Source organism: Pantoea sp. CS_6 (genome assembly GCF_041954745.1).
In the GTDB taxonomy this organism is placed as follows: Bacteria; Pseudomonadota; Gammaproteobacteria; order Enterobacterales; family Enterobacteriaceae; genus Pantoea; species Pantoea stewartii.
This window is the reverse complement of record NZ_JAVAYG010000002.1, coordinates 171,886-229,556: the sequence shown is the minus strand read 5'-3', so window position 1 is coordinate 229,556 and position 57,671 is coordinate 171,886. Positions and strand designations below refer to the sequence as shown.

The window sequence follows — 57,671 nt, the reverse complement described above, 5'->3', positions numbered from 1 at the left end:
AAATGCTCGCCCGCCGGGGTGAGAATCACCTCCCGGTGCTGGCGTTCAAACAGCGGCACAGCCAGCCAGGTTTCCAGCTGGCGAACGGTATAGCTGATGGCAGAAGGCACACGGTGCAGTTCCTGGGCGGCCGCGCTAAAGCTGCCACCGCGTGCGACCGCATCCACCACTTCCAGCGCATATTCAGACCACATAATTTGCCTTCAAAATTTTTAACAGCAACAGGCAAATTTTACCGTTTCACAGCGTGAAGTACAGCTTTTACACTGCCCCGCGTTTATTCTGCAACTGATGAGAACCCGATGTCCGCTTCAAAAGGCTTTATTCCCTATCTTGCCGTGCTCAGTATGCTGGGCTTTCTGGCAACCGATATGTACCTGCCCGCCTTCGGCGCTATGCAGCAAAGTTTTAGCACGTCAGCCGGGATGATCAGCGCCAGCATGAGTCTGTTTCTGGCCGGTTTTGCCTGTGGTCAACTGGTCTGGGGCCCCTTATCTGATCGGTTGGGGCGTAAGCCGGTGCTGCTGGCAGGCCTCGCCCTGTTTGCTCTGGGCTGTGCGGGTATGTTGTGGGTAGATAATGTGATCCTGATGCTGGTACTGCGTTTTGTGCAGGCTATCGGCGTGTGCGCGGCGGCCGTCAGCTGGCAGGCGCTGGTCGTCGATCGCTATCCTCAGTCACAGGCCAATAAAGTCTTTGCTACCATTATGCCGCTCGTCGCGCTGTCTCCCGCCCTGGCGCCGTTACTGGGCGCCTGGCTGATCGGCCATTTTCACTGGCGCGCCATTTTTGCGGTGCTGACGGGAATTGCTGTGGCGCTCATCCTGGTCACGCTGCGCCTGCCTTCGCCGCAAAAAAATCAACGTTCCCCTGCTCCACAGCCTGGGTTTCTGACGCTGCTGCGCGCACGTGCCTACAGCGGTAACGTACTGATGTATTCCGCCTGCTCGGCCAGTTTTTTTGCATGGCTGACGGGTTCGCCGTTTATTCTGGCTGAAATTGGTCTGTCTCCTGCGGATATCGGGCTCAGTTATATTCCCCAAACCATCGCCTTTTTAATCGGCGGGTTTGGCTGCCGTGCGCTGCTCAACCGGTTTTCTGGCGCAACGCTGCTGCCGTGGCTGCTCGGCGTCTATAGTCTGAGTGTCGGGGCGCTGTTTGCCGTCGCGCTTTCGGGAAGCCCGTCACTCACGGCGTTACTGGTGCCGTTCTGCGGCATGGCGCTGGCAAATGGCGCGATTTATCCGATTGTGGTGTCCAGTGCGCTGCTGCCCTTCCCCCACGCCACCGGGAAAGCGGCGGCATTGCAGAACACACTTCAGCTCGGACTCTGTTTTGCCGCCAGCCTTGCGGTGTCCGCAGGCTTGATCCAGGCTCTGTTTACGACCACGCTAATTATGATGGTGACGATTGGTCTGGCAGTGATGGGCTATCAGCTACAGCGCCGCGCCGGCGCACAAACTGATATTGCCTCATCTGCACATCCCTGCCAGGATAATCACTGAGGCAACGATTTGCGTGTTACCCGTTTTCACTGACTGAATCAGGGTCTGCCAGTGTGCCTCCTCTGCCAGACCCACTCGCACTGTCATCATAATAAAAATGTTTCACACAGCCTTCAGGCTGTGACGGCATCTGTGTGAGCAACGCTGCATGGATACCGACGTTTTCTCTTCTCTGTACCCTTTTTGTTGTCTGGCGCAAGGCGTCATCTGTGACTTTTCTCATAATCCTGAGAAACAGCTCCTGCTTTTTCTCAGGTTCTGACGGTTCTGGTGATGGAGTGGCTATGAGTTCATCATGTGTAGAAGAAGTAGGCATCGAACGTAACCATTGGTATCGCATCGTTCAGGAGTTACTGCAAAAAGCCGATATTGAAATTAACGGTTCGCGGCCCTGGGATATTCAGGTCAAACACCCCGATTTTTTCAAACGCGTTCTGCAGAAAGGATCCCTGGGCCTGGGCGAGAGTTATATGGATGGTTGGTGGGAATGCGAGCGGCTGGATATGTTTTTTCATCGGGCGCTGAAGCATAAACTCGACGAGCAACTGCCGCATCATATTCAGGACATCCTGCGTATTGCGCTGGCGCGTCTGGTGAACCTGCAATCCAAAAAGCGGGCCTGGCAGGTGGGTAAAGCCCACTACGATTTAGGCAACGATCTCTTCAGCCTGATGCTGGATCCTTACATGCAGTATTCCTGCGCGTACTGGAAAGACGCCACCACGCTTGAGGCGGCGCAGGAAGCCAAACTCGATATGATTTGCCGCAAGCTGCAACTCAAACCGGGAATGCGCCTGCTGGATATCGGCTGCGGCTGGGGCGGCCTGGCGGCCTTTGCCGCCAGAAATTATGGCGTGAGCGTTCAGGGCGTAACCATCTCGGCAGAGCAACAAAAACTGGCTCAACAGCGCTGTGAGGGGCTGGATGTCCAAATCCTGTTGCAGGACTACCGCGATCTCGATCAGCAGTTTGATCGCATTGTGTCCGTGGGCATGTTTGAACATGTCGGGCCTAAAAATTACCCCACCTATTTTGCTACGGTTGATCGCAACCTGAAGCCTGACGGGATTTTCCTGCTTCACACAATAGGCGCGATCAAAACGGATATGCATGTCGATCCCTGGATTGGCAAATATATCTTTCCGAACGGCTGCCTGCCCTCTTTGCGCCATATCGCCGACGTCAGCGAACCCCATTTTATTATGGAAGACTGGCATAACTTTGGCGCGGACTATGACACGACATTGATGGCCTGGCTTGAACGCTTCTTACATGCCTGGCCGCAGCTTGCCGGGCGCTATGACGAACGCTTCCGCCGCATGTTCACGTACTATCTGAATGCCTGCGCGGGTGCGTTCCGCGCCCGCGAGATCCAGCTATGGCAGGTGGTGTTTAGCCGAGGCATAGAGGGGGGATTGCGCGTAGCACGGTAACAGGACGCGCTGCGGTTTGGCGCCGCGCATTGCCCGAACCGGCTCAGGTCGGTTGGCTGAGATGCCGGGGCGACGAAACGCGACGGCGCGTCAGCGGTTTCCCGATAAAAAAGCAGCCCTGATAACAGGGCTGCTTTTTTTGTTTTGCAATACCCGCATGCGGATGACAACAAGATTGTTGCCAGGCGGGCCTTATTCGTGATCGGCTTCCGGCTGATCGGCCTGCTCCGCAAGCGCTTTCACGGCAGCGGCTTCACGCTGCGCCAGCACGCGCTCTACCGTATCCACAATGGCCTGTGTATGGGGATCGATTTCAATGTTGACCCGATCGCCAAAGGTTTTGGCTCCCAGGGTGGTGCGCTCCAGCGTTTCAGGAATCAAATGGACGCAGAACTTCGTTTTTGTCACATCCCCCACGGTCAGACTGATGCCATCAATGCCGACAAATCCTTTGTGCAGGATGTATTTCATCTGCAGAGGATTCTGAATCCTGAACCACACTTCGCGGTTGTTTTCAGAGCGGATAATTTTGCAAATTTCTGCCGTGGTCATGATATGGCCCGACATCAGGTGTCCGCCAATCTCATCACTGAATTTGGCCGCGCGTTCAATATTCACCACGTCGCCCTGGCGCAAGTCGCCCAGATTGGTCACGCGTAAGGTTTCTTTGATCAGGTCAAAACTCACCAAATCACCGTTAATCTCGGTAACGGTCAGGCAACAGCCGTTATGGGCCACGGATGCGCCAAGTGCCAGGCCTGGCACCAGTTCAGCGGGAAGCCGGACAACATGAGTACGGAATAAACCTTTATCTTCAATGGACACGATTTCTGCGGTGCCCTGCACAATACCGGTAAACATAATCTTTGCCTCTGTGAAGTTTGCCTCCAGTTTATCACAGGCGCGCTTAACTTTTAGATTTCAACGTGCTGAGAGATGCGCAACCGCAAAGCGTGACAAAGATTGGAGAAATCGGCTGCGGCAGTTACACTAGTCCCGACTTCGCCTGAAGTCGTCCTCATTTCCTTATTAATCACACAAGTCAGGTGTTTACGTGCAGAAGTATTTAACAGAAGCGCGTCAATTGCTGGCCCTCGCGATTCCCGTTATCCTGGCTCAGGTGGCGCAAACCGCGATGGGATTTGTAGATACCATTATGGCCGGCGCCGTCAGCGCCACGGATATGGCCGCCGTCGCTGTTGGCACGTCCATTTGGCTTCCCGCCATCCTGTTTGGTCATGGTGTTTTACTGGCATTGACGCCGACCATTGCGCAACTTAATGGTTCAGGTCGCCGCGAGCGCATTGCTGAACAGATTCGTCAGGGGTTTTGGCTGGCGTTTTTTCTCTCATTGCTCATCATGCTGGTCCTCTGGAACGCGGGCTATTTTATTCGCTCGATGCACGATATCGATTCGCTGCTGGCTGAAAAAGCGGAAGGTTATCTGCATGCCCTGCTGTTTGGCGCGCCGGGTTACCTGTTTTTTCAGGTGATGCGTAACCAGTGCGAAGGGCTGTCTAAAACCAAGCCCGGCATGGTGCTGGGCTTTCTGGGATTGATGCTCAACATTCCGCTCAACTATGTCTTTATCTATGGGCATTTTGGTATGCCCGCGTTGGGCGGTGTGGGCTGTGGCGTCGCCACCGCCTCCGTTTACTGGGCGATGTTTATCTGTATGCGCTTTTGGGTGCGGCGCATGCGCAGCATGCAGGATATCCGGCCTGAACAGCGCTGGTCATCGCCCTCGGCCGCCATTCTGAAACGTCTGGCCGGTCTGGGCCTGCCTGTCGCCCTGGCGCTGTTTTTTGAAGTGACTCTGTTTGCCGTGGTGGCGCTGTTAGTCTCCCCGCTGGGCATTGTGAATGTGGCCGGTCACCAGATTGCCCTGAACTTCAGCTCACTGATGTTCGTGCTGCCGCTGTCACTGGGCGTCGCGACAACCATTCGCGTGGGCTATCGTCTGGGTCAGGGATCAACCGAACAGGCGCGCGTGTCCGCCTGGACCGCGCAGGGCGTGGGCGTGAGTATGGCCGTGCTTACGGCGATCTTTACGGTGACCTTCCGCCATCACATTGCGCAGCTCTATAACGATAACCCCGACGTAGTGACGCTGGCTGCTCAACTGATGATGCTGGCCGCCATTTACCAGATTTCGGATTCCATTCAGGTGATTGGCAGCGGTATCCTGCGCGGTTACAAAGACACAAGGTCTATTTTCTTTATAACCTTTATCGCCTACTGGCTACTGGGGCTGCCTTCAGGGTATATCCTGGCGTTGACCGACTGGGTGGTGCCGCGCATGGGCCCGGCAGGATTCTGGTGTGGGTTTATTGTCGGCCTGACCTCAGCCGCCGTCATGATGCTGTGGCGGGTTCGGCGTTTGCAGCAACTCCCGGCCGCGTTAATCCTTTCGCGCGCATCGCGTTAAAAGCAGAACGGGCCGTAACAGGCCCGTTACGTTCAAAAAAACGACGCTTCGCACAGATGATGTTCATTCATTTGCAATTTTGCGTTTTTCCCCTTGCCAGCCTTCTGCGCTGTCGTTAATATTCGTCCCCGCTGTCGCCCTGACAGCATGTTGCGCTCTTAGCTCAGTTGGTTAGAGCACCACCTTGACATGGTGGGGGTCGATGGTTCGAGTCCATTAGAGCGCACCAAGTGCGTCCGTAGCTCAGTTGGTTAGAGCACCACCTTGACATGGTGGGGGTCGGTGGTTCGAGTCCACTCGGACGCACCAAATTTACTTTGCGCTCTTAGCTCAGTTGGTTAGAGCACCACCTTGACATGGTGGGGGTCGATGGTTCGAGTCCATTAGAGCGCACCACTCTTTTACTTCCTTTCTTCGCTTGCGCAACAACCCATTTCTTGATTTACATTACCTTTACGTACTGTTTTTCGATTGGTTTTCGCATACTTAGTGATTATACTGGCCGCGTTGTTTACTTGAAAGGTTTCAGCGACTACGTGCTTATGACGATAATTAAGATTGTTTGCGCAACAACGTCCCGGTGGTTAAGCCAACTAACCACGCAACTTCTCTGCACGCCTGGCCTTCGTCACCTATTCTTATCCTGTATCACCCTTTTCTCTTTCAACCAGCGTTTTCATTTCGGTGCGCTGTCATCGAAACCCTATTTATCATCCATCACAACTTACAGATAACCCGTCATGAAAAAGACTAAGATCGTTTGTACTATCGGCCCAAAAACCGAATCCGAAGAGATGTTGACCCAGCTGCTTGAAGCAGGCATGAACGTGATGCGTCTGAACTTCTCGCACGGCGACTATGCAGAACACGGTCAGCGCATCACCAATATGCGTGCTGTCACCCAAAAAACTGGCATTCCTGCCGCTATTCTGCTGGATACCAAAGGTCCGGAAATCCGCACCATGAAGCTGGAAGGTGGCAATGATGTGTCACTGAAAGCTGGCCAGACCTTTACTTTTACCACTGACCAGAGCGTGATTGGCAACAGCGAACGTGTTGCGGTGACGTATTCTGGCTTTGCCAACGATTTGAAAATCGGCAATACCGTTCTGGTTGACGATGGTCTGATCGGCATGAAAGTGACTGAAGTCACCGAAAACAGCGTCATCTGTGAAGTCCTGAACAACGGTGATTTAGGTGAGAATAAAGGTGTTAACCTGCCAGGCGTTTCTATCCAGTTGCCTGCGCTGGCCGAGAAAGACAAACGCGACCTGATTTTTGGTTGTGAACAAGGCGTTGATTTCGTTGCCGCGTCCTTTATCCGTAAGCGCTCTGACGTGCTGGAAATCCGTGAGCACCTGAAGCAGCACGGCGGCGAAAATATTCAGATCATCTCTAAAATTGAAAACCAGGAAGGCCTGAACAACTTCGACGAGATCCTGGATGCGTCTGACGGCATCATGGTCGCCCGTGGCGATTTGGGCGTTGAAATCCCGGTTGAAGAAGTGATCTTCGCGCAGAAGATGATGATCAAAAAATGTAATAAGGCGCGTAAGGTTGTTATCACCGCCACCCAGATGCTGGATTCCATGATCAAGAATCCACGCCCTACTCGCGCAGAAGCCGGCGACGTAGCGAACGCCATCCTGGACGGGACGGACGCCGTCATGCTGTCGGGCGAAAGTGCGAAAGGCCGTTATCCGCTGGAGTCGGTCACCATCATGGCGACCATCTGTGAGCGTACCGACCGCGTGATGAAGCCGCGCATTGATGAGCAGAATGACAACCGCAAACTGCGTATCACCGAAGCGGTGTGCCGTGGTGCCGTTGAAACCGCCGAGAAGCTCGAAGCGCCACTTATCGTTGTCGCAACAGAAGGCGGTAAATCAGCGAAGGCCGTGCGTAAGTACTTCCCTAACGCCACCATCCTGGCCTTAACCACCAATGCCACCACAGCGCGTCAGTTGATTCTGAGCAAAGGTATTGAGACGCGTATGGTCAGCGAAATTGCCTCAACCGACGATTTCTATCGTCTGGGTAAAGAAGCGGCGCTGGAAAGCGGTTTTGCTCAAAAAGGCGATGTTGTTGTGCTGGTTTCTGGCGCGCTGGTGCCAAGTGGAACCACGAATACCGCATCGGTACACGTGCTGTAATACGGGGTTTATGGCTTTATTATCGAAAGCGCCTTAAAAGGCGCTTTTTTTATGGGCTTTGTAATACAGATTCCTGAAAACGCCAGCCCAAAACAACAATAAAAATGCCCCTGAAATTAAGGTTAATCCGATTAAATCTCTCTGTTTTAGCTAAATTTTTTTATCTTCTTCTTTGATCCGCTGTTTCTTTGAGCGAACGATCATGTTTAAGCATGTTCTTATCAAAAAATTATTCTCAAGTTAAAAAGCTTTGTGTAATACTTGTAACGCTACATGGAGATTAACTCAATCTAGAGGGTATAAATAATGAATCGTACTAAACTGGTACTGGGCGCGGTAATCCTGGGTTCAACTCTGCTGGCTGGTTGCTCAAGCAACGCTAAAATCGACCAGCTGTCTTCAGACGTTCAGACTCTGAACGCTAAAGTTGACCAGCTGAGCAACGACGTGAACGCAGTGCGTTCTGACGTTCAGGCTGCTAAAGATGACGCAGCTCGCGCTAACCAGCGTCTGGACAACCAGGCTCACTCTTACCGTAAGTAAGAGTTCTGGTTTTAAAAATGGTGCCCTTGTGGCACCATTTTTTTTGTCTGCTGATCCGCAACTAACGCCTTCTCTTTCACTGATGCCGCGTCGTTCGTCGACAGCACGTTTGCCCTGTCCTGCCTCGTTTACTGTCGCGACTGTCCGATAGCCCCATTCCGCATCGGTTATGTCCAGCAGACCTGTCGCCTCAATCTGCTTCGGTTGGTGCACTGACAGGACTCGCGCCCTGTCCCGCAATAATTAGTGTGCCGACAGGACGCTCGCCTCATCCCGCACCGGCTCACCGGCACTGACCAGCACCGGCATGCCCGAACGGCGCGTCAGCGTAGCGTTAATTAAGGCCTGGTCACTTTTCTCGCTCTTCATAAACGTCCTGAAGCCCGCACTTAAGGCCAGAGGCGCGGTTTGCGGATCGTCTTTCTCGCTGCGCGACAAGGGCTGATGGACTTCAACGTAACGTTTGCCATCGGGTTCAACGGTATATTTCACCGGTTGGTTAATCACCTGCACACGCGTTCCTACCGGCACCGCATTAAACAGTGCTTCAATATCGTCCGTGCGCAGGCGAATACAACCCGAACTCACGCGCATGCCGATACCAAAATTGGCATTAGTACCATGGATAAGGTATTGCCCGGTTCCCCGTGCCATACGCAACGCATGCAGCCCCATAGGGTTATCCGGGCCTGCGGGCACCACTGCAGGCAGGGTAATGCCCTCTTTCGCGTAGCGCTTGCGAATATTCGCGGTAGGCGTCCAGGTGGGGTTGGGGATTTTCTGGCTGATGCTGGTCACCATCACGGGCGTCATGATCCCCATCTGACCGATACCAATCGGATACACAATGACCTTGTTTTCACCTTTTGGGTAATAGTACAACCGCAGTTCCGCCAGGTTTACCACAATGCCTTCGCGTGGCGTATCCGGCAGAATCATCTGTAGCGGAATGGTCAGCTGTGTACCCGGCCTGGGCAACCACGGATCGGTGCCTGGGTTCGCTTCCAGCATGCCCAGCAGGCCAACCTGATAACGCGCAGCGATATCTTCCAGCGGGCGTTTATTATCTGGCACCTGGGTAACAAGATTTTCACCTGTCAGGCGGCTGCCATGCGGCGGCAAGGGATATTCGGTAGCAAAACCGGGTGCAGAGAGCCCAAAACAGGTCAGCAGCAATGCACCGGCTATATAAAAAGCAGGTTTCATGCGATGTTCTCATCAGACAGTAAAAAGACGCCGGATGGCGTCTTTGGAGTGTATCTTAGCTGAGGTTCTGAGCGGTATGGCGAATTGACTTAATCATCGCCTCCAGCCCCTGCGAGCGCGTCGGCGTGAGGTGCTGAACGAGGGCCAGTTCGCTGAACCAGTGGCGAACGTCCAGTGCCACGATTTCAGCGGGTTGCAGGTTCTGATAAAGGCTAAATACGATAGCAATCAGTCCCTTAACGATAGCTGCATCACTGTCACCTTCAAAGGCGATCGTACCGTCTGCCTGCGGGGTCATCTTGATCCACACCTGACTCTGACAGCCGGTAATGGCATTTTCAGGCTGGTGCAGTGTTTCAGACGATTCCGGGAGTTTGGCACCTAATTCAATAATGTACAGATACTTCTCTTCCCAGTTAGCGCAACGATTAAAGTTGCGCACCAGTTTCTCTTTTTCTGGCAACGTGGCCATGAATCACTCCGTTTACGTTGTTCAGCCGCCCAGCAGGCGATGAATACGCGTCAGACCTGCCGCCAGCCGATCTACTTCGTCTTCACTGTTGTAGAACGTGAAAGAAGCGCGACACATCGCGGGGACCTGATAATGGCGCAGCAGCGGCATAGCGCAATGGTGGCCGGTACGAATCGCGATACCGTACTGATCAAGGAAGCTGCCGACATCAAAGGCGTGATGTTTGCCCAGGTTAAAGGCAATCACACCGGTACGCTGCTGCGAACCGTAGATCTGGATATCCGGCACGGAGGCGAGCTTATCAAGCGCATAATTCATCAGGATTGTTTCCCGCTGATGAATCGTATCCAGTCCCAGCGCCTCAACATACTCCAGCGCGGCGCCCAGACCAATGATGCCACCGGTATTCGGCGTTCCGGCTTCAAAACGCCACGGTGCCGTATTCCAGGTGGTGCCGGTGGGCAGCAGGACTTCACCAATCATCGATCCGCCCCCTTCCCAGGGCGGCATGATGTCCAGCAGCGCCTTGCGGCCATACAGCACGCCAATGCCCGTTGGGCCATAGAGCTTATGGCCGGAGAACACATAGAAGTCGCAGCCGATATCCTGTACATCGACGGCGCTGTGCATCACGGCCTGCGCCCCGTCGATCAGGGTAACCACACCTGCTGCCCTGGCCTGCGCGACGATGGCTTTGACCGGATTCACCGTACCAAGCACATTGGACACATGGGTGACCGCCAGCAGGCGCGTGCGACTGTCAATCAGCCCCGCCAGTTGATCCAGCGCCAGCTCACCGTTGTCGGTCAGGGGCAGTACCCGAATTTCCGCACCACAGCGTTCAGCCACCATCTGCCAGGGCACGATATTCGCATGGTGCTCCATCTGCGTGATAATCAGGTTATCACCGGGTTGCAGTTGACTGCCCGCCCAACTGTTGGCAACCAGGTTGATGCCTTCCGTCGTACCTTTAACAAAAACGATTTCTTCCGCAGAAGCCGCATTCAGAAAACGTGCCGCCTGTTCGCGAACGTTTTCCATATCGCTGGTTGCCTGCTGGCTGAGCGTGTGAATACCGCGGTGCACGGCGGCATAGCCGTGCTGGTAGAAATGGCTTTCGGCATTGATGACCGACAAAGGACGCTGTGCGCTGGCCGCGCTGTCAAGGTAAGCCAGCGGATGACCGTTGACCTCACGCTTCAGAACCGGAAAATCCGCTCTGATACGCTCGAGATCGAAGTTCATCATGAGTTGTCTCCTGGAAAACGCTGAGCAATGCGCTGGAGCACCGCCTGGCGAAGAACGGGGTTCTCCAGCGTTTCGGTTAACTCAGCCGCAAAGGCGTGAATGATCATGGTCTGCGCGGCATCCTGCTCAATACCGCGCGAACGCAGGTAGAACATCTGCTCGTCATCAATACGGCCTACGGTCGCACCGTGGCTGCATTTAACGTCATCGGCATAAATTTCCAGCTGCGGCTTGGTATCCACTTCGGCCAGGCGGCCTAACAGCAGATTGTTGTTGGTCATCTGACCATCTGTCTTTAACGCATGCTGCGCCACTTTGATGTGGCCGTTAAAGACCGCACGCCCTTTGTCACGCACGATGGTTTTGTGCATCTGACGGCTCAGGCAGTGGCCTTTGTTGTGCTCAAGATAGGTGCGGGTATCCGCCACTTCCTGATTCACGGGCAGCACCAGACTGTTCAAAGAAAGCTGGGTGTTTTCGCCATTGAGCTGCGTACTGGTGTTATGACGGCTTAAACCCGCACCCAGTAAGAAGCTGGTGCTGGTCACCTGCGCATCACGGTTAATCACGATGTCATTATGGGCAAAGTGATAACTTTTAGTGCTTTCAAAGGCCAGCTTGGTGTGCTTCAGCGTAGCATTATCAGCGACAGCAAAGGTAAAGCGACCGCCGGTGAAGTGCGCGCTGTCGTTCAGCGTGACATAGTGCTCGATGACTTCCGCTTCTGCACTCTCTTCCAGTTGCAGATGATGACGGTAATGAACGGTGTTCATGCCATCATCTTTGCCGCTGGTGATGTGCAGCAGGTAAAGCGGACGTGAAGCCGCCTTACCGCGCGGCAGACGAACATGGGTCACTTCTTCAGCCAGGCTTTCCGTCAGATGCAGAAAGACTTCTGGCTGAACGGGCGCAGGCAGATCGCGACGCTCAGCGGCAACGCTGTGCTGAATCTCGAAAAAATCAGTCCCGGTCGCGCTCAGCGCAGACTGGAATTTGCCGTCGATAAACACCAGACGAATGGCATCCAGCGGCAGAGCGAGCGCTTCAACCTGTGAAGCACTCACGTCCTGCGACTCAGGCAACACAAAGTGCTGTGCCAGCAGGCCATCCAGCGGCGTGTATTTCCAGTTTTCATGCTTGCGCGTGGGCAAGCCCAGACGCATTAACTGCTGCCAGTGCTGCTGTGCCTGCATGGAGCGCAGTTCACCGCGCGATTCAAACAGGTGGTGCCACTGTTGCAGCGCAGTATCACTCTTCGTCGGTAAGCCAGCCATAACCCTGCTCCTCCAACTGTTTCACCAGCGAGAAGTCGCCAGATTTCACGATCTTGCCCTGATACAGCACATGCACAAAATCAGGTTTGATATAGTCCAGGATACGCTGATAGTGCGTGACGATGATGAACGCACGCTTCTCATCGCGCAGGCTGTTTACGCCGTTAGCCACGATTTTCAGGGCATCGATGTCGAGACCGGAGTCCGTTTCGTCCAGAATGCACAGATCGGGCTCAAGCGCGGCCATCTGCAGAATATCGTTACGCTTCTTCTCACCGCCGGAGAAACCGACGTTGACAGAACGGGTCAGCAGATCTTCAGGCATCTTGAGCAGATTAATTTTCTCTTCGATGAAATCCTGGAAATCAAAACGATCGAGCTCATCCTGCTGACGGTATTTGCGCACTGCGTTCACAGAGGTCTGCAGGAAAAACTGGTTGCTGACGCCAGGAATTTCAACCGGATACTGGAACGCCATGAAGATCCCTTCACCCGCGCGCTCTTCCGGCTCCAGCTCCAGCAGGTCTTTGCCTTTAAAGGTCACTGAACCGCCGGTGATTTCATAGTCTTCACGGCCAGCTAAGGTTGCAGACAGCGTACTTTTACCTGAACCATTCGGTCCCATGATGGCATGAACTTCGCCCGGTTTAATTTCAAGGTTCAGACCACGTAAGATCGCTTTGTCTTCAACGCTAACCTGTAAATCTTTAATACTTAACATACTTATTCCTTCACATTGCTTCCGGCAACGCGTGTGACGGCGTCAATCAGCCCACACTGTGCTCAAGGCTGATGGCTAACAGTTTTTGTGCTTCCACTGCAAATTCCAGCGGCAGCTCAGAGAATACGTCTTTACAGAAGCCGTTCACGATCATCGAGATAGCATCTTCTTCACTGATGCCACGTTGCAGACAGTAGAACATCTGATCTTCGCCGATACGTGAAGTGGTCGCTTCATGCTCCAGCTGGGCGGTGTTGTTGCGGGTTTCAACATACGGGAACGTATGTGCTCCACAATCTGGCCCAATCAGCATGGAATCACACTGGGTAAAGTTACGTGCGTTGGTGGCCGTCGGCATGATTTTCACCAGGCCACGGTAAGTGTTCTGGCTTTTACCGGCAGAGATACCTTTGGAGATAATGGTCGACCGGGTGTTTTTACCAATGTGAATCATCTTGGTACCGGTGTCCGCCTGCTGGCGTCCGCTGGTTAAGGCGACGGAGTAGAACTCGCCCACGGAGTGATCGCCACGCAGGATACAGCTCGGGTATTTCCAGGTAATGGCCGACCCGGTTTCCGACTGCGTCCATGACATTTTACTGTGGTCGCCTTCACACAGCGCACGCTTGGTCACGAAGTTAAGGATACCGCCCTCGCCTTCACCGCCCGGGAACCAGTTCTGCACGGTGGAGTATTTCACTTCCGCATTCTTGTGGATGATCACCTCGACCACCGCTGCGTGCAGCTGATAGCTGTCACGGACCGGTGCAGAACAGCCTTCAATGTAGCTGACATAGCTGTCTTCATCAGCAATCAGGATGGTGCGTTCAAACTGACCGGTTTTCGCCGCGTTAATACGGAAGTAGGTTGACAGCTCCATCGGACAACGCACCCCTTTCGGGATGTAAACAAAGGTACCGTCTGACGCAACCGCTGAATTCAGGGCAGCGAAGAAGTTGTCGTTGGGTGGCACTACTGTGCCCAGATATTTCTTCACCAGCTCCGGATGATCGTGAATGGCTTCACCGAACGAGCAGAAGATAATGCCCTGTTCCGCCAGCTTGCTACGATAGGTGGTGGACACCGACACCGAGTCAAAAATGGCGTCAACCGCCACTTCTTTGCCTTCACGCACCGGTACACCCAGTTGGTTGAAGGCGTTTTCCACTTCCTGCGTCAGGTAATCGTTGGCAGGCGCCGCGCCTGAAGCCTGCGTGGCTCCCGGCTCCGACGCACAGGTATCGTCACAATTGCCGCACGACGGCGCGGAATAGTAACTGTAATCCTGATAGTCGAGCTTTTCGTAATGCGCTTTCAGCCAGTGTGGCTCTTCCATTTCCAGCCAGGCACGAAAAGCTTTAAGCCGAAACTCCAGCATCCACTCTGGCTCGTTACGCTTAGCCGAAATTGCGCGCACGACATCTTCATTGATGCCGTTGGCAAATTCTTCGGTTTGCAACTGGGTAAAGAAGCCCTCTTTATAATTGAGCTTGCCTTCCCACATTTGTACATCGTCAGATGTTTCGCTGTGTCGTGACATATTTCACTTACTCGACGCCAAAGCTTTCACCGCACCCGCAGGCGTGTTGAGCTTTAGGGTTATTGAATTTAAAAATTTGATTCAGGCCTTCACGGACGTAATCCACTTCAGTGCCATCGATAAATGGCATCGCCTGAAGCGGTACAAACAATGTTGCGCCGTAGTAGGTAAACTGCAGGTCGTCATCTTCTGGTTGCTTCACCAGATCCATGACATAACCAAAGCCGGCACAACCGGATTGTTTAATCGCTAAACGCAGGCCCTTGACTTCTGGGTTTTCTGCGGCCAGATTTAGAATTTGTTTCGCTGCGGTTTCGGTCAGCGTTAACCCTTTCCACACATATTCGTCAGGTGAGAAAGAGTCTGCATTCACGGATGACATGTTGCTACCTCTTGTGAGTCCGGACCTTTTCAGGCTATCCCCCTATGGTAGTGATCTCACTGATCACTTCAACCTCTTGTTTTGCAGGGATAATCATTAGGTGCTGTTTTTAACAGCGCATTTATTAAGCATAGCGTCTTCAGCCAGGCTTGCATTCGCAAAACAGGCAGGAAGCACGACCCCGTAACCTGTTAATAACTGGTGAATTTTAAAATCATCACTTTATGATAAACCCTTTATTGATAGGTTACGCCTTTCTGTGTTGTAAATAGATTGTTATTTCCGATTATACCGACAGGTGAAATAAATCGGAAAAAAATTCTCATTTGCCAATTGCAATCGCTGTTCAGTTGAATATGATAATTATTATCATTCAGCATCAGGATGCGTTATGTCGTTATCGGTTTCCGCCTGGCTTCAGCACAAACTTGATGAATACCGTTTTTCGGTTCGCGATCTCACTGTCGATTTTTACCTGGCGCAGGCCAGACTTGACCGGGCTGAGTGTACCGTTCAGCAGTTACGTCAGTTCAATGATACCTGTCTGGATATGGCAGAACTTTGCCAACTGAACGGTGACGACCAGAGTTATTTGCATGCCATGGGTAAGCTTCATCACCGACTGGTCGTAGAAATGCAAAATCCCGACCGGGATCGGCTGTTTCGCATTCAGGCTTACCAGCTGGCAAGACTGTCACTGACCCGGCTATGCCACCAGCTGGCCATTACAGGTGAATGGGAACAGGCGACGGTGCTCCAGAGTAACTTTGTCAAACATGCAGGCTGGATATTCTAATCCAGCCTGCGGTTGACGTCTCCTGCCTTTTTACACCAGCTCAAGCAGAGCCTGAAGCGGATGGCGCATGCCATTGCCTTCAACACGTTTAACCTGGCTCCGGCAGGAAAAACCGGTTGCCAGACAGCGTTGACGCGGCAGCTTTTGCAACTGCGGATGCCATGAGAGCGCGTAAATGCCCAGCGAATTGTCCAGATTTTTGCTCTCGTGTCCGTAAGTGCCCGCCATGCCACAGCAGCCCACGTTGATGTTTTCCAGCTTTGCACCAAACCGTAAAAAAATCGCCTGCCACTGACCGGGCGTTGCAGGCAAGGCGGTGACTTCGGTGCAGTGCGCAAACAGATACCAGGCTTCGCCGCTGGCAATCTGGACGTCACGTTCCTGCACCGCATTCTGCAACCATTCATGCACCAACAGCACAGTGAAATCGCCCCGCGCCTCCCCCAGCGTCTGGCGATATTCATCGCGATAACACAAGACCGTGGCGGGATCGATGCCGACCATTGGCATGCCCAGCCGGGCGACGCGATTGAGAAAATCGGCGGTTTTACTGGCCGTGCGGGCAAAGCGTTGTAAAAAGCCTTTAACGTGCTGTGCCTTACCGTTTGGCGAGAAGGGCAACAGAACAGGTTGATAGCCGAGTTTCTCAATCAGTTTGATAAAGTCGCTGACCAGCCGGGCCTCATAGAAGCTGGTAAAGGGATCCTGCACCACCAGCACCGTTTTCGCCCGCTGCGCCTCCGTCAGCCCTTCAAGCTGTTCCAGCGTCATCTGCATTGCCGGATGGCCGCTCAGCTGCTGTTTGAGTGTAGGTGAGGAAAGCAAGGGCAAATCCACCATGCCAATGTGCGTTTTGCTGAACGATGCGGCCCAGGGCTGTTTAAGGAAGAAGTTAAAGACCGTAGGCGCTTTTGCCATCACGGGCGCATAGCTTTCCACCGCGGCCACCAGATGATCGCTCAGGGGACGAAGATAGCGCGTATGATAAAGCTGCAAAAAACGCGAGCGGAAAGCCGGCACGTCAATTTTAATCGGGCACTGGGTTGAACAGGCCTTACAGGCCAGGCAGCCTGACATGGCGTCCTTCACTTCATGCGAAAAATCATATTCCCCTTTATTCGCATACCAGGTGTTCCGCATGCGGCCAACCAGCCCCCGCAACGACAGTGTCTTCTCGGGCAGTTTTTTCTCCAGCACCACCGGATCCACGCCCTGCTCTGCCAGCAAGCGCAGCCATTCGCGTGTTAAGGTGGCGCGCCCTTTAGGTGAATGAATGCGGTTGCGCGTGATTTTCATCGAGGGGCACATTGGGCTGCGCACGTCGAAATTGAAGCACAAGCCATTACCGTTACATTCCATCGCGCCACGCCAGGTGTCACGCACCTGTACAGGAATCTGGCGGTCATAGCTGCCGCGTTTGGTGGCATCCACCTGCATCATCGCCGCATCGCTGTTATAAGGCGTACAGATCTTGCCGGGGTTCAGCCGGTTATCGGGATCGAACGCCGCTTTGATACGGCGCAGTTCGTTGAACAGGGTGTCCCCGAAGAAGGCCGGACTGTATTGCGCGCGAAAGCCCTTGCCATGTTCGCCCCACAGCAGACCGCCATAGCGCGCGGTCAGTTCGACCACCTCATCAGAAATCTGCTTCATCATCATTTCCTGATGCGGATCGCACATATCCAGCGCCGGCCGGACATGGAGCACGCCCGCGTCCACATGGCCAAACATGCCATAACTCAGTCCATGGCTGTCAAGAAGCGCCCGGAACTCGACGATGTAGTCGGCAAGGTGTTCCGGCGGCACGGCCGTATCTTCGACAAACGGAATCGGCTTCGCCCGCCCTTTCGCATTGCCCAATAATCCCACCGCTTTTTTACGCATGTTATAAATGCGTTCGATGCTGTCCAGGTCGTTACAGCGTTGATAGCCGATGACGCCGCCTTCCTGCTGCGCGATCAGCGCATCAAGTCGGCTGCAGAGTTGCGTCAGTTGCTGCTCAATTTTCGCTTCGTCATCCCCGGCAAACTCCACAATATTCAGCCCTGACATCGTTTTGTCGGGAACATCGGTGATCAGCGCTTTCACGGAGTGCCAGACGATGTCCTCCCGTGCCAGATTGAGCACTTTCGAGTCCACCGTTTCGACGGACAGAGCCTGCGCCTGTACCATCAGAGGCGCATTGCGCAAAGCAGAATCAAAGGAGTCGTATTTGATATTCACCACGCGCCGCACTTTAGGCAGGGGCGTAATGTCCAGCCGGGCTTCACTGATAAAGGCCAGCGTGCCTTCTGCGCCGCACAGCAGGCGCGTCAGGTCAAACGTTTGCATATCGTCGCTAAAGACATGACGCAAATCGTAGCCGGTCAGGAAGCGGTTCAGTTTGGGAAATTTTTCCAGAATCAGGTCACGCTGTTCGCGACATCGCGTCAGAACCTGCTGATAGATGCGGCCCTCTGGCGTGGGCGTTTGCGCCAGGCTTTCGGCCAGCGCCGTGGGCATGGGCCGGGTATCCAGAATATCGCCCCCCAGCAGGACCGCCCGCAACCCAAGAACATGATCAGAGGTTTTACCATACACCAGCGATCCCTGGCCGGAGGCATCGGTATTGATCATGCCGCCCAGCGTAGCACGGTTACTGGTCGACAACTCTGGCGAGAAAAAGTAACCAAACGGTTTCAGATACGCGTTAAGTTGATCTTTAACCACGCCCGCTTCTACACGCACCCATCCCTGTTCGGTGTTAACCTCCAGGATACGGTTCATGTAGCGGGACATATCCACAATAATGCCCTGATTCAGTGACTGGCCGTTAGTGCCGGTCCCGCCACCGCGCGGGGTGAAAACCAGACTCGAGAACGCCGGGTCCCCCGCTACGCGGGCAATCAGCGCGACATCAGCCGTCGAGCGCGGAAACAGCACCGCATCGGGCAGCAGCTGATAGATGCTGTTGTCGGTTGAGAGAGAAAGCCTGTCGGCATAACTGGTGGCGGTGTCGCCGGTGAAGCCCTGTTCTTTGAGGGTTTCAAGGAATGTCAGCACCCGCTGGATAAGACCCGGTGCCTGAGAAATCTGTGGGATCATGATTCTGTGACCAAAGATGTTGTGTAGGTTTGCGTCTGTCGCGTGCGTTAATCTCCTGTTTTATCACATTTCTGTCAGCCCTGTCGTTTTTTCAGGAAAGGCTGAAACCATTTCTTTACAAGCCTGTTTAAACGCCCTCAAATAGCTCATGATGACGGGTCACTGTCATCCCCTGCGTTGACGGATCTCAAAGAGGTAATGCTTAAGATGAAAAGCCTGGAACGGCAGATAGACCTTCCCCAAATGTTGTTCACTCTGATATTCATTTTGCTGTTGATTGCCGCCTGCTTATGGGTGGTGCAACCTTTTATCCTCGGCTTCGCCTGGGCCAGCATGGTAGTGATTGCGACCTGGCCGTTGATGCTGAGAATTCAGCGACTGCTCTGGGGCCGGCGTTCTCTGGCCGTCATTGTGATGACCATTCTGCTTCTGCTGCTGTTTATTATTCCGGTTGCCCTGCTAGTGAACAGCCTGATTGATAACAGTGCTCCGGTAATTGCCTGGGCGACGCAGGGCCATATGCTGCCGACGCTGAGCTGGCTGAATGACATTCCTGTGGTCGGGGAAAAACTGTATGCCAGCTACCAGAAACTGGTGGCCGGCGGCGGTGCGGCCATCATGGCCAAGCTTCAGCCTTACGTCGGTCGTACAACAGGCTTCTTTGTTGCGCAGGCCGGACACTTTGGCCGGTTTATGATTCATCTGGCCGTGATGCTGCTGTTTAGCGTGCTGCTCTACTGGCGCGGTGAACAGGCGGCGCTGGGGATTCGCCATTTCGCTGTGCGCATGGCGGGCCGTCGCGGTGATGCCGCCGTTTTGCTGGCCGGGCAAGCCGTACGCGCAGTGGCGCTGGGCGTGGTGGTGACTGCGCTGGTACAGGGCGTGCTGGGCGGTATCGGGCTGGCCATCTCCGGCATTCCTTATGCGACCTTGCTGACCGTCCTGATGATCCTCTGCTGTCTGGTCCAGATTGGTCCCCTGCTGGTGCTGGTGCCCGCCATCGTTTATCTCTACTGGAGCGGCGATACGACCTGGGGCACAGTGCTGCTGGTGTGGAGCTGCGTCGTCGGAACACTGGACAATATTTTGCGTCCCGTGCTGATTCGTATGGGTGCCGACCTGCCGCTGATTCTGATTTTATCCGGTGTCATTGGCGGACTCATCGCGTTTGGCATGATCGGACTGTTTATCGGCCCCGTCGTGCTGGCCGTCTCCTATCGCCTGGTGTCCGTCTGGATGAATGAAGTGCCCAGACCACCGGTCGATCCGCTCAAAGCCCTGGACGAAAAGACGGATCAATAGGCCCTGTTCTGCATTTCATATGATTAGTAGTGGTTAAGTAGGCTGGCTGATTAAGATATCACCAGCCTTTTTTTCATTAGTAGTTTTTAAGATAAAACGCATATTTAGCGCTTTAAGCCCATTTTTCGGCCTGAAATGATTATTTTTCATACATAATAACTCTCCTCAACGCTCTTAATGATGGTCAAAATATTATTTCCTTTAAACTAATAAGAGGATTCTTAAAGACGCCAGCAAGCGGTATGAATAACATATTTAACAAGTTTGAAATCAACTCACTGATTTCTAAACACCCTTATTTCCCCTGAGTAGCGTAAAGAATTGCTGTGTGTAGTCTTTGCCCATCCCCTGTGATGGGCTTTTTTTTTGCCTGTCGAAAAGGGGTTGCGCCCTCTTTTTACCGGTCAGGTTGTATGAACAGGCCGAAGAGCAACCTCGTCCTTTATACGCTTTCCGCGCAAGTGATATCTCGACAACCGGATCGGGTCAGCACTGATCAACCCCGTCTGTTTTTCCGCCGGGAATAAAAAAGCCAGCTTGCGCTGGCCTTAAAGTAACAGTGTAAACGTCGCGTCAGGCAGACTTATTCAGGGCCGCCAGGCTCAGCCACGTTTCCACGACGGTATCCGGGTTAAGTGACAAACTGTCGATGCCCTGCTCCATCAACCAGGCCGCAAAATCCTGATGATCCGAAGGCCCTTGTCCACAGATACCGACGTATTTACCCTGTTTTTTCGCCGCCTTGATCGCCATGGACAGTAAGGCTTTCACCGCCTCATTGCGTTCATCAAACAGGGCAGACACGACGCCGGAATCACGATCGAGCCCCAGCGCCAGCTGCGTCATGTCGTTCGAGCCAATGGAGAAGCCGTCAAAGTGCTGTAAAAACTGCTCCGCCAGCAGAGCATTTGACGGGATTTCACACATCATAATGACCTTCAGTCCGTTCTCACCCCGTTTCAGGCCCTGGCGACCTAACTCTTCGACCACCGCCTGCGCCTGGTCCACCGTACGTACAAACGGCACCATGATCTCGACATTGGTCAGTCCCATGTCATTTCGCACCCGCTTCACCGCTTCACACTCAAGCGCAAAACAGTCGCGGAAGCTTTCTGACACGTAACGGCCAGCGCCGCGGAAGCCCAGCATGGGGTTCTCTTCTTCCGGTTCGTACCGTTCCCCGCCGACCAGATTGGCGTATTCATTGGTTTTGAAGTCGGACAATCGCACAATCACCCGTTTGGGTGCGAATGCCGCGCCCAGGGTCGCGATACCTTCAGTCAGGCGCGCAATATAGAACTCGACGGGATCGTCAAAGCCTTTCATCAGCTGACGGATGTGTTGCTGCAACGCCGGCGGTTGTTGGTCAAACTCAAGCAGCGCTTTAGGATGCACACCGATCATGCGGTTGATGATGAACTCCAGGCGCGCCAGCCCAACCCCTTCATTGGGTAAGCAGGCAAAATCAAAGGCGCGATCCGGGTTACCCACGTTCATCATCACCTTCAGCGGCAGGTCCGGCATGGTATCGACCTGCGAACTGGTCACGTCAAAATCGAGCAGTTCGTCGTAAACATAGCCGGTATCGCCTTCCGCACAGGACACGGTCACGGTATGACCTTCTTTCAGGCGCTCGGTGGCATCGCCGCACCCGACCACCGCCGGAATCCCCAATTCACGCGCTATAATCGCGGCATGACAGGTACGCCCCCCGCGATTGGTGACAATGGCAGAGGCCTTTTTCATGATCGGTTCCCAGTCAGGATCGGTCATATCAGTCACCAGCACGTCACCTTTTTCGATACGGTTCATTTCGCTGATGTCATGAATCACCTTAACCGGCCCGGCACCAATACGATGGCCAATTGCACGGCCTTCAATGACCACATTTCCCTGGCCTTGCAGAGTGTAACGCTCCATCACCTGACCATTTGAGCGCACGGTTTCCGGTCGCGCCTGCACGATGAACAGCTTGCCGGTATGCCCGTCTTTTGCCCATTCAATATCCATCGGGCGCTTATAGTGCTGCTCGATCAGTACCGCCTGCTGTGCCAGTGCCTGAACTTCGCTGTCGTTCAGGCAGAAGCGGTCGCGTTCCGTTTCCGGCACATCCTCGATTCGCACCTGCTCGCCGTGCTCACGTGAATCGGCATACACCATCCGCACTTTTTTCGAGCCCATGTTGCGGCGCACGATTGCCGGACGCTTCGCGGCCAGTGTGGGTTTATGCACGTAAAACTCATCCGGGTTGACAGCGCCCTGCACCACCATTTCGCCCAGACCCAGCGCCGCCGTGATAAACACCACCTGATCGAAGCCAGATTCCGTATCAATGGTAAACATCACGCCTGATGCGGCCAGATCGGAACGGACCATACGCTGTATGCCTGCCGACAGGGCAACACCCCGGTGATCGTAGCCCTGATGAACACGGTAAGAGATGGCACGATCGTTAAACAGGGATGCGTAAACATGTTTCACCGCTACCATCACAGCTTCGATGCCCTGCACGTTCAGAAAGGTTTCCTGTTGTCCGGCAAAGGAAGCATCGGGCATATCTTCTGCGGTGGCCGAGGAGCGTACGGCAAAAGAGGCCTCGGCATCGTCTGCTGAGAGCTGTTCGTAGGCCGACAAAATGGCGGCTTCAAGTTCAGGCTGGAAGGGCGTTTCGACGACCCACTGACGAATCTGCTTACCTGCTTTCGCCAGTTGATCAACATCATCAATATTGGTGTCATCCAGCAATGCATAAATACGCTGGTTCAGACCGCTCTGCTCAAGAAACTGATTAAAGGCCCAGGAGGTGGTCGCGAAACCATTGGGTACCGAAACCCCCAGAGAGGACAAATTGGTAATCATCTCACCCAGAGACGCATTTTTGCCTCCTACCCGATCAACATCATGCATGCCAAGCTGGTTGTACCAGAGTACTAACGGCTGTTCGCCTTTATTGGACATTGAACTGATCCTTTATTAATGAATGGGCACATGGAAAATCCTGCTATTAACACAATCAGCCTGGCATAAGGTTTTGGCAAACACGATCTGTTGAATCGTTAAAGCAGATTCTGCGCGGCAGTTTCAGACTATAACCCGCTTTTTTAAGACGTTGCGCAAAGGATTGTTTTTATCACAACCTACTCATTTAAAAGTGTTTTTCATTTCAGTGCCGCCTGAAGCGTCGTTTTTGTTGCGCAACAAGGCGGGTGGAAAAGGCAGCTTCAGGCGCGCTTTTCATGGCAAATCTGTGGCGGAGAAAAGGAATATTTTCTGTCGGTTATGCTAAAACTGTACGACAAATGGTTAAGCCAGACTTCACATGCCCCCGCTGGGATTCGCGCGCCTGAACTTAACCCTGCTCCGTCTTTTCACGACTTCCTTGCACGAGGCAAGCCCCATGACCACCGACAGAAGCGTTTTTTATATCTCCGACGGCACTGCGATTACCGCCGAAGTGTTAGGCCACGCTGTGCTATCGCAGTTTCCCGTTAACACCAACAGTGTCACCCTGCCGTTTGTTGAGAATGTTCAGCGCGCGCAGGCGGTTAAAGCGCAGATCAATGCCCTTTTTCAGCAAAGCGGCGTGCGTCCACTGGTCTTTTTTTCTATCGTCACGCCGGAAGTGCGCGACATCATTCTGCAAAGTGACGGGTTTTGTCAGGACATTGTTCAGGCACTGGTCGCTCCGCTTCAGCAGGAGCTTGGTCTCGCACCGGCTCCGGTCGCACACCGAACGCACGGACTGGATGCCAGCAATCTGGGCAAATACGATGCGCGTATTGCGGCGATCGATTACACCCTGGCACATGATGACGGCATTTCACTGCGCGGCCTGGAAGACGCGCAGGTCATTCTGTTAGGCGTTTCCCGTTGTGGTAAAACCCCCACCAGCCTCTATCTGGCGATGCAGTTTGGTATTCGTGCCGCGAACTATCCGTTTATTGCCGATGATATGGATAACCTGAAACTGCCGCCCGCTCTGCGCCAGCATCAGCATAAACTGTTTGGCCTGACAATTGACCCGGAACGCCTGGCGGCCATACGTCAGGAACGCGCGGAAAATACCCGCTATGCTTCCCTGCGTCAGTGTCGACTGGAGGTGGGCGAAGTGGAAGCGCTGTTCCGTACCCACCAGATTCGCTATCTCAACAGTACCAACTATTCCGTGGAAGAGATCGCCACCAAGATCCTCGATATTATGGGCCTGACGCGCCGCATGTACTGATCCGCCGCCGGCAACGCCCTGTAACGTGGCGCTGCCGTAATTTTGCCTGCCATTGTCACGTTGATGCTTGAATTCACAAGCTAATGGTTTATTGTGACCCTCATCACTTCCCGGTATTCCACCGCTGCGAAGAACACATTTAGAGAACACCATGAATAAAACTGACGAACTGCGCACGGCGCGCATTGGCAGCCTGATCTCTCCTGCCAGTCTGGCAGCTGAATATCCGCTTTCCTCCGCCATGGCCGATAATATCACCGCAGCACGCAAGCGCATTGCGCGCATCCTCACGGGCGACGATCCCCGTCTGCTGGTCGTGATTGGTCCCTGCTCCCTGCATGACCCGGTGGCGGCTTTAGACTATGCCCGGCGTTTAAATGTGCTGCGCGAGCAGTATCAGGACCGGCTGGAAATCGTGATGCGGGCCTATTTTGAAAAGCCACGTACGGTGGTCGGCTGGAAAGGCCTGATTTCCGATCCGGATCTGGACGGTAGCTTTGATGTGAACCGCGGCATCGGCATTGCCCGTAAGCTACTGATTGATATCAACGCCCTCGGCTTACCCACAGCAACGGAGTTTCTGGATATGGTGATCGGGCAGTTTATTGCCGATCTGATCAGCTGGGGGGCCATTGGAGCCCGCACCACTGAAAGCCAGATCCATCGTGAAATGGCCTCTGCGCTCTCCTGTCCTGTCGGCTTCAAAAACGGCACCGATGGCAATGTGCGTATTGCTGTGGATGCCATTCGCGCTGCCCGAACCAGCCATATGTTCCTGTCGCCGGATAAACAGGGGCAGATGACCATTTACCAGACCAGCGGCAACCCGCACGGCCATGTGATTTTACGTGGCGGTAAACAGCCCAATTATCATGCCGCCGATGTCGCCGAGACGACTGCCTGCCTGAATGAATTCGGCTTAGCGCCACAGTTGGTGATTGATTTCAGCCACGGCAACTGCCTGAAACAGCATCGTCGTCAGCGCGACGTTGCTGCTGAGGTGGCTGAACAGATCAAAGGAGGTTCACGCGCGGTAGCGGGCGTGATGATCGAAAGTTTTATCGAAGAAGGCAATCAGAAAGTGGTGAGCGGTGAGCCCCTGACGTACGGTCAGTCCATCACCGATCCCTGCCTCAACTGGCAAGACAGCGAAGCTGTACTGGCCCTGTTAGCTGAGGCAGTTACTCACCGTTTATAACTTAGCTGGAACAACTGACTTCCAGTGATTTGCCCCAGTCCGGCGGCCGTTGACGATACTCAGCGGCCGTCGCGTCACTGAAGGGCTGCTGAAGCGCCTGATGTAAACGGGCCAGCGCCCCGCTCTCACCCTGCTCCGCCGCCTCGATCGCCTGCTGTGCCAGATAATTTCGCAAGACCAGCGCCGGATTGGCCGCTTTCATCACCTGCTGGCGCGTCGCATCGCTGACCTGCTCCTGCAACAAACGGGTGCGGTAATCCTGATACCAGCGATCAAAGGCAGCGCGATCGATAAATTCATCCCGTAACGGCGATCGCTGTTCTGACTGCTGCGTTTCACTGAGCAGGCGGAACGTCAGCGTATAATCGCGCCGTTCCTGACTCATTAAGCTGAGCAGACCGGTCAGAATCGCGTTATCCCCTGCCTCTTCGGTCAGAAAGCCCAGTTTCGCCCGCATCCGCTGGCCCCAGACGCGCATCAGTTCGTTTTCATAACCGCTCAGCGCCTGCTTTAGCTGCTCTGTACTGAGTAATCCTGACAGGGCATGCGCCAGACGATTAAGGTTCCACAGACCGATCATCGGCTGATTCTCGAAGCTGTAGCGCCCCTGGTAATCACTGTGATTACAGATAAAGTCCGGCTGATAGTCATCCAGAAAACCGTAAGGGCCGTAATCCAGCGTCAGGCCAAGGATCGACATGTTGTCGGTATTCATCACACCATGCGCAAAGCCCACGCTCTGCCACTGCGCAATCAGGCGTGCTGTGCGCAGGACGATATCGGCGAACCACAGATAATAACGTTCGGCGTCCTCCGTCAGATGCGGCCAGTGATGACGAATGGCATACTCCGCCAGCTGTTTGACCTTGTCAGGCTGCTGGCTGTAAAAGAAGTGTTCGAAATGGCCAAAGCGCAGATGACTCGGCGCGATCCGCATCAGCATTGCACCGCGCTCAGCGGTTTCACGGTAAACCGGCTCATCGCTGATGGCTATCGTTAACGCGCGCGTGGTCGGGATCCCCAGATGGTGCAGCGCCTCCGAGGCCAGAAACTCACGCACCGTCGAGCGCACCACAGCACGACCATCGCCCATGCGAGAATACGGCGTCAGCCCTGCGCCTTTTAAATGCCAGTCGAGACGGCTGCCATCTTGCTGGCGCTGCTCACCCAGCAGAATGCCGCGCCCGTCACCCAGCTGACCTGCCCAGACGCCGAACTGGTGGCCACTGTATACCTGCGCCAGCGGTTGCATACCCGGCAACAGTGACGCACCGTACCAGACACCGTGCCCCTGCCCGGTAAACAGATCGCTCTCCAGCGCCATTTCGTGCGCCAGCGGACCGTTGTGATATAACAGTCTGCCACCGGCAAGCGGGGTGGGATGTAAGGCGGTATAAGTACCCGAAAGCTCTCGAAACCAGCTGTTGTCAAAGACCATGTCTACTCCCAAACGACACCGGGTATCGTATGATAAAACCCACAGTGTAGCGTTGATAGCCGGGATTAAACAGGCGACAGTCGTGCAAATATCAGGGAGAGTGCAGGAATTGCTCGGAGTAGATCAAGGACTCAAATGCATCAGATTTCACCACCGGGAACAAGGCACCCTGCAGATGCACATTACTTAGATGGCTAACTTTATCCAGTAAAATTTCGTCATCTACGCCACAAATAATCATCCGATCGCAATGGCTACGGAAATTATCAATGATGCTTTGCATAAATGGTAAAAAAGAAGCACGTTTAGCAAGCGACTGAATAAAGTGTTTGTCCAGCCTGATACAGCTAAACAGATTATCGTAAACGGCAGTCGTCGACGATTTCCCCGCGCCAAAATGCGACAGAGACAATTTAAACTCACCATATAACGCCGCGAGAAGCGGATTATTTTTTCCCAAATGGAGCGAGAGAAACGTTTCGCTGATATCCAACCTTAAAAAGGGCAGTTGTTTTATTTTACGCGTCAGAAACTCACTTTCGAGCAGGGTGCTTGCCATGCCCTCGTCTGTGGGCATAAAGGCCAGCAGATTGTGCGTTTCGAAAAAGGTCTGATGCTTTTCCAGTAACGAAACCTGCCGCTGCAGCAGGCGCAGGCGCTGTGTCTCATCAAGCTGCGGCAACAGAACATCCTGCGGCAACGTGATAGGCGCACTTTCGTGGACGAACTGGGTAGCCAGCTCAATAGCGGTTAAGTGCCCTTCCTGGGAACAGGCGGCATAAAACCAAATTTCCGACTCATAGTCGGCCGACAGATGAATTTTCATTTTACAGCCAGTATATGTGGCGATAGTGCATCGTATATGATTAAAAACTTACTGGCAATAGTAGCAAAGGACTGATGAGATAGATATTTTTAGGCCATTACTGGCTTTAGTTTTAAGAAAATAAACTTTAAGCCAAATAATTTTTGGGACAATTCTGTAAAGTATGAAAAAGATTCCCGCTCCCAATGTTATAAATAAAATGAGTTGGTTAAAGCCAAATTAGGAATATTTTTTAGATCCGGTCATTTTCTGAATTAATCCGCACTAACCGGGCGGGCTTAGGTTGACAAATTATATGCGTCGCGCCTGCCAAAACACTTTCCGCCAGTAGACATTATCCAGCGAGGACCGAATGACGCCCTGACTGGTTGAAGCATGGATGAAGGCGTTATCCGTGTCGTAAATGCCCACATGTAAGCCATTTTCGCCACTGCCGGTCCTGAAGAACACCAGGTCGCCGGGCAGAAGGTCCTCTTTGCTGATGCGCGTGCCGATATCACTCTGGGCGACGGTACTGCGTGGGAGCTGCAAATCAAACTTATCCCGAAATGTCAGATAGACAAAACCCGAGCAGTCAACGCCCTTGCGGCTCATGCCACCATAGCGATACGGTGTTCCCCGCCAGCTCCCCAGTTGATCGTTGAGCTGCGCGATAACGGTAATGGAGTCAGAGAGGCGACCATTGACGGGCGGTGCACGATGGCTACAGCCCACCAACAGTAACACCACGAACAGCAACCCCATGCGCATCACAGCTCATCCTTAATCAGTTATAACGGGGTAAATGTAGCGGCAAAGCCCGCTGCGTGGCAAGTCTCAGGGTAAAACCGTTAGCAGCGGACGGCCTTCCAGGGTGAGTTGTCGGAAAGGGATACCGTAGAGTGGCGTGAGCTGTTCCGGACGCAGGATTTCACAGGGTTTGCCCTGTGCCACAACAGCGCCCTGATGCAACAGCCAGACCCGATCGGCATGCCACAGGCTGTGGTTAAGGTCATGGCTGCTGGCAATCACACAAACCCCTGCACGACAGAGTTCCTGAATCAGATTATCGACAGCGTGTTGCTGCGCCACATCCAGCGCCGTCATGGGTTCGTCAAGAATCAGCAGTTTACCGTCCGCATTAATCTGCGGATCGATTTGTGCCATGACCGCACAGAGCCGGACGCGCTGCCATTCGCCCCCGGAAAGCTGATTCAGCGGTCGGGAGAGTTTTTCTGTCAACTGCAGCCGGGCGAGTAAGCTCATTAACCGCGCATCATTGTGTGGCCCTGAAGACGCCAGATGCAAACGAAGATAGTGATAAACCGGCATCATGCCAGGTGGCAGCTGCTGTTGAGGCAGCCAGCCGCGTACCCGGGCCAGCGCCGGTCCGGGCCAGTCAGCCAGCGCTTTATCCTGTAAAGTCATCTGACCGGTTATCGGCTCCAGACCGGCCAGCGCGGACAACAAGGTGCTTTTGCCCGCGCCATTCGGCCCCACCAGATGGATCAGATGCCCGGCATGAAGCGCACCGCTTACCGGTTGCAGCCGTCCGGCAACGGCGACCGCTTGCAGGCTGAGTAACACCTACTTCGCCAGCGCGACCTTAATCGTTTCCAGAATAATCGGGTCTTCTGGCGACATATCGGGCGAGAAACGCTGGATCACGCTGCCGTCACGTCCAATCAGGAATTTTTCAAAATTCCACAAAATATCCCCTGGCGCTTTTGGTGCCCGGCCTTTACTGACCATACGCTCATAAAAGCCACTTTCTTCCGGCCGAACGGCATCCGGTTTTGCGGCCACCAGCTGCGCATAAAGCGGATGACGATGTTCACCATTCACCTCACATTTTTCGAACAGAGGGAAGGTCACACCGTAGGTGGTGCTGCAAAACGTCTTGATTTCTTCGCTGGTGCCGGGTTCCTGCTCCAGGAACTGATTGCACGGAAAACCCAGTACACTGAAGCCCTGGTCATGCCAGGCTTCATGGATATTTTCCAGGGCTTCGTATTGCGGCGTTAAACCACATTTCGAGGCCACGTTCACCACCAGCAGGACGTTGCCCTGCCAGGCAGACAGCGTGGTTTTCTCACCATCCAGCGTAACCAGTTCAGTTTGATAAATGCTCATACGGGGTTCCTGTGGTTAAGACTTGTTTGTCAGCGCAGGCTGACGTGTCGATTTGACTAACAGAACGATAAACAATGGCGCACCCAGCGTGGCCGTGACCACGCCAACAGGCAACTCAGCCGAGGCCAGTGCCAGACGGGCAATAATATCTGCCCCCAGCAGTACGCTGGCCCCTGCCAGCGCGGAGGCCGGCAGCAACGCACGATGATCGTGCAATCCCACCAGGCGTAACAGATGAGGAATGACCAGCCCGACAAATCCTATCGCCCCGGCCAGCGCAACGCTTACCCCGACCAGCCAGCCCATGGCCAGCACCAGCAGATTACGCCAGCAGACCAGAGACAGTCCCAACTGGCGCGCGGAGGTCTCACCGAGGGCCAACAGATTGAGCGCGCGGGCCGCCGTCATGCTGGCCAGAATCACCGGCAATAACGCCAGCATCATCCAGCCATAACGCCAGTCGATGCCGCTGAATCCGCCCATCATCCAGTACATCAGTTGGCGCAAATCGAGACTGCTGCTGAAATACACCGCCCAGGTCATCATCGCGCTGCAAATCATGCCCAACGCTACGCCGGTGAGCAACAAACGGCTGACGGATAAATGGCGGTGGGCAAAGTGCAGCAGAATCAGCGTAATCACCAACGCGCCCGCTATCGCCGAAAGCGAGAGGCTCCATAATGCGCCGCCGCTGAACAGCACGCCCGCCACCAGGCCAATGCCTGCCCCGCTGGACACCCCCAGCAGGCCGGGCTCGGCCAGCGGATTGGTAAACAGCGCCTGCATCATCACCCCGCTCAACGCCAGCGCCGCCCCCACCAGCATCACCGCGACGGTACGGGGTAAACGTAACTGGCCGACAAACAGCCTGCCGCTCTCACTCCACCAGGCGGCAGGCCCTATCCAGCGCTCGCCTGCACACAGGCTGACCGTAAAAAGCGCCAGCAGCAGCAGACTCAGGCCCACCAGCCATTTTTGATTTTGCCGTGTGCTGTGCCGTGCAAGTTGTTCAAGCTGGGACATAAGCGGAATTGATCTGGGTAACAGGGAATTGATTGTAAAAGGATTGCGAAAAAAAGAAATGAAAAAGGCCGCTTGCGCGGCCTTTTTAAAACACTGGGATCAGTCACTGTCTTTGGGTGTGGCGTTCTCAACGCGACTTTTAAGCTTCTGCCCTGGACGGAAGGTGACTACGCGACGTGCAGTAATCGGAATATCCTCTCCCGTTTTTGGGTTTCTGCCCGGACGTTGGTTTTTGTCACGCAGATCAAAATTACCAAACCCCGACAGTTTAACCTGTTCTCCATTTTCCAAAGCGCGGCGAACCTCTTCGAAAAACAGCTCCACTAACTCTTTTGCATCACGTTTGCTCAGCCCGAGTTTCTCAAACAGGTATTCTGACATCTCAGCTTTTGTAAGCGCCATAGGTTCAATCCCTCAAGGTTGCCTGGAATCGCTCTTTTAATGCCGCAACGCATTTGGCAACCGTCGCGGCAATCTCCTCTTCTTCGAGTGTCCGGCTGGTATCCTGCAAAATCAGGCTGATTGCGAGGCTCTTATAGCCCTCGGAAACACCCTTACCTCGGTACACGTCAAACAAGTTTACGCCAACTACCTGATTTACGCCAACTTTCTTACACTCTGCGATGATATCTGCTGCGGGCACGTTTTCCGCCACAACAACGGCGATATCTCGGCGGTTTGCCGGGAAGCGCGAAATCTCTTGCGCATCAGGCAGGACGCGGTCTGCGACCTTATTCCAAAGCAGTTCAAAGACTAAGGTGCGACCGTTGAGATCCAGCTTACGTTCAAGTTCGGGATGAACCACTCCGATAAATCCGATTCGTTCATCATGCAAATAAATTGCCGCACTTTGTCCCGGATGTAACGCCGGATTCGCTTCTGCACGGAAAGTGATGGCGTCGAGCTTACCGGTTAAATCCAGTAATGACTCTAAATCGCCTTTCAAATCATAGAAGTCAACCGCCTGGCGCGCCAGATCCCAGTGCTCTTCGAAGCGATTGCCACTCAGTACGCCGGCCAGCATCAAATCCTGACGGATACCTAAATCTGCCTGTGTATCAGGCACAAAACGCAGGCCGCTCTCAAACAGGCGCACGCGGCTCTGCTGACGATTCTGGTTATAGACCACGGCGCTCAGCAAACCGGTCCACAGCGACAGACGCATGGTGGACATATCGCTGGAAATCGGGCTTGGCAGCAGCAATGCCTCTTCGCCGGGATGCAGCAACTGCTGGACTTTTGGATCCACGAAGCTGTAGGTAATGGCCTCCTGATAGCCTTTATCCACCAGCAGCATCTTCGCGCGTTTCAGCGACAGGTTGGCTTCACGGTGCTTCGTCATCACCAGCCCGGCCTGCACCGGCACGTTCGGGATATTGTTGTAACCGTAGATGCGCGCAATCTCTTCCACCAGGTCTTCTTCGATAGCCATATCGAAGCGCCAGGTCGGTGCGACCGCCTGCCATTCCTGATTGCCTACGTTCACCTGACAACCGAGGCGGGTCAGAATGTCGGTCACCTGGGCATCGCTGACCACATGACCGATTAAGCGATCCAGCTTCTCACGACGTAAGGTGATGGTGGCTGGCACAGGCAACGCGGCCTCTACCGTCTGATCGATAACCGGACCGGCTTCGCCGCCACAGATGCTCAGCAGCAGCTGCGTCGCCCGCGCCATCGCCTTGTGCTGCAGCGCCGAATCCACACCACGCTCGTAACGATGTGAAGCATCCGTATGCAAACCATGACGACGCGCACGGCCGGTAATCGCCAGCGGCTCAAACCAGGCGCATTCCAGTAAAATATTTTGCGTTTCGGTGTTTACGCCGGAATGCTCACCGCCAAAAATGCCGCCCATCGCCAGCGCTTTCTGGTGGTCAGCAATGACCAGCGTATCGCTGCTGAGTCTGGCTTCTGTACCGTCCAGCAGCGTGAGTGCTTCGCCCTCTTCTGCCATGCGCACCACGATCCCGCCGTCAAGACGATCCAGATCGAAGGCGTGCATCGGCTGACCCAGTTCCAGCAGCACGTAGTTGGTGATATCCACGACCGGATCGATAGAGCGAATACCGCAGCGGCGCAGTTTCTCTCTCATCCACAGCGGCGTTGCTGCGGCAACGTTCACGCCTTTGACCACCCGGCCTAAATAGCGAGGACAGGCATCGGTCGCGTCAACGCGAATCGGGAAGGTATCGGGAATCGTGGCAGTGACCGGCTCGATGGCGGGCGCATTTAGCGGCAGGCCGTTCAGGACCGCAACATCCCGAGCGATGCCCATGATGCCCAGACAGTCAGCGCGGTTAGGCGTCACGCTGATTTCGATGGTGTTGTCATCTAACTGCAGATAGTCACGGATATCGGTGCCCACAGGCGCATCGGCAGGCAGTTCAATAATGCCATTGTGATCATCGGAAATACCCAGCTCCGAGAACGAGCACAGCATGCCTTCCGAGGGTTCACCGCGCAGCTTTGCGGCTTTGATTTTGAAATCGCCCGGCAGAACGGCACCCACGGTGGCGACGGCTACTTTCAGGCCCTGACGACAGTTCGGCGCACCGCACACGATGTCCAGCAGACGATCGCCCCCGGTGTTGATTTTGGTCACACGCAGCTTGTCGGCATTCGGGTGTTGACCGCACTCTACGACCTCACCGACCACCACGCCATGAAACGCGCCAGCCACTGGCTCAACGCCATCCACTTCCAGACCCGCCATGGTGATTTGTTCTGACAGCGCTGCGCTGTCAAGGGCTGGATTTACCCATTCGCGTAACCAGAGTTCACTGAATTTCATTGGATAACCTGCCCTTACTTAAATTGTTTGAGGAAACGTAAATCATTTTCGAAGAATGCGCGTAAATCGGTCACGCCGTAACGCAGCATGGTCAGACGCTCCATGCCCATACCAAAGGCGAAGCCCGAGTAGACTTCCGGATCGATACCGACGTTGCGCAGCACGTTAGGATGCACCATGCCGCAGCCCAGCACTTCCAGCCACTTGCCGTTTTTCCCCATCACATCCACTTCCGCAGACGGTTCGGTGAACGGGAAGTAAGACGGACGGAAACGGATCTGCAAATCTTCCTCAAAGAAGTTGTTCAGGAAATCGTGCAGCGTGCCTTTCAGGTTGGTGAAGTTGATGTTCTTATCGACGATCAGGCCTTCCATCTGGTGGAACATCGGCGTGTGCGTCTGATCGTAGTCGTTACGGTACACGCGGCCCGGGGCGATAATGCGCAGCGGCGGCTGCTGGTTTTTCATCGTGCGAATCTGTACGCCGGATGTCTGCGTACGCAGCAGGCGAGTGGCATCGAACCAGAAGGTGTCGTGATCGGCACGTGCCGGGTGATGGCCGGGGATATTCAGCGCGTCAAAGTTATGGTAATCGTCTTCAATTTCCGGGCCGGTCACCACCGCAAAGCCCAGTTCACCAAAGAAGGTTTCGATGCGATCGATAGTACGGGTAACCGGATGCAGTCCACCGTTTTCGATACGGCGTCCCGGCAGCGAGACATCGATGGTTTCCGCCGCCAGACGGGCGTTGAGCGCCGCCGACTCCATCGCTTCTTTGCGGGCATTCAGACGATCTGTCACCTGCTGTTTGGCTTCGTTAATCACGGCACCGGCTGCTGGACGCTCTTCTGCTGGCAGCTCACGCAACGTGGTCATCTGCAAAGTCAGATGCCCTTTTTTCCCCAGATATTCGACGCGCACCGCGTCAAGGGCGGCGATATCGGTCGCCCCGTCGATGGCCGCCGTGGCGTTCGCCACCAGTTCTGCTAGTTGGGACATGTTTTCCTCTTTTTCCAGTCAGGCTGGTTAGTACTTGTTGGGACCTGCCGGTCCAATATGCCAGCGCCAAAAATAAAAAAGCCTCCACGTGGGAGGCTTTCAGCGCGATTTTTCGTTTCTTTTCTTATGCGCAAAAGCCCCTGATTGTCAGGCGCTAAAGTAAAAAAAGAAACGGAAAATAGCAGCATTCATGCTTGCGTTACCTTGTCGTGATACTCAACGGCACTATTGAAAAGCGCAGAGGCGAAAAAGTCAATCTTTTGCTCAGGTTACAGGTAATAAAAAAGGGAGCAAGCTCCCTTTTTCAACTGACTTACGCCAGAGCTGATTTCGCTTTTTCTACCAGTGCAGTGAATGCCACTTTGTCGAATACAGCGATGTCGGCCAGGATTTTACGGTCAATTTCAATGGCTGCTTTTTTCAGACCATTGATGAAACGGCTGTAAGACATACCGTTCTGACGCGCCGCTGCGTTGATACGCGCGATCCACAGCTGACGGAACTGACGCTTACGTTGACGACGGTCGCGGTAAGCATACTGACCAGCTTTGATAACAGCCTGGAAGGCAACGCGGTAAACACGTGAACGTGCACCGTAGTAACCTTTAGCTTGTTTTAAGATTTTTTTGTGACGTGCGCGAGCAACTACACCACGTTTTACACGAGCCATTTAGCTCTCCTGTTTAATATTCTGAATTAATTAAAAAAATTTACTTATGCGTACGGCAGGCAGGCAACAACCAGACCCAGATCGCCTTTAGACACCATGCCTTTCGGACGCAGGTGACGTTTACGCTTGGTAGACTTCTTAGTCAGAATATGACGCAGGTTCGCGTGTTTACGCTTGAAGCCGCCAGAAGCGGTCTTCTTGAAGCGCTTAGCCGCGCCACGTACAGTTTTAATCTTTGGCATTTTAAAAAATATCCACTTCGCATTGTTGATAACATGACCCAGACAGGCGAACAACAAACCGCACAACGCAAGCGCTGCGCGGTCATTGCTACTTGAATGCCTACTGTTTCTTCTTAGGTGCGAGCACCATGATCATCTGGCGGCCTTCGATCTTCGAAGGGAAGGATTCGACAATAGCCAAATCCAGATCATCACACAGGTCTTTACGGACGCGGTTAAGCACTTCCATACCGATCTGCTGGTGCGCCATCTCACGACCGCGGAAACGCAGCGTGATTTTGGCTTTATCGCCTTCTTCCAGAAAGCGAATCAGGTTGCGTAGTTTGACCTGATAGTCGCCATCATCGGTTCCAGGACGGAATTTAATTTCCTTAACCTGAATAACTTTTTGCTTCTTCTTCTGTTCCTTAGAAGATTTGCTTTTTTCATAGAGGAACTTGCCGTAATCCATAATGCGGCAAACCGGCGGTTCGGCGTTCGGGCTGATTTCAACTAAATCTACACCCGCTTCCTCAGCTTTTTCCAAAGCTTCGCGTAGACTGACAATACCAAGTTGCTCGCCTTCAACGCCTGTTAAGCGCACTTCTGTTGCGCGAATTTCACTGTTGATGCGATTCGGACGCGTAGGTTGTACTCGTTTTCCGCCTTTAATACCTTATTCCTCCAATTGGTGAAGATTGCGGCTGCGAATCTCTTGCTGCAGCTTCTCAACAAACACATCGACATCCATCGACCCAAGGTCTTTACCACGGCGGGTGCGAACGGCCACTTTGCCAGCTTCCACCTCTTTATCACCACAGACCAACATATAAGGGACGCGACGTAATGTGTGCTCGCGGATTTTAAAGCCTATCTTCTCGTTTCTCAAGTCCGCTTTCACACGAATGCCAGCATTCTGCAATTTACGTGTCAAAGTCTCAACATATTCTGCCTGACCGTCGGTAATATTCATGACGACAGCCTGCACTGGTGCCAGCCAGCTAGGGAAGAAACCGGCAAACTCTTCGGTCAAAATACCGATAAAGCGTTCCATCGACCCCAGAATCGCACGGTGAATCATCACGGGCGTCTGACGATCGTTGTTTTCACCCACGTAGGTGGCATCCAGACGTTTAGGCAGGGAAAAGTCTAGCTGAACTGTTCCGCACTGCCAGGCACGGTCAAGGCAATCGTATAAAGTAAATTCAATTTTCGGGCCGTAGAAGGCGCCCTCACCCGGCTGGTATTCAAACGCAATGTTGTTTTCATTGAGCGCCGCAGCCAGATCCTCTTCTGCACGATCCCAGGTTTCATCAGAACCGATGCGCTTTTCAGGACGGGTAGACAGTTTCACCACGATCTTTTCAAAGCCAAAGGTGCTGTACATGTCGTAAACCATGCGGATACAGCTGTTCACTTCGGCGCGCAGTTGATCTTCCGTACAGAAAATGTGGGCATCATCCTGAGTAAAGCCACGAACGCGCATCAGACCATGTAACGCACCTGAGGGTTCATTACGGTGGCAGCTCCCGAACTCGGCCATACGCAGTGGCAAATCGCGATAGGATTTCAGCCCCTGATTAAAGATTTGCACATGACCCGGGCAGTTCATCGGCTTGATGCAGTACTCACGGTTCTCCGAAGAGGTCGTAAACATCGCATCTTTGTAGTTTTCCCAGTGACCGGTTTTTTCCCACAGCACGCGGTCCATCATGAACGGACCTTTTACTTCCTGGTACTGGTACTCTTTCAGCTTACTGCGGACGAACACTTCCAGTTCACGGAAAATTGTCCAGCCGTCATTATGCCAGAAAACCATACCCGGCGCTTCTTCCTGCATATGGTAGAGGTCGAGCTGTTTACCGATCTTACGGTGGTCGCGCTTCGCCGCTTCTTCCAGACGCTGCAGATAGGCAGACAGCTGCTTTTTATCGGCCCAGGCGGTGCCGTAGATGCGCTGCAACATTTTGTTGTCGCTGTCGCCACGCCAGTAGGCGCCTGAAATTTTCTGCAGTTTGAAATGGTGACAAAAACGCATATTCGGTACGTGCGGACCGCGGCACATATCGACGTATTCTTCATGATGATACAGCCCAGGGCGATCATCATGGCTGATATTCTCGTCCAGGATAGTGGTCTTATAGACTTCACCCCGCGCCGCGAAGACATCGCGCGCTTCCTGCCAGCTGACCTTCTTCTTCACGACATCGTAGTTGGTCTCAGCCAACTGATGCATGCGTTTTTCCAGCAGCTCAATATCTTCCTGGGTCAGCGTGCGATCGATGTCGACATCATAGTAGAAACCGTTGTCGATAACCGGACCAATAGCCATTTTCGTGTCGGGCCACAGCTGCTTAATGGCATGGCCTAACAGGTGCGCGCAAGAGTGACGGATGATTTCAAGACCCGCTTCGTCTTTTGCAGTAATAATGGCGACAGACGCGTCGTCGGTGATGGGATCAACCGCATCGACCAGTTCACCGTTCACTCGTCCGGCGATACAGGCTTTGGCCAGACCGGGGCCGATATCAAGCGCGATGTCCATCACGCTGACAGGGCGATCATAAGTGCGCTGGCTGCCATCAGGAAGCGTAATTACAGGCATAGAATGTCCTTAGTTGCAGTGGTAAGCCACACGAAAGCCTACATACAAAATTGAGTAGTTTGATTCACCTGGCGTGAAATCAGACCCACATTGTCGGAATGTCGCCAGGAAGTTGATGCGGCACGGATAATAGCAGTTTTCAGACGTGAGCAAAACCCATGCCTTTCCGCTAACTCTCAGACAGATCAAAAAAAAGCGGCCGGGCACCAGGCCAGACCGCTTCTCCGTCAGACAGACTTAACGCGGATTACATCGCGTACGTCAGCATGACCGTGGTTTTGGTATCCGTATGGTCGGGCGCAGACTCAGGTGGATTGTTGTTCCAGGTGACGTTATACGCCAGTTTCAGGGCGAAATGGTCGTTAATCGCTACCTGTAATCCCGTTTCAGAGTTCACTGTCGTATCGTCACCCAGTGAGCTCAGTACGGAAACGCCCTGAATGAATTTGGTGGTATCTGTCAGCTGCCACTGGTAGCTCACCGCACCGTAAGCCAGCGCCTGCGTTTTATGGCCACCTTCGCGGTAATCGTCGTAACGGACACCAGGACCGAATTCCGCACGCAGTGAATGCACCGGGCCATTCAGGATCTGACGACCATAACCGGCGGTCAGGACATCGCGTCCGTCATAACCATTGTAACGGTCACTTAACCAGCTTGCCTGACCAAACAGGTAGTCATAGGCGCTCATGTTGTAACGCGAACGCGCACCTACGTTATAGGTTTCGGACGAGCGCTCATCGTTTGCAGAGGTATTCGCGGCATTGCCCCACAAGCTGTAGGCCATTGATTCTGTATACCAGGTCATGTTGGTCTGTGCGGTCAACGATGAGCTGGTGGTGTTACCGGTTTGCGCCAGGTAACCTGCAGAGGCCGATCCTTCAAAAGGCTTTTTCGCCGTTGAAGGGTCATCCATCGCGGTGAAGACCGCGTTATCGGCCAGCGCCTGGTGACAAAACGCTCCGGCAGAGAGCAATAGAACAGCAGACAGCTTGTTAAAGGCGTTCATTAAGTGTGATCCGTGCAACAGTTTTGAAAACGAAGATTCTGAAGGGTTTCCCGGTGCGATCAATCCCCTTTACCGTAACTTTTGTAAAGAGATATGAATTCGCTCAGAACATCATGCATTAGCGTAACGTCCCGTATTTGCTGGACGTTAACCTGAGTTCGGCGCGCATTATAGAGTTGTTTTTGCCAAATAACATCTGTTCGTTTACAAGATTTACATACGTTCGGGTTGCCAGCATCCGCACAAACGGTAAACAGTTTAGTCCGAATTGTTGGCTCATCCCCTTCATTATTCGCCTGTTTTTTCACCCTGTACTACGCTGTGTGATATTTAACCCTTTCGAGGTGCAAAATGAGCAGTGGAGATCTACATCGCTATGTCGTGACCTTTCATTATCAGGAAGCCGGACTCAGTGACGTTCTGAACCTGACCGGTGCTCTGACATCAGGGGGCTTCTCTACCACGTTAATGGATGACAGTGGCACCGCCCATGAGCTTGGCACCAACAGTTTTGGCATTGTCACCACACTGGATGAGGCCGCGCTAAAACAGCAGGCTCTTGCCGCGGGCGAAAGCGCGCTGGGCCAGAAACCCGACGTGACGTTGACCACGCTTGACGACTTTCTGCGCCAAGCAACAGGTGCCGCAGACTAGTCTGTGCACACACGCAGGTTTTTATCGCGTGCGTCCGCGTTACAATTGAACTCAGGCAGCGAATAAAGAGGATAACCCGATGTGGTCAGCCATTAGTCGTCTGTTAAACGAGCAATTTGGCAACGCCGAAATTACCCAACGTCATGAACTCCCCGGGGGGGATGTTCATCCCGCCTGGCTCATCCGCTATGGTGAGCAGGATGTGTTTGTAAAGTGCAACAGCCGCGATAAAGTGTCCCTGTTTAGCTGGGAAGCCGATCAACTCGCCCTGCTGCGCCGTACCCAGACGGTCCGCGTTCCGGACGTTTATGGCGTTGGCAGCGATCGTGACTACAGTTTCCTGCTGCTGGAATATATCAAACCTCAGCCCCTGGATCCGCAGAGCGCCTACCAGTTAGGCCAGCAGTTGGCGCGTCTGCATCAGTGGAGCGAGCAACCTCAGTTCGGGCTTGATTTCGATAATAATCTGACCTCTACACCACAGCCCAACAGCTGGTTGCGGCGCTGGTCAGTTTTCTTTGCGGAGCAACGAATCGGCTGGCAACTGCAGATTGCCGCTGAGAAAGGCATTCTGTACGGCGATGCCGAACGGATTATTGATTGTGTGCAACGGACCCTGGCGTCCCATCACCCTCAACCTTCCCTGCTCCACGGCGATCTGTGGCCAGCTAACTGTGCGGGCAGCGAGACTGGCCCCTGGATTTTCGATCCTGCCTGTTACTGGGGCGACCGGGAATGCGACCTGGCGATGCTGAGCTGGTTTACCGATCTGCCGAAGGCGATCTTTGACGGTTATCACCAGAGCTGGCCATTACCCGATGGCTTTTCGCAGCGTCAGCCGGTTTATCAGCTTTACTATCTCCTGAACCGGGCCAACGTGTTTGGCGGCAACTGGCTGGGCGCGGCGCAGTTTGCCGTGGGCCAGTTGCTGGATGACGATGCACGGGCAGCCGGTCAGGTGAAACCGGCCTGATCGTTTAGAGAAAACCGAGCAGAGAAAGCAGAAAGTAACCGGCGATGGCAATCACCAGCGGCAGGATGTAGAGCGGGAAAATCTGTAGAAAAATGGTGTGGCGCGGGACCCGTACCTTTTCTTCCAGCTGCTGCCGGGTCCGGCCATCGCTGCCTTTTGCCTGCTCAAGAATCATCTGATCTTCAATCCCTTCCCGCACATGGCGCACCTGACGTCCCATGCGCGCACCGGACGCTTCCAGCGCCAGCCCGACAAAAATCAAAATATAGATAAACCAGAAGCCCAGATTCATCTGTCCATTGAACTCGGGCACCGGTGAGTTTTGCCAGAACACATTCAGAAACGGCGTATTAAAGCGAATCATATCCACCATGACATGAATGAAATCCAGCATCACGGCATCAATACCGGGTTTCTTTTCACTGTGCTTAAACAAAAAGCTCAGCAGTGAAATGATGGTAGACAGCAACGCGAGTAAAAAAATCACCCAGCCAGCGACACGCTTAAGGATGGCAATGCGGCCAGCCTGTTGATAGGTCATGATATCTCCTGAACCCAAAATCCCATTTGCTTCAGTCTACCTGCCCTTGCAGAATTTTCCCAAAAAAAAGAGCGGTCTGCGCCCGTTTCGCCTCATCTGCGCACCAACCCTGTGTTCATGCTAAGGTAGCCTGAACTTTTTAAGGAGCGAAACATGTCTTACCACCGCCCTGTTTTTGCAGCTTTATTTGATATGGATGGCTTGTTGATTGATTCTGAACCTCTCTGGGATCAGGCTGAAATGGACATCTTTTCAACCCTGAATATCGATTTGACCCGACGCCACGAATTACCCGATACGCTCGGATTACGTATCGATCAGACGGTGCGCATGTGGTACGAAACGTTGCCCTGGTCGGGACCGAGTCAGGAAGCGGTCACACAGCGTATCATCGCCCGTGCAATGGAACTGATTGCGATAAACCGCCCGCTTCTGCCCGGCGTCGAGTCCGCCCTCTCATTGTGCAAACAGCACGGCCTGAAGACCGGCCTGGTTTCCGCATCGCCCCGCTTCATGCTGGAACAGGTACTGACGATGTTTAACCTGAATCACTATTTTGATGTGCTGTCTTCCGCCGAACATCTGCCCTACAGCAAGCCGCATCCGCAGGTCTACCTCAACGCCGCCGAGGCGCTGGGCATTGATCCGCTTCACTGCGTCGCGCTGGAAGATTCGGTGAACGGCATGGTAGCAAGCAAAGCCGCACGAATGCGATCGATTGTGATTCCGGCAGCCAGCCATCAGGATGATGCCCGCTGGGCGCTTGCCGACGTGAAGCTGAGCAGCCTGACACAGTTAACGCGGGAGCATTTGCAGGCTTGACGGCAAAGGCGCTGTAACCTGTTGCATCCCCTTAAAAAATTAACGCTTCGTTACAGCGTCACAGGTTCTCATTTACTGGATAAATCCCTATACTGGATGCATTGACAGTTTCTTTTGCAGCCAGGTTTATCATGACGGCCGAAGGCCATATCTTTTTTGCTGTTGCCAGCGCCATTTTTGCGAAACGGGCCGAGCTCACCCCGGTGATGGCTCAGGCGGACTGGTGGCATTTAATTCCCGCCAGCCTGCTGACCTGCCTGCTGCCTGACATCGATCATCCTAAGTCCTTGCTGGGCCAGCGCCTGCGCTGGTTGTCGCATCCCATTGCCCGGGCATTTGGTCATCGCGGGTTCACCCACAGCCTGCTTGCCGTCGCGGCTGGCCTGTGGCTGTTTCAGATTAACGTGCCGAAAAGCTGGCCGGTGCCCGCCGATGTTCTGCAGGGCATGACGCTGGGTTACCTGAGCCACATTGTGGCCGATATGCTCACTCCGGCCGGCGTTCCTCTGCTCTGGCCCTGTCGCTGGCGTTTTCGTCTGCCCATTCTGAACAGCCAAAAAGGCAATCAGCTGGAGCGCGCTCTGTGCCTGTGCGTGATGGCTTACGCGCTGTGGTTCCCGCCAGGGATGCCTGCGTTTGGCGAAAATGGCTGGCCCACTCAGGTATTTGATACCTTGCAAAACGGCGTCAGCCGCCTCCTGTCGGGGCATTCCGGCTCCTGAGCCACTGGCCGCTCAGGCAACGTTATAAGCTATTCCATTTGGATATAAGATCGCACTAAATTCACCTGATACCATTTCCGGACACCTGTATGAACAATAACTACTTTTGCTTTCCTTACCAGGGGAATGCTGCATGATTCGGAGTTTCTATGGATATCCCTTTAACGCTTAATATCATTGCCTTTGTGGTGCTGCTGCTTCTGCTGTCACGCCTGAGCCGCGCCAACTGGAGTCTGTCAAAAAAAGTGCTGGTCGGGTTAGTGTTTGGCGTCGCGTTTGGCCTGGCGCTGCAGTTTATTTACGGCAGTAACAGCGATACGGTCAAAGCGTCAATTGGCTGGTTTAACGTGGTCGGTAACGGCTATGTCCAGCTGTTGCAGATGATCGTAATGCCGCTGGTCTTTGTCTCAATTCTGAGCGCGGTGGCGCGCCTGCATAACGCCTCTTCGCTGGGCAAAATCAGTTTCCTGACCATTGGCGTGCTGCTGTTTACGACCGCGATTGCGGCGCTGGTCGGGGTTTTCGTGACCGGGCTGTTCCATCTTAATGCAACCGGCCTGGTACAGGGTGCCCAGGAAACGGCGCGTCTGAGTGCCATCCAGAATAACTATGTAGGCAAAGTGGCCGATCTGACGGCGCCGCAGCTTATCCTGTCCTTTATCCCGAAAAACCCCTTTGCCGATTTAACCGGTGCCAGCCCCACCTCGATTATCAGTGTCGTCATCTTCGCAGCCTTTTTAGGCGTGGCGGCCCTGCACCTGCTTAAAGATGACGAAGTGAAAGGCCAGCGTGTCCTGACGGCGATCGATACGCTGCAGTCATGGGTGATGAAGCTGGTGCGCCTGATCATGAAACTGACGCCTTACGGCGTGCTGGCGCTGATGACTAAAGTAGTTGCCGGATCGAACCTGCAGGACATCATTAAGCTGGGTAGCTTCGTGGTCGCATCCTATCTGGGCCTGGGCATTATGTTTGTGGTACACGGTCTGCTGCTGTCCGTAAATGGCATCAACCCTATGCGCTTTTTCCGCAAAGTCTGGCCCGTGCTGACCTTTGCCTTTACCAGCCGCTCCAGTGCCGCCAGCATTCCGCTGAACGTGGAAGCGCAAACCCGTCGTCTGGGCGTGCCGGAATCCATTGCCAGTTTCTCGGCGTCGTTTGGCGCTACGATCGGGCAGAACGGTTGTGCCGGTCTTTATCCGACCATGCTGGCCGTGATGGTGGCGCCGACAGTGGGCATTAACCCGTTTGATCCGCTGTGGATTGCCACCCTGGTGGGCATTGTGACGTTGAGCTCAGCAGGCGTTGCCGGTGTCGGCGGTGGCGCGACTTTCGCGGCGTTAATCGTGCTGCCCGCGATGGGCCTGCCCGTCACGCTGGTCGCGCTGCTGATTTCGATCGAGCCGTTGATCGATATGGGCAGAACCGCGTTGAACGTGAATGGTGCAATGACCGCAGGTTCCCTGACCAGTCGCTGGCTGGGCCTGACAGACCGACGCGTTCTTGAGCAAGACGAACACCGTGAATTAGAGCACAGCTAATCACATCTGACCTGGCACCCGGTGCCAGGTCTTCTCCCTTTTCCCTGCCTGTTTCTCCTTATTTCCCCTCTGTCTTTACATTCACGTTAAGGAAACGTTAAGCGTGGTAAATGGGCAATAATACGTGCGCTTTCTGCTTGTTTTTGGATGCTAAAAGGAGAATTCTGCAGCGAGTCACAGCAGGAGAATGCACATGAAAACGGTTATCGCTTCATTCCTCGCGTTAGCGATGATTACGCCCAGCGCAGTGTTTGCTCGCCCCGGCGACTGGGGGCCCGGCCCTCACTGGTACCGGCCCGGCCCGGGCTGGCATGGTCCTGCGCCGCGCTGGCATGGTCCTGACCATTTCCACGTTCTGCCACTGGCGGCAACGGCGGTTCTGATTGGGGGATTAACCTACTATTTGCTGAATGGCAGTTATTATCAGCGACACGGTGATGAGTACGTGGTTGTTGAGCCGCCTGCTCCGACCTATGTCAGCAGCGTCGGCGGTATGCGGGTGCTGGATTTTAATGGCCGACGTTTCTACGTGCAGGACGGGCATTACTATCAGCGGGAGATTAACGGCAGCTACGTTGAAGTGCCGCGTCCGGCTGGACTGTAGAGATAAAAAAACGGCTCGCCATAAGCGAGCCGTTTTTTCAGGTCAGCGAAAATTTACTGCTTAACCTGCGGATCGGTATCGTATTCAGCACAGCTCTGGAAGCCGTAGTTCATCACGCGACCCATATCGTTATAGCTCACGAAGTAAGTTTGTGCTTTACCGTCACGCTCGCCAATCACATAGGTCTGACAGGTACCGCGCGCATGCACCATGGTGATTTCAGTTGAAGCAGGGCCAGCAATCTGACGGACCTGCTGGCGGGTCATGCCTTTTTTGACGTCCTTAACCACTGGCTTAGTCACGTAGCTTTCCGCACGATCGTAAGTCGTACAACCAGAGAGCGCAGCCAGCGTCAGCGCTGCAGCGATACATCCCATCACTTTATTCATCTTGTTGTTCCTCATTTTTTGTCCATGTGATGAAAAGCCTGGAACATAAAACGGTTTTTATCAAGTTAATGACAGACTTAAACTCAATCTGTCTCGCGGGATTTGTTAAAATGCGCCAGAACAGACCAGGCATGCTGGCTCACTGCACCATTGCGTGTTGGCCAGTGCCGTTTTTACAGGCACAAAAGACGCGCTGAATGCACTTTTGTGACAACGTCACTTAAACATTATCATCAGAGGCCAAATGACGCTTTCCTCACCCAACCGGCTGGTTTACGCCATCACCCTGGGATTACTGGCTGCGCTGGGACCGTTGTGCATCGATCTGTATCTGCCCGCCCTGCCGCAGTTAGCCAGTGACCTGGCTACGCCAACGTCTACGGCACAGCTCAGCCTTACCGCTGGCCTGCTGGGACTGGGCGCCGGTCAGCTTCTGTTTGGTCCCATGAGCGACAAATTTGGTCGTCTGCGCCCTCTGACCCTGTCACTGACGTTGTTGTTTATCGCGTCGCTGGGCTGCGCCCTTGCCCAGACTATCGATCAACTGTTACTGGCTCGTCTGTTTCAGGGATTAGCGGGAGCGGGCGGTGCGGTGCTGTCACGGGCGGTTGCGCGCGATATGTATAATGGCCATGAACTGACGCGCTTTTTTGCGCTGCTGATGCTGGTTAACGGCCTTGCCCCTATTGGCGCCCCCGTACTGGGCGGTGCCCTGATGACCGTGCTGGACTGGCGCGGTATTTTTGTTGTGCTGAGCGGCATCGCCATTTTGCTCATCCTGCTGGCGCGCGGGAAACTGCATGAAAGTCTGCCCGTTGATCGGCGGAGTCAGGGCTCGGTTTTTGCTGCTTATGCTGCGCTGGGGCAGGTCATCACCCACCGTGCCTTTATGGGTTTCTGCCTGACGCAAGGGTTTATGATGTCGGGCATGTTCGCCTATATCGGCGCATCGCCGTTCGTGCTGCAGGAAATCTATGGTCTGTCACCCCAGGCGTTCAGCTTTTGCTTTGCCGCCAACGGTATCGGTTTAGTGATTGCCTCGCAGACCAGCGCCCGCCTCTGCCCGCTGTGGGGTGAATATCGCGTCCTGAAAGGCGGCCTGATGCTGGCATTCGTGGCCTCCAGCGCGCTGCTGGCCGCCGGGTTAACGCACGCCCCGCTCCCGCTGCTGCTGGTTGCGCTGTTCTTTTCGATTGCCAGCAATGGTGTCATTGCCACCACCGCCGCCTCACTGGCGATGCAAAGTCAGGGGCAACGTGCCGGTAGCGCATCGGCTGTCATTGGCGTGACGATGTTCACTCTGGGCGCACTCGCCGTGCCGGTAACCGGGATGGGCGGCACATCAGTAATCAGTATGACGTTGACGATATTTGGTTGCTTCATGCTGGCTATACTGACCTTTATCGTTTTGGCAAAAAAACCTCCGCTGAGGTAAAAATTGTCGGATTCAGACCAGCAAAAAGAAAACATCACCCGCTTTGGCTTGTTGTTTTCGGGGATGCGCGTTAGCTTTAAGACAGGCTTTATATTGTGCCGGCTGGCTAAAGACTTAAGGAGATGTTGATGTCACTGCAGCAGGAAATCATTACCGCACTGGGTGTGAAACCCACTATCGATCCGCAGCAGGAAATTCGTACCAGCGTGGATTTCCTCAAAGCGTATTTAACGCGCCACAGCGGCCTGAAGGCGTTAATACTCGGTATCAGCGGCGGACAAGATTCTACCCTGACGGGCAAGCTGGCCCAGATGGCGATCACGGAGCTTCGCCAGGAAACAGGCGATAACGACTACACCTTTATCGCGGTGCGTCTGCCTTACGGCGTGCAGGCTGATGAGCAGGACTGCCAGGATGCGCTGGCCTTCATCCAGCCAGACCGCTCGCTGGTGGTCAATATTAAAGAAGCGGTGCTGGCCAGTAAGCGCGCGCTGAAAGACGCCGGCATTGTGCTGTCGGATTTCGTCCGCGGCAATGAGAAAGCCCGTGAGCGTATGAAAGCGCAGTACAGCATTGCCGGTATGACCAAAGGCGTGGTGGTGGGCACCGACCATGGCGCTGAAGCCGTCACGGGCTTCTTTACTAAGTACGGCGATGGCGGCAGCGATATTAACCCTATCTTCCGCCTCAATAAGCGCCAGGGCAAACTGCTGCTGAAAACGCTGGGTTGCCCGGAACATCTGTATCTGAAAAAACCGACCGCCGATTTAGAAGACGATCGCCCCGGTCTGCAGGATGAAGTCGCACTGGGCGTCACCTACGACATGATCGATGACTACCTTGAAGGGAAAACGATCGATCCGGACAGCGCGAAAATCATTGAAGGCTGGTATCTGAAAACCGAGCACAAACGTCGACCGCCTATCACTGTTTTCGACGATTTCTGGAAATAACGCCGCCGACCCTTGCCGCCCGGCAAGGGTTGCCTTAACTGCTGAAACTCCATGTCCGTAACGTTACACGAACGCCACCCTGACCGGGCTGAGCGCAATTTTACTCTGGAGCACCACCCTGGGTCTGCTGCGTAGCGTCAGTGAGGCTTTTGGCCCCACCGGCGGTGCCGCCCTGATCTATTCCATCACCGCCCTGCTGTTGTGCCTGACAAGAGGCCTGCCCGATCCGCGTGTCCTGCCCCGTCGCTATCTGCTGGTGGGCGGCAGCCCTGGCCTGGGCGCTTTATAACAATGTGACACGCCGTTATGCATGCGGTAGCAACGTTGTTTCACTGTTTTTTATCGTCACCGCGCTGGCGCGCTGGCTTAAATTTGCGTTCGGCACACAGCAGGAAGCGATGCACGTCAGCGCAGCCGCGCTGGCGCAAGTGCTGTTCGTAGGTGCCTCTACCGCCGTGGCCTACTCTGCCTGGAACGACGGCATTCAGCAGGGAAATTTGCCCCTGCTGGCGACCGCCTCCTGTTTTACGCCCGTGCTGTCCGCCTTGCTGGCCAGCTTATGGCTGGGCCTGACACCGCCCGCCAGCTTCTGGCAAGGTGTTGCCCTGATCACCGCAGGCTCGCTGATCGGCTGGCGGGCAACATACCGGTTATGAATCTGAGGCTGGCGATCATTTAACCTGCCTGTTATGCTGTATGGACAACCAGTATAGGGAGTTCGTTTTGGCAAGACGTGCAGCAACCCACCGCCTCGAATTTGATGCGGCAGCGATTTATGAATACCCGGAACATTTGCGTGAATGGCTGGAAGGCTTGCCCAACCTGCCCGGCGTGTATACCTTTCATGGCGAAAGCGACACGCTGCCGTTATACATTGGCAAAAGCGTTAACCTGCGTTCGCGCGTCATGTCTCATTTCCGAACACCTGATGAAGCCAAAATGTTGCGCCAGTCGCGACGCGTTAGCTGGATCCCCACGGCGGGCGATCTCGGCGCGTTGCTACTGGAAGCGCAGATGATTAAAACTCAGCAGCCGCTCTTCAATAAACGCCTGCGCAAAAATCGCCAGCTCTGCTCGCTGCAAATTACGCCCGAAGGGAAACCACAGGTCGTGTATGCGCGCGATGTCGATTTCAGTCAGTCGCCCAACCTGTTTGGTTTATACCGCAGTCGCTTTGCTGCCCTGGAACGGCTGAAACAACTGGCCGATGAGTATCAGCTTTGCCACGGCTTATTAGGTCTGGAAGCACTGAGCCCCAGCCGGGGCTGTTTCCGCTCAGCGTTACGCCGCTGTGCGGGTGCCTGCTGTGGCAAAGAGTCCGTGAGCGATCATCAGGACCGACTGTTGGCGGCGCTGGAAAACGTCCGCGTCTTCTGCTGGCCCTGGCAGGGGGCGGTGGCGCTGGTGGAAGAAGGGAAACAGATGACGCAGATTCATGTCATTGACCACTGGTTCTATCTGGGCTCAGTTGACTCGCTTGAAGAAGCCAGACGGCTGAAACGGGGTAAAGGCGGGTTCGACCACGATGGTTATAAGATCCTGTGCCGTCCGGTGCTGTCCGGCCAGTATCCGATCATTCCGCTCTGAACCGCCTGCTGACGGCACAAAAGGCGGACAGATGGCGACCTGCAACGCAACACTGAGTTGACCGCATGACGCGACAGAACCGCCCTTTCCCTTAGCCGCCTTCCCGCTGGCGCGCGTGCATAAAAAAACCGCCGGCACTGCCCACGCAACGTGGACAAGGCCGGCGGTCTCAGACCGACTTTAGTGATTAACCCGAGGCTTATTCAGCAGGTGCAGGGGCCGGAGCCGCTTTGTCATGCATCGGGCGTTTTTCAGTCAGATGCTTTTCAAAATTCGCGTTGTACTGCTTTTTCTGCTCTGGCGTCAGTACGTTGTACAGTTTGTTCTGGGTTTCCATCATTGCCACCGCGTTCGCTTTGGCGTTGGCGGTCATTTTCTCCGCCTGGGCTTCGGCCTTCGCTTTGTCGAAGCTGTCAGAGGCGATAATCGCATGGTTAGCGCGACGCTCTTCGATTGACGGGCGCTGCATCTCGCCACGGCCCGCTTTCATAATTTCATGCATTTTTGTTTTTTGTTCTGGCGTCAGATTCAGTCCGCCAAACATCATGTCCATCCCACCCCGGTGCATCGGCTTGTGCATCGGTTTCTCACTGCCTGCTGGCGGTGGCGTCAGGTTATCCGCTTCGGCATGCACTACAGATGCCGCACCAAATGCCAGGGTAGAAGCCAGTAACAGAGAAGTCAGTTTACGCATAACAGTGTCCTTTTTTACTTGTTCACTTTCGTTACGACAGCGCGCTGTCGCGTCTTCGGAAACAAGCATACGACGTTGAACGTCAACTACTGCGAGTGAGCGTAAAAGCGTGAAAGCACAAAAGTCATATTTCAGGCGATCATGGAGGGAATAAGAAGAATGGCGTCAGGAATTGCAAAAGAGTATGAATAATCAGGAAATTTCGGATAAATCGTGGAGAATTGTAATGCCTTTAGCAGTAAAGCGGAAGGTCTCTTCCGCTCTTTTTTTATACTGCGCGGTGAGACCGTTCAGAGAGGTAACGCCTGAGTCTGCTCGCTCTCTTCAATCAGCATTAAACCCGCCCGCAATCCCAGCGCGACATGGGGATTGGGAAAGAGCACGTATTCCCGCGCCTGCTGGACAAAGTAGCGCGTCTCGCCATCCTCAGCTAATAACGCCCCCTGCGGAAACGCGGTAAAATTTTTCGTGTCATCCGGCATATGCAACTGAAACGCCTCACTTAAGCGCGTGATCTGCTGGCAGACCCGATAACGGCGCGGGCGACCGGCGGGCTCAGGCAATGTTTCACCATACAGCAGAGCAGCCAGGGCCTGAGACGCGGCGCTGAACTGCGACAGATCGTTTTCGCCAAACGGCCGCGCCTGCCCCAACTCAAGAGTACAGCTGGCTGCGCCAAAATGTTCGCAGCTGAAATGGGTAAATGTGCCCCCCGGCGAACGATGAAATACCAGCGCCTCCAGGCCGGCTGCGCCCAGCCAGTGTAAAAACGCGTCCGGCCAGGGACGCGAATTATGCGGCAGTACGCCAAAGCGGGGATGGTAAGAGCCGCGCAGTGCCGTATGCATATCCAGGTGCCAGCGGGTTTCGTCACATGCCCCCCGCTGCCAGAAGTTTTCCAGCGTTTGTTCCAGCCGCAGCACCCGCCGCGCTTCATCGCCATCATCAATCTGCTGCCAGCGGCCACCAAACAGTCGGTTAATGTCACAGGTCACATAACGCTTCCCCGCGCGCAGCGCCGAAGGATTACCTAACACCACCAGCATACGCTGCTGAAGTGGTTTTTCGCCCCGGAGTAAAGGCGTGATGAGCTGATTAAGGATTTCAACCGGGGCGGTTTCATTTCCGTGAACGCCCGCAGAGAGTACCAGCGCCTGGTTAACCGGTGCCTTTGGCTCCATAAGCAAAAGACCATGGTATAACCACTGCCAGCGAAGATGCGCCGTCTCACCGCTACGCAAACGTGGCGCTTCACCCGACAGCGTTTGCTGCAAAAAGTCCTGCATCGTTTCTCCTTAAAAGCGGAAGCGGGCAACCCTGACGGCACCACCTGCTTCACTGCTGAAATGTATACACATTTCCTAAGTCTAGCAGCCTGGTCAATTCATCAAGGGCAACCCGCCCTTCTTCCAGTAATTGCGGATCGCCTAAATCGCTTTGCGTCAGCCTGTCGCGATAGTGCTTATCGACCCACCGGTTCAGCGTGGCGAACACGTGATCGTTCATCAGCACCGCCGGGTTAACGGCCTGGCGCTCCTCGGGGGTTAATACCACGCGCAACCGCAGGCAGGCGGGGCCGCCACCGTTGTGCATACTTTCCCGCAGGTCAAACACCTGCAGGGACTGTAACGGACCGCCGCCTTCCACCTGTTCACGCAGGTATTCCCAGACGCCGGGATGCTGGCGCGACTCTTCCGGCAGCACCAGCATCATGCTGCCATCCGGGCGCGTCAGCAGCTGGCTGTTAAACAGGTAGGTACTGACGGCATCCTGCACGGACACCCGGGCTGTTGGCACCTCCAGGGCGACAAAACCCGGCACACGGTCGCGCAGTTGCGCCAGTAAACCGGGCTGATCAACAAAAGCCTGCTGATGGCAAAACAGCAGCTGCTGATTGCTCACGGCAATGACATCGTTATGAAAAACGCCCTGATCGATGACCGCCGGATTTTGCTGCGCAAAGATGACTTTTTCAGGCGAGAGCTGATGCAGGCGGGCGACCGCTTCACTGGCTTCACGGGTTTGCCGGGCCGGGTAGCGTCGGGGGGCCGTATCAGACTGGCCGTCGCGACCATAGATAAACAGTTGTACACCCGCGTCACCATAGTCGCCGCCCAGACGGTTATGGTTGGCCGCCCCTTCATCGCCAAACCTGGCCACCTGCGGTAGCGCATCATGCACAACAAAATGTCGCGGATCGCGAAACAGCGCTCGCAGCAGAGCGGCCGTTTGCGGGGCTTCAATGGAACGGTGAAATTTGTTGTTGAGATTCGCGACGGTGAAATGCACCCGACGGTCAGCGCTGTCGGCTGAGGGTGATACCGTTGCCGCATTGGCCACCCACATCGCCGAGGCCGAGCTGGCGGCTGACAGTAACGCGGGGGCCGTTTTATGGGCTTTTTCCAGGACCTGCGCATCGCTGCCGCTAAAACCCAGCTGACGCAGCACGGCAATGCCGGGCCGCTCATGCGGCGGGATCACGCCCTGAACAAATCCCATGTCGGCCAGCGCTTTCATTTTCAGTAAGCCCTGCTTTGCCGCCAGCCGCGGATTCGACGGCTGGTGTTGATGGCGCGTCGAGGCTTCGTTACCGAATGACAACCCCGCGTAATGGTGCGTCAGTCCGACCAGCCCATCAAAGTTGGCTTCTGTGGCTTTCATGGGCGACCTCCTTGCGGTGAAAAATCCAGGCCCGGTGACAGTGTTGCCGGAAGCGTAAGCTGCGGCGATTCCAGCGAGGCCATCGGCCAGGCACAATAGTCTGCGGCATACCAGGCGCTGGCGCGATGGTTACCCGAGGCGCCAATCCCGCCAAACGGTGCCGTACTGGCAGCGCCAGTCAGCGGCTTATTCCAGTTCACAATACCGGCACGCGCTTCCAGCAACAGCTGGTCAAACTGCTCGCGGGACGGTGAAATTAACCCGCACGACAGGCCGTAGCGCGTCTGGTTAGCCAGTTGAATCGCCTGCGGATAATCGTCGTAACGCATCACCGCCAGCAGCGGGCCAAATACTTCTTCATCCGGCAAATTGTCTACCGCGGTCACGTCAATAATGCCGGGCGTTAACAGCGCCTGTTGCCGGTTGGGCCAGCGCATTGCCAGCAGTATCTTGCCGCCCGCCGCGACGCGCTGCTGCCATTCGGCATAAATTTTTTCGGCAGCGGCGCAGGAGATCACGCTGCCCATAAAAGGTTGCGGATCGGCGTTCCAGGCACCGGGTTGCAACCGCCCGGCCACCTCAACCAACCGTGTCAGGAAGGCATCACCGGCCGCGCCCCGTTTGACCAGTAAGCGGCGCGCGCAGGTACAACGCTGGCCTGCCGTAATAAAGGCTGACTGAATGGCAATATGCACCGCCCCGTCGATATCCGCGGGGTCGTCCACGATCAGTGCATTGTTGCCGCCCATTTCCAGCGCCAGCATTTTTTCAGGCTGCCCGGCAAACTGGCGATGAAGCTGATAACCGGTATGTGCGCTACCGGTAAACAGCAGGCCGTCAATGCCCTGCTCAGCCGCCAGCGCCTGGCCGGTTTCACGTCCGCCCTGCAGCAGTCCCATGACGCCATCTGGCAGGCCCGCCTCCCGCCACAGCTGTACCGTTTTCTCAGCGGTGGCCGGCGTCAGCTCGCTGGGTTTGAACACCACACAGTTACCGGCGAGTAAGGCGGGCACAATGTGGCCATTCGGTAAATGGCCCGGGAAATTATACGGGCCGAATACCGCCAGCACGCCATGAGGACGATGACGCAGGGCATTTTCGCCCTGTTGCTGCTCCCCGGTGCGAGCGTGATAGGCTTTAACGGAAATCGCAATTTTGTTGATCATCGCGGTCACTTCCGTCAGCGCTTCCCAGCGCGGTTTCCCCGTTTCCTGCGCAATGCAGTCGGCCAGGGCGGTTTTATGGTTCTCGAGCTGTACCGCGAAACGTTCAACGATGGCCTGACGGGCGGCAAAAGGCTGTCTTGCCCACGCCGGAAAGGCCGACCGGGCCGCCTGGCAGGCCGCTGTAACCTGCTCCGATGAAGCCGCGCACCCCTGCCACAGCGTGTCGCCGCTGACCGGGTCCTGTTTGGAAAAGTGATCTGACTCGCCAGCGAGCCACTGTCCGTTAATCAGGTGCGTCATGCCTTTTTCTCCTCACTACACAGCGTCACTACGCGCAGGCTGTCACCCGGCTGGCACTGCAACGCCTGTAACTGTTCGTCATTAAGCTGAATATGTTCAGCGCTCGGATCGACCGGTATGAGTGCGACACGAAACCGGTGATAATCGGTGTTGGCGACCAGACAAAGTGGCGCATCCTGCCGGGCCTCGCCTTTTCGTGCCGTCAGTAACCGGCTGTCCCGCACGGCGCGGATGTCATCAATGTCACATTCCAGCGTCGGCCCGCCATCAAAGATGTCAATATACTGGCGGTAGCGGAAACCCTCCGCCTCCAGTACCGCACGTGCGGGCGCGGTTTTAGGATGGACCTGACCAATGACGGCCTGCGCTTCCGGGGTTAAATAGTGCAGATAAAGCGGGTGCTTGGGCATGAGTTCCGCAATAAACGTTTTCTGCCCGGTACCGCTCAGAAAATCGGCTTTGCGAAATTCCATCGAGAAAAAGTGAATGCCCACGCTGTCCCAAAACGGGGAATGCCCCTGTTCATCGCTGACGCCGCGCATTTCGGCAACCACCCGCGCCATAAAGCAGTCGCGAAAGTTCGCCATAAACAGAAAACGGGACTTCGATAACAGATAACCGTTTTTACCGTCACGATAGTCGGGATCCAGAAACAGCGTGCAGAGTTCGCTACTGCCTGTATGGTCATTGCTTAATGACAGTGTCGGCAACGTGGCGTACACGTTCAGCTCTTTTGAGGCATGCACCTGTGTGCCGACCCGAAAGTTGTACCAGGGTTCCTGTAGACCTACAGCCACCTCAATGGCGCAGATCCCCACCGCGCGATTGTCCTGGCTGTCAGCCAGCACAAACACATAGCCCTGTTCAGCACGCGGCAGCGTGCCCTGCCAGGTATGCAGCGAGCGTTCGATTCGGGCCTGTAGCGTGGCGCTGTCAACCGGCAAGGAGGTCAGTCCGCCGCCTGTTTTTGCCGCCAGTGCCATCAGCTGACTCAGATCATCCCGCTCGACCGGACGAATCACCATCATGATGCCTGGCCCTTAAACAGCTGTTCACAGGCCTGGGCAAAGCGCGCCATACCGGTCTTTACTTCCTGTTCGCTGATATTCAGCGCCGGCGCGAAACGCACCACGTTAGCCCCGGCGATCAGTACCATAACGCCCTGTTCAGCGGCGGCGAGGTTGATCTGTTTGGCTTTCCCCGCAAAGTCGTCGTTCAGTACGGCCCCAATCAATAACCCTAACCCGCGCACCGTTTTAAACAGATGCAGACGTTGATTGAGGTCATTCAGCGCCGCCACAATCCAGTCATGACGCATCCTCACGCCGTCCATCACTTCAGGCCGGTTAATCAGTTCCATGACTTTCCCTGCCACCGCGCTCGCCAGGGGATTACCGCCATAGGTTGTGCCATGCGTGCCCACGCCCATCACCTGCGCCAGGTCTTCACGCGTTAACATGGCACCGATGGGAAACCCACCGCCCAGCGCCTTGGCACTGGTCAGGACATCCGGCGTCACGCCATAGTGCATATAGGCGTACAGCGAGCCGGTCCGGCCAACGCCGCTCTGGACTTCATCGAAAATCAGCAAGGCCTGATGTTTATCGCACAGTTCACGCAGGCCGCGCAGAAACGCGGGCTCTGCCGGAACAACACCGCCTTCCCCCTGAACAGGTTCGACAATGACGGCACAGGTCTGATCGGAAATCAGTGCGGCAGCAGACGCAAGATCGTTAAATTCCGCGTGCTGAATATCTGCCGGAAGTGGCGCAAAATCTTTTGAATAGGCAGGCTGCCCTCCCGCAGAAACGGTAAACAGCGTGCGGCCATGAAAGGCATTTTTAAATGCGACGATGCCGCTTTTATGGTTACCAAACCGGTCATGTGCCACTTTTCGGGCCAGCTTCAGCGCCGCTTCGTTTGCCTCTGCCCCGGAGTTACAAAAGAACACACGGTCAGCAAAGGTGGCATCGATCAGGTGTTTCGCCAGACGTAAAACGGGTTCATTGGTGTATCCATTGCCTGTATGCCACAGACGTGAAGCCTGTTCCTGAAGCGCCTGCTGAAGCGCGGGATGCGCATGGCCCAGCGCATTAACGGCGATACCGCCGGCGAAATCGATATAATCTTTTCCCTGCTGATCCCAGACGGTTGAGCCCTCTGCGCGGACCGGTACAAAACTGGCGGGTGCATAAACCGGCATCATCCAGTGATCAAAATCATGACGCGAAACCTGCAGTGGCATAGTCCTTCTCCTGTACCCCAGGGGTAATCTGTTTGTTTGTTAAATGTTAAGAATGTAAAGACTCGTCCTACGATAGATTGCAGATAGCGTGCCAGCCAAGGACTAAAATGCATAAAATGGAGCGCATAACCAATTATCAATAACTTACGTTCAGCATCTATTCACTTAAAATGCATAAATAGTGAATAATAGTCTGAGGGAGACGGGATAGTAGCGTTTTTTAAAGCGGAATTATGCAACGGCGATATGAAATATTGCTTTTGTGATCGCTGATAAATTATTTGTTTAAAAGCGTGCAAAGTGCGCCTCACAATGGGGCGCTTGCATGGTTGTTGTGCAAAACAAAAGAAAACTATTATGACCGGGATGAATTAACTCAAATAAAAGACAAAAGAATGAACTGGAATAAATCACTCCTGGTTTCATAATTTATAATTATTCATCTGTTTTTTTATTTTATTTCCAGGGTGACTATCAGGAATTTAATAACCTGTACCAGGCCAGAATTACAATTACTACGCAGACTAATGATATGGAACCTGTCCTTTTTGGATTATTTTTTAGTCATAAAAGGTTGATTATTTCACCACGGTCGCTAGCGCTTTCGTTTTTTTACTGGTCTGAACAGGGCACGTTAATGATATAAATCAAATGACTGTTATATATGATATTTTCTTCTTTTTATTGCCAGATAATTCATAAGAAAAAACAATGATACCGGCCACAAGCCAGTCAGCAAAAGCGTTTTTATCGTTTAGTTCCCTGAAATACACATTTGGTTACACTTATTGCGCTAGGCTGGATTAACAATTTGTGTCATTTTCTTTTCACCCCACCAGAGGGGCAAATAATAAGACAACCACAGGGTAAATAATAAATGATGAAGCGCACTTTAGTGGCGGCATTAATGCCGTTACTGATCGGCCTGCCGACTGCTCAGGCCGCACAAATTTATAATAAAGACGGAAATAAGCTGGATTTACAAGGCAAGGTTAACGTATCGCATTATTTTTCAGATGATCCGTCAAATAATGGCGATCTCACTTCCTATGCCCGCATCGGTTTTAAAGGCGAAACCGCCATCACCGATCAACTCACTGGCTATGGTTTCTGGCAGTACCAGTTCAGCGTCAAAAACTCTGAAGGTGCAGATGCCAACACCGGTAACAAAACCCGCC

Annotated in this window: 53 protein-coding genes, 3 tRNA genes, 1 other RNA gene, 1 pseudogene and 1 other annotated feature (2 of these 59 only partly in view); of the genes and pseudogenes, 24 read left to right on the top strand and 34 right to left on the bottom strand. The window is 54.2% G+C overall.

All coding sequences use genetic code 11. The annotated features are described in order from the left end of the window. Nucleotides 1–194 carry the start of a DNA-binding transcriptional activator PunR gene (punR, locus tag RAC90_RS04060; RefSeq protein WP_110267577.1) on the bottom strand. Its footprint begins 712 nt before the window's first position, so only the first 194 of its 906 coding nucleotides appear in the window; its start codon is at nt 192–194; its stop codon lies off the left edge, out of view. A gap of 108 nt (nt 195–302) precedes the next feature. On the opposite strand from punR, the gene punC reads away from it, so the two are divergent. Both punC and cfa read left to right on the top strand, forming a co-directional pair. Beyond that, nucleotides 303–1,505, top strand: coding sequence for a purine nucleoside transporter PunC (gene punC, locus RAC90_RS04055; RefSeq protein ID WP_110267578.1), 1,203 nt, complete (start codon nt 303–305; stop codon nt 1,503–1,505). 284 nt (nt 1,506–1,789) lie between these two features. Next, on the top strand, nt 1,790–2,938 hold the full coding sequence (gene cfa / locus RAC90_RS04050) for a cyclopropane fatty acyl phospholipid synthase (RefSeq protein WP_172912414.1): 1,149 nt from the start codon (nt 1,790–1,792) through the stop codon (nt 2,936–2,938). 192 nt (nt 2,939–3,130) lie between these two features. On the opposite strand, the gene RAC90_RS04045 is transcribed toward cfa, so the two are convergent. Next, complete coding sequence (locus tag RAC90_RS04045) at nt 3,131–3,799, bottom strand: riboflavin synthase subunit alpha (RefSeq protein WP_375123992.1); 669 nt, start codon at nt 3,797–3,799, stop codon at nt 3,131–3,133. Between the two features lie 193 nt (nt 3,800–3,992). On the opposite strand from RAC90_RS04045, the gene RAC90_RS04040 reads away from it, so the two are divergent. The 6 genes from RAC90_RS04040 (at nt 3,993) to RAC90_RS04015 (ending at nt 8,062) form a co-directional block, all read left to right on the top strand. Then, nucleotides 3,993–5,366, top strand: a complete 1,374-nt coding sequence (locus tag RAC90_RS04040) for an MATE family efflux transporter (RefSeq protein ID WP_375123991.1) — start codon at nt 3,993–3,995, stop codon at nt 5,364–5,366. A 152-nt stretch (nt 5,367–5,518) separates the two neighbouring features. Then, nucleotides 5,519–5,595 (top strand) — tRNA-Val (locus tag RAC90_RS04035). Between the two features lie 3 nt (nt 5,596–5,598). Beyond that, a tRNA-Val gene (locus RAC90_RS04030) sits at nt 5,599–5,675 on the top strand. Nucleotides 5,676–5,685: 10 nt separating this feature from the next. Continuing rightward, a tRNA-Val gene (locus RAC90_RS04025) sits at nt 5,686–5,762 on the top strand. 344 nt (nt 5,763–6,106) lie between these two features. Beyond that, nucleotides 6,107–7,519: a pyruvate kinase PykF gene (pykF, locus tag RAC90_RS04020; protein WP_033741152.1), complete on the top strand. Its 1,413-nt coding sequence runs from the start codon at nt 6,107–6,109 to the stop codon at nt 7,517–7,519. A gap of 306 nt (nt 7,520–7,825) precedes the next feature. After that, nucleotides 7,826–8,062, top strand: a complete 237-nt coding sequence (locus tag RAC90_RS04015; RefSeq protein WP_006118977.1) for a major outer membrane lipoprotein — start codon at nt 7,826–7,828, stop codon at nt 8,060–8,062. A gap of 243 nt (nt 8,063–8,305) precedes the next feature. On the opposite strand, the gene RAC90_RS04010 is transcribed toward RAC90_RS04015, so the two are convergent. Genes RAC90_RS04010 through sufA form a run of 7 tightly spaced genes read right to left on the bottom strand, consistent with a single transcriptional unit; the run spans nt 8,306 to nt 14,905 of the window. Further along, nucleotides 8,306–9,268, bottom strand: a complete 963-nt coding sequence (locus tag RAC90_RS04010) for a L,D-transpeptidase family protein (RefSeq protein WP_054633895.1) — start codon at nt 9,266–9,268, stop codon at nt 8,306–8,308. Between the two features lie 55 nt (nt 9,269–9,323). Beyond that, a complete protein-coding gene (gene sufE, locus RAC90_RS04005; protein WP_006118976.1) occupies nt 9,324–9,740 on the bottom strand; it encodes a cysteine desulfuration protein SufE in 417 nt (138 codons plus the stop codon). 21 nt (nt 9,741–9,761) lie between these two features. Then, a complete protein-coding gene (gene sufS, locus RAC90_RS04000; RefSeq protein ID WP_054633960.1) occupies nt 9,762–10,985 on the bottom strand; it encodes a cysteine desulfurase SufS in 1,224 nt (407 codons plus the stop codon). Further along, nucleotides 10,985–12,262 (bottom strand): Fe-S cluster assembly protein SufD, encoded by a 1,278-nt coding sequence (sufD, locus tag RAC90_RS03995; protein WP_205958343.1) that lies wholly within the window; start codon nt 12,260–12,262, stop codon nt 10,985–10,987. Before sufD ends, sufS begins: the two co-directional genes overlap by 1 nt. Beyond that, nucleotides 12,237–12,983: a Fe-S cluster assembly ATPase SufC gene (sufC, locus tag RAC90_RS03990; protein WP_006118973.1), complete on the bottom strand. Its 747-nt coding sequence runs from the start codon at nt 12,981–12,983 to the stop codon at nt 12,237–12,239. The genes sufD and sufC overlap by 26 nt, the downstream gene beginning before the upstream one ends. A 46-nt stretch (nt 12,984–13,029) precedes the next feature. Further along, nucleotides 13,030–14,523 carry a Fe-S cluster assembly protein SufB gene (gene sufB / locus RAC90_RS03985; protein WP_033741147.1) on the bottom strand — a complete coding sequence of 498 codons (1,494 nt, stop codon included), beginning with the start codon at nt 14,521–14,523 and terminating at the stop codon, nt 13,030–13,032. Nucleotides 14,524–14,530: 7 nt separating this feature from the next. Then, nucleotides 14,531–14,905 (bottom strand): Fe-S cluster assembly scaffold SufA, encoded by a 375-nt coding sequence (gene sufA, locus RAC90_RS03980; protein WP_006118971.1) that lies wholly within the window; start codon nt 14,903–14,905, stop codon nt 14,531–14,533. Nucleotides 14,906–15,296: 391 nt separating this feature from the next. Between sufA and RAC90_RS03975 the strand changes: the two genes are divergently transcribed. After that, nucleotides 15,297–15,701, top strand: a complete 405-nt coding sequence (locus RAC90_RS03975) for a hypothetical protein (protein ID WP_006118970.1) — start codon at nt 15,297–15,299, stop codon at nt 15,699–15,701. A 30-nt stretch (nt 15,702–15,731) separates the two neighbouring features. On the opposite strand, the gene RAC90_RS03970 is transcribed toward RAC90_RS03975, so the two are convergent. After that, nucleotides 15,732–18,785, bottom strand: a complete 3,054-nt coding sequence (locus tag RAC90_RS03970; protein ID WP_375123988.1) for an FAD-binding and (Fe-S)-binding domain-containing protein — start codon at nt 18,783–18,785, stop codon at nt 15,732–15,734. A gap of 207 nt (nt 18,786–18,992) precedes the next feature. Here RAC90_RS03970 and ydiK point away from each other — a divergent pair, with 207 nt between their 5' ends. Both ydiK and rprA read left to right on the top strand, forming a co-directional pair. Beyond that, nucleotides 18,993–20,087: an AI-2E family transporter YdiK gene (gene ydiK / locus RAC90_RS03965; RefSeq protein ID WP_006118968.1), complete on the top strand. Its 1,095-nt coding sequence runs from the start codon at nt 18,993–18,995 to the stop codon at nt 20,085–20,087. A gap of 259 nt (nt 20,088–20,346) precedes the next feature. Next, nucleotides 20,347–20,456: antisense sRNA RprA (rprA, locus tag RAC90_RS03960), an RNA gene on the top strand. 204 nt (nt 20,457–20,660) lie between these two features. Here the strand turns inward: rprA and ppsA are convergent. Further along, complete coding sequence (gene ppsA, locus RAC90_RS03955) at nt 20,661–23,045, bottom strand: phosphoenolpyruvate synthase (protein WP_033741141.1); 2,385 nt, start codon at nt 23,043–23,045, stop codon at nt 20,661–20,663. 439 nt (nt 23,046–23,484) lie between these two features. Between ppsA and RAC90_RS03950 the strand changes: the two genes are divergently transcribed. After that, nucleotides 23,485–24,312, top strand: coding sequence for a pyruvate, water dikinase regulatory protein (locus RAC90_RS03950; RefSeq protein ID WP_006118966.1), 828 nt, complete (start codon nt 23,485–23,487; stop codon nt 24,310–24,312). Between the two features lie 151 nt (nt 24,313–24,463). Beyond that, nucleotides 24,464–25,510, top strand: a complete 1,047-nt coding sequence (locus tag RAC90_RS03945) for a 3-deoxy-7-phosphoheptulonate synthase (protein WP_375123987.1) — start codon at nt 24,464–24,466, stop codon at nt 25,508–25,510. A 1-nt stretch (nt 25,511) separates the two neighbouring features. On the opposite strand, the gene RAC90_RS03940 is transcribed toward RAC90_RS03945, so the two are convergent. The 15 genes from RAC90_RS03940 to RAC90_RS03870 all read right to left on the bottom strand — a co-directional run bounded on the left by RAC90_RS03940 (nt 25,512) and on the right by RAC90_RS03870 (nt 39,206). Further along, the gene (locus RAC90_RS03940) at nt 25,512–26,948 is read right to left on the bottom strand and encodes a protein adenylyltransferase SelO (protein ID WP_375123986.1); all 1,437 of its coding nucleotides are present in this window, start codon (nt 26,946–26,948) and stop codon (nt 25,512–25,514) included. 91 nt (nt 26,949–27,039) lie between these two features. After that, nucleotides 27,040–27,774, bottom strand: a complete 735-nt coding sequence (locus RAC90_RS03935) for an EAL domain-containing protein (protein WP_006118964.1) — start codon at nt 27,772–27,774, stop codon at nt 27,040–27,042. A 291-nt stretch (nt 27,775–28,065) separates the two neighbouring features. Then, nucleotides 28,066–28,524: an NlpC/P60 family protein gene (locus RAC90_RS03930; RefSeq protein ID WP_205950383.1), complete on the bottom strand. Its 459-nt coding sequence runs from the start codon at nt 28,522–28,524 to the stop codon at nt 28,066–28,068. A gap of 66 nt (nt 28,525–28,590) precedes the next feature. Then, a complete protein-coding gene (gene btuD / locus RAC90_RS03925; protein ID WP_058701725.1) occupies nt 28,591–29,340 on the bottom strand; it encodes a vitamin B12 ABC transporter ATP-binding protein BtuD in 750 nt (249 codons plus the stop codon). Next, entirely contained in the window at nt 29,341–29,886 is a 546-nt protein-coding gene (locus tag RAC90_RS03920) for a glutathione peroxidase (protein WP_039340642.1), read from the bottom strand. 15 nt (nt 29,887–29,901) lie between these two features. Beyond that, a complete protein-coding gene (gene btuC, locus RAC90_RS03915; RefSeq protein WP_033741127.1) occupies nt 29,902–30,909 on the bottom strand; it encodes a vitamin B12 ABC transporter permease BtuC in 1,008 nt (335 codons plus the stop codon). Nucleotides 30,910–31,008: 99 nt separating this feature from the next. Next, nucleotides 31,009–31,311, bottom strand: coding sequence for an integration host factor subunit alpha (gene ihfA, locus RAC90_RS03910; protein WP_006118960.1), 303 nt, complete (start codon nt 31,309–31,311; stop codon nt 31,009–31,011). 4 nt (nt 31,312–31,315) lie between these two features. Then, a complete protein-coding gene (gene pheT, locus RAC90_RS03905; protein WP_058708702.1) occupies nt 31,316–33,703 on the bottom strand; it encodes a phenylalanine--tRNA ligase subunit beta in 2,388 nt (795 codons plus the stop codon). Nucleotides 33,704–33,717: 14 nt separating this feature from the next. Continuing rightward, nucleotides 33,718–34,701 (bottom strand): phenylalanine--tRNA ligase subunit alpha, encoded by a 984-nt coding sequence (pheS, locus tag RAC90_RS03900; protein WP_033741123.1) that lies wholly within the window; start codon nt 34,699–34,701, stop codon nt 33,718–33,720. Between the two features lie 71 nt (nt 34,702–34,772). Next, nucleotides 34,773–34,898, bottom strand: a sequence feature (Phe leader region). Continuing rightward, nucleotides 34,849–34,893, bottom strand: coding sequence for a pheST operon leader peptide PheM (gene pheM, locus RAC90_RS03895; RefSeq protein WP_106120997.1), 45 nt, complete (start codon nt 34,891–34,893; stop codon nt 34,849–34,851). Its footprint overlaps the feature before it by 45 nt. 116 nt (nt 34,899–35,014) lie before the next feature. Beyond that, nucleotides 35,015–35,371 (bottom strand): 50S ribosomal protein L20, encoded by a 357-nt coding sequence (gene rplT, locus RAC90_RS03890; RefSeq protein ID WP_006118956.1) that lies wholly within the window; start codon nt 35,369–35,371, stop codon nt 35,015–35,017. 44 nt (nt 35,372–35,415) lie between these two features. After that, nucleotides 35,416–35,613: a 50S ribosomal protein L35 gene (gene rpmI, locus RAC90_RS03885; RefSeq protein ID WP_006118955.1), complete on the bottom strand. Its 198-nt coding sequence runs from the start codon at nt 35,611–35,613 to the stop codon at nt 35,416–35,418. A gap of 100 nt (nt 35,614–35,713) precedes the next feature. After that, nucleotides 35,714–36,265 (bottom strand): translation initiation factor IF-3, encoded by a 552-nt coding sequence (gene infC, locus RAC90_RS03880; RefSeq protein WP_006118954.1) that lies wholly within the window; start codon nt 36,263–36,265, stop codon nt 35,714–35,716. Nucleotides 36,266–36,268: 3 nt separating this feature from the next. Beyond that, nucleotides 36,269–38,197, bottom strand: coding sequence for a threonine--tRNA ligase (gene thrS / locus RAC90_RS03875; protein WP_006118953.1), 1,929 nt, complete (start codon nt 38,195–38,197; stop codon nt 36,269–36,271). A 247-nt stretch (nt 38,198–38,444) separates the two neighbouring features. Then, a complete protein-coding gene (locus RAC90_RS03870) occupies nt 38,445–39,206 on the bottom strand; it encodes a YdiY family protein (protein WP_006118952.1) in 762 nt (253 codons plus the stop codon). A 351-nt stretch (nt 39,207–39,557) separates the two neighbouring features. On the opposite strand from RAC90_RS03870, the gene ghoS reads away from it, so the two are divergent. Together ghoS and RAC90_RS03860 are read left to right on the top strand one after the other, a co-directional pair. Continuing rightward, nucleotides 39,558–39,860 (top strand): type V toxin-antitoxin system endoribonuclease antitoxin GhoS, encoded by a 303-nt coding sequence (gene ghoS / locus RAC90_RS03865; RefSeq protein WP_006118951.1) that lies wholly within the window; start codon nt 39,558–39,560, stop codon nt 39,858–39,860. 79 nt (nt 39,861–39,939) lie between these two features. Continuing rightward, nucleotides 39,940–40,833, top strand: a complete 894-nt coding sequence (locus tag RAC90_RS03860; protein ID WP_033741121.1) for a fructosamine kinase family protein — start codon at nt 39,940–39,942, stop codon at nt 40,831–40,833. Nucleotides 40,834–40,837: 4 nt separating this feature from the next. Here RAC90_RS03860 and RAC90_RS03855 read toward each other — a convergent pair whose 3' ends face one another. Continuing rightward, nucleotides 40,838–41,374 (bottom strand): YniB family protein, encoded by a 537-nt coding sequence (locus RAC90_RS03855; protein WP_006118949.1) that lies wholly within the window; start codon nt 41,372–41,374, stop codon nt 40,838–40,840. A gap of 153 nt (nt 41,375–41,527) precedes the next feature. On the opposite strand from RAC90_RS03855, the gene hxpB reads away from it, so the two are divergent. The 4 genes from hxpB (at nt 41,528) to RAC90_RS03835 (ending at nt 45,063) form a co-directional block, all read left to right on the top strand. After that, on the top strand, nt 41,528–42,196 hold the full coding sequence (gene hxpB, locus RAC90_RS03850; protein ID WP_205956386.1) for a hexitol phosphatase HxpB: 669 nt from the start codon (nt 41,528–41,530) through the stop codon (nt 42,194–42,196). Between the two features lie 131 nt (nt 42,197–42,327). Next, complete coding sequence (locus RAC90_RS03845) at nt 42,328–42,918, top strand: metal-dependent hydrolase (protein WP_375123985.1); 591 nt, start codon at nt 42,328–42,330, stop codon at nt 42,916–42,918. Nucleotides 42,919–43,067: 149 nt separating this feature from the next. Continuing rightward, nucleotides 43,068–44,459, top strand: coding sequence for an L-cystine transporter (locus RAC90_RS03840; RefSeq protein WP_006118946.1), 1,392 nt, complete (start codon nt 43,068–43,070; stop codon nt 44,457–44,459). A gap of 193 nt (nt 44,460–44,652) precedes the next feature. Continuing rightward, nucleotides 44,653–45,063, top strand: a complete 411-nt coding sequence (locus RAC90_RS03835; protein ID WP_006118945.1) for a DUF6515 family protein — start codon at nt 44,653–44,655, stop codon at nt 45,061–45,063. Nucleotides 45,064–45,116: 53 nt separating this feature from the next. Here the strand turns inward: RAC90_RS03835 and osmE are convergent, their stop codons facing one another. Further along, nucleotides 45,117–45,452 carry an osmotically-inducible lipoprotein OsmE gene (gene osmE, locus RAC90_RS03830; RefSeq protein ID WP_006118944.1) on the bottom strand — a complete coding sequence of 112 codons (336 nt, stop codon included), beginning with the start codon at nt 45,450–45,452 and terminating at the stop codon, nt 45,117–45,119. Nucleotides 45,453–45,696: 244 nt separating this feature from the next. Here osmE and RAC90_RS03825 point away from each other — a divergent pair, with 244 nt between their 5' ends. The 4 genes and pseudogenes from RAC90_RS03825 to cho all read left to right on the top strand — a co-directional run bounded on the left by RAC90_RS03825 (nt 45,697) and on the right by cho (nt 49,427). Continuing rightward, the gene (locus RAC90_RS03825) at nt 45,697–46,887 is read left to right on the top strand and encodes a multidrug effflux MFS transporter (RefSeq protein ID WP_006118943.1); all 1,191 of its coding nucleotides are present in this window, start codon (nt 45,697–45,699) and stop codon (nt 46,885–46,887) included. A gap of 128 nt (nt 46,888–47,015) precedes the next feature. After that, on the top strand, nt 47,016–47,840 hold the full coding sequence (gene nadE, locus RAC90_RS03820) for an ammonia-dependent NAD(+) synthetase (protein ID WP_375123984.1): 825 nt from the start codon (nt 47,016–47,018) through the stop codon (nt 47,838–47,840). Nucleotides 47,841–47,919: 79 nt separating this feature from the next. After that, nucleotides 47,920–48,496: pseudogene (locus tag RAC90_RS03815) on the top strand (EamA family transporter). Nucleotides 48,497–48,563: 67 nt separating this feature from the next. Further along, on the top strand, nt 48,564–49,427 hold the full coding sequence (gene cho, locus RAC90_RS03810; protein WP_375123983.1) for an excinuclease Cho: 864 nt from the start codon (nt 48,564–48,566) through the stop codon (nt 49,425–49,427). 199 nt (nt 49,428–49,626) lie between these two features. Here cho and spy read toward each other — a convergent pair whose 3' ends face one another. The 6 genes from spy to RAC90_RS03780 form a co-directional block, all read right to left on the bottom strand. Then, on the bottom strand, nt 49,627–50,121 hold the full coding sequence (spy, locus tag RAC90_RS03805; RefSeq protein ID WP_058701720.1) for an ATP-independent periplasmic protein-refolding chaperone Spy: 495 nt from the start codon (nt 50,119–50,121) through the stop codon (nt 49,627–49,629). Nucleotides 50,122–50,411: 290 nt separating this feature from the next. Beyond that, on the bottom strand, nt 50,412–51,407 hold the full coding sequence (gene astE, locus RAC90_RS03800) for a succinylglutamate desuccinylase (protein ID WP_375123982.1): 996 nt from the start codon (nt 51,405–51,407) through the stop codon (nt 50,412–50,414). A gap of 49 nt (nt 51,408–51,456) precedes the next feature. Then, nucleotides 51,457–52,782: an N-succinylarginine dihydrolase gene (astB, locus tag RAC90_RS03795; RefSeq protein ID WP_058708706.1), complete on the bottom strand. Its 1,326-nt coding sequence runs from the start codon at nt 52,780–52,782 to the stop codon at nt 51,457–51,459. Beyond that, entirely contained in the window at nt 52,779–54,248 is a 1,470-nt protein-coding gene (astD, locus tag RAC90_RS03790; RefSeq protein WP_263758273.1) for a succinylglutamate-semialdehyde dehydrogenase, read from the bottom strand. Before astD ends, astB begins: the two co-directional genes overlap by 4 nt. Next, the gene (gene astA / locus RAC90_RS03785; protein WP_033741105.1) at nt 54,245–55,276 is read right to left on the bottom strand and encodes an arginine N-succinyltransferase; all 1,032 of its coding nucleotides are present in this window, start codon (nt 55,274–55,276) and stop codon (nt 54,245–54,247) included. Before astA ends, astD begins: the two co-directional genes overlap by 4 nt. Next, nucleotides 55,273–56,493: an aspartate aminotransferase family protein gene (locus RAC90_RS03780; protein WP_110267590.1), complete on the bottom strand. Its 1,221-nt coding sequence runs from the start codon at nt 56,491–56,493 to the stop codon at nt 55,273–55,275. Before RAC90_RS03780 ends, astA begins: the two co-directional genes overlap by 4 nt. 877 nt (nt 56,494–57,370) lie before the next feature. Between RAC90_RS03780 and RAC90_RS03775 the strand changes: the two genes are divergently transcribed. Continuing rightward, on the top strand, nt 57,371–57,671 hold the 5' end (the start) of the coding sequence (locus RAC90_RS03775) for a porin (protein ID WP_033741100.1). It continues 791 nt past the right edge of the window; the window shows 301 of its 1,092 coding nt (coding positions 1–301); it begins with the start codon at nt 57,371–57,373; its stop codon lies off the right edge, out of view.

Coding starts and splice junctions, on each gene's coding strand:
- punC (WP_110267578.1), top strand. CDS start 303: ATGTCCGCTTCAAAAGGCTTTATTCCCTATCTTGCCGTGCTCAGTATG.
- cfa (WP_172912414.1), top strand. CDS start 1,790: ATGAGTTCATCATGTGTAGAAGAAGTAGGCATCGAACGTAACCATTGG.
- RAC90_RS04045 (WP_375123992.1), bottom strand. CDS start 3,799: ATGTTTACCGGTATTGTGCAGGGCACCGCAGAAATCGTGTCCATTGAA.
- pykF (WP_033741152.1), top strand. CDS start 6,107: ATGAAAAAGACTAAGATCGTTTGTACTATCGGCCCAAAAACCGAATCC.
- RAC90_RS04015 (WP_006118977.1), top strand. CDS start 7,826: ATGAATCGTACTAAACTGGTACTGGGCGCGGTAATCCTGGGTTCAACT.
- RAC90_RS04010 (WP_054633895.1), bottom strand. CDS start 9,268: ATGAAACCTGCTTTTTATATAGCCGGTGCATTGCTGCTGACCTGTTTT.
- sufE (WP_006118976.1), bottom strand. CDS start 9,740: ATGGCCACGTTGCCAGAAAAAGAGAAACTGGTGCGCAACTTTAATCGT.
- sufS (WP_054633960.1), bottom strand. CDS start 10,985: ATGAACTTCGATCTCGAGCGTATCAGAGCGGATTTTCCGGTTCTGAAG.
- sufD (WP_205958343.1), bottom strand. CDS start 12,262: ATGGCTGGCTTACCGACGAAGAGTGATACTGCGCTGCAACAGTGGCAC.
- sufC (WP_006118973.1), bottom strand. CDS start 12,983: ATGTTAAGTATTAAAGATTTACAGGTTAGCGTTGAAGACAAAGCGATC.
- sufB (WP_033741147.1), bottom strand. CDS start 14,523: ATGTCACGACACAGCGAAACATCTGACGATGTACAAATGTGGGAAGGC.
- sufA (WP_006118971.1), bottom strand. CDS start 14,905: ATGTCATCCGTGAATGCAGACTCTTTCTCACCTGACGAATATGTGTGG.
- RAC90_RS03975 (WP_006118970.1), top strand. CDS start 15,297: ATGTCGTTATCGGTTTCCGCCTGGCTTCAGCACAAACTTGATGAATAC.
- RAC90_RS03970 (WP_375123988.1), bottom strand. CDS start 18,785: ATGATCCCACAGATTTCTCAGGCACCGGGTCTTATCCAGCGGGTGCTG.
- ydiK (WP_006118968.1), top strand. CDS start 18,993: ATGAAAAGCCTGGAACGGCAGATAGACCTTCCCCAAATGTTGTTCACT.
- ppsA (WP_033741141.1), bottom strand. CDS start 23,045: ATGTCCAATAAAGGCGAACAGCCGTTAGTACTCTGGTACAACCAGCTT.
- RAC90_RS03950 (WP_006118966.1), top strand. CDS start 23,485: ATGACCACCGACAGAAGCGTTTTTTATATCTCCGACGGCACTGCGATT.
- RAC90_RS03945 (WP_375123987.1), top strand. CDS start 24,464: ATGAATAAAACTGACGAACTGCGCACGGCGCGCATTGGCAGCCTGATC.
- RAC90_RS03940 (WP_375123986.1), bottom strand. CDS start 26,948: ATGGTCTTTGACAACAGCTGGTTTCGAGAGCTTTCGGGTACTTATACC.
- RAC90_RS03935 (WP_006118964.1), bottom strand. CDS start 27,774: ATGAAAATTCATCTGTCGGCCGACTATGAGTCGGAAATTTGGTTTTAT.
- RAC90_RS03930 (WP_205950383.1), bottom strand. CDS start 28,524: ATGCGCATGGGGTTGCTGTTCGTGGTGTTACTGTTGGTGGGCTGTAGC.
- RAC90_RS03920 (WP_039340642.1), bottom strand. CDS start 29,886: ATGAGCATTTATCAAACTGAACTGGTTACGCTGGATGGTGAGAAAACC.
- btuC (WP_033741127.1), bottom strand. CDS start 30,909: ATGTCCCAGCTTGAACAACTTGCACGGCACAGCACACGGCAAAATCAA.
- ihfA (WP_006118960.1), bottom strand. CDS start 31,311: ATGGCGCTTACAAAAGCTGAGATGTCAGAATACCTGTTTGAGAAACTC.
- pheT (WP_058708702.1), bottom strand. CDS start 33,703: ATGAAATTCAGTGAACTCTGGTTACGCGAATGGGTAAATCCAGCCCTT.
- pheS (WP_033741123.1), bottom strand. CDS start 34,701: ATGTCCCAACTAGCAGAACTGGTGGCGAACGCCACGGCGGCCATCGAC.
- rplT (WP_006118956.1), bottom strand. CDS start 35,371: ATGGCTCGTGTAAAACGTGGTGTAGTTGCTCGCGCACGTCACAAAAAA.
- rpmI (WP_006118955.1), bottom strand. CDS start 35,613: ATGCCAAAGATTAAAACTGTACGTGGCGCGGCTAAGCGCTTCAAGAAG.
- thrS (WP_006118953.1), bottom strand. CDS start 38,197: ATGCCTGTAATTACGCTTCCTGATGGCAGCCAGCGCACTTATGATCGC.
- RAC90_RS03870 (WP_006118952.1), bottom strand. CDS start 39,206: ATGAACGCCTTTAACAAGCTGTCTGCTGTTCTATTGCTCTCTGCCGGA.
- ghoS (WP_006118951.1), top strand. CDS start 39,558: ATGAGCAGTGGAGATCTACATCGCTATGTCGTGACCTTTCATTATCAG.
- RAC90_RS03860 (WP_033741121.1), top strand. CDS start 39,940: ATGTGGTCAGCCATTAGTCGTCTGTTAAACGAGCAATTTGGCAACGCC.
- RAC90_RS03855 (WP_006118949.1), bottom strand. CDS start 41,374: ATGACCTATCAACAGGCTGGCCGCATTGCCATCCTTAAGCGTGTCGCT.
- hxpB (WP_205956386.1), top strand. CDS start 41,528: ATGTCTTACCACCGCCCTGTTTTTGCAGCTTTATTTGATATGGATGGC.
- RAC90_RS03845 (WP_375123985.1), top strand. CDS start 42,328: ATGACGGCCGAAGGCCATATCTTTTTTGCTGTTGCCAGCGCCATTTTT.
- RAC90_RS03840 (WP_006118946.1), top strand. CDS start 43,068: ATGGATATCCCTTTAACGCTTAATATCATTGCCTTTGTGGTGCTGCTG.
- RAC90_RS03835 (WP_006118945.1), top strand. CDS start 44,653: ATGAAAACGGTTATCGCTTCATTCCTCGCGTTAGCGATGATTACGCCC.
- osmE (WP_006118944.1), bottom strand. CDS start 45,452: ATGAATAAAGTGATGGGATGTATCGCTGCAGCGCTGACGCTGGCTGCG.
- RAC90_RS03825 (WP_006118943.1), top strand. CDS start 45,697: ATGACGCTTTCCTCACCCAACCGGCTGGTTTACGCCATCACCCTGGGA.
- nadE (WP_375123984.1), top strand. CDS start 47,016: ATGTCACTGCAGCAGGAAATCATTACCGCACTGGGTGTGAAACCCACT.
- spy (WP_058701720.1), bottom strand. CDS start 50,121: ATGCGTAAACTGACTTCTCTGTTACTGGCTTCTACCCTGGCATTTGGT.
- astE (WP_375123982.1), bottom strand. CDS start 51,407: ATGCAGGACTTTTTGCAGCAAACGCTGTCGGGTGAAGCGCCACGTTTG.
- astB (WP_058708706.1), bottom strand. CDS start 52,782: ATGAAAGCCACAGAAGCCAACTTTGATGGGCTGGTCGGACTGACGCAC.
- astD (WP_263758273.1), bottom strand. CDS start 54,248: ATGACGCACCTGATTAACGGACAGTGGCTCGCTGGCGAGTCAGATCAC.
- astA (WP_033741105.1), bottom strand. CDS start 55,276: ATGATGGTGATTCGTCCGGTCGAGCGGGATGATCTGAGTCAGCTGATG.
- RAC90_RS03780 (WP_110267590.1), bottom strand. CDS start 56,493: ATGCCACTGCAGGTTTCGCGTCATGATTTTGATCACTGGATGATGCCG.